Origin of the sequence: endosymbiont of Galathealinum brachiosum (assembly GCA_003349885.1) — a bacterium.
Lineage (GTDB): Bacteria > Pseudomonadota > Gammaproteobacteria > SZUA-229 > SZUA-229 > SZUA-229.
In genome coordinates this window covers 299,831-357,501 of sequence record QFXC01000007.1, presented here as the reverse complement: position 1 = coordinate 357,501, position 57,671 = coordinate 299,831, and the positions used below count along the sequence as shown (strand labels likewise).

At 38.8% G+C, this 57,671-nt stretch carries 43 protein-coding genes, 1 tRNA gene, 1 pseudogene and 1 riboswitch (2 of these 46 running past the window's edge); of the genes and pseudogenes, 27 read left to right on the top strand and 18 right to left on the bottom strand.

The annotated features are described in order from the left end of the window. From DIZ80_04220 to DIZ80_04160, 13 genes are all read left to right on the top strand, one after another. A protein-coding gene (locus DIZ80_04220; GenBank protein ID RDH85032.1) for a chemotaxis protein CheR crosses the window boundary here: on the top strand, nucleotides 1-379 show its end. Its footprint begins 473 nt before the window's first position; only the last 379 of its 852 coding nucleotides appear in the window; the start codon falls outside the window, past its left edge; the stop codon is at nucleotides 377-379. 35 nt (nucleotides 380-414) lie between these two features. Continuing rightward, nucleotides 415-1,044: a chemoreceptor glutamine deamidase CheD gene (locus DIZ80_04215; GenBank protein ID RDH85031.1), complete on the top strand. Its 630-nt coding sequence runs from the start codon at nucleotides 415-417 to the stop codon at nucleotides 1,042-1,044. Between the two features lie 11 nt (nucleotides 1,045-1,055). After that, nucleotides 1,056-2,132, top strand: a complete 1,077-nt coding sequence (locus DIZ80_04210; protein RDH84679.1) for a chemotaxis response regulator protein-glutamate methylesterase — start codon at nucleotides 1,056-1,058, stop codon at nucleotides 2,130-2,132. A gap of 28 nt (nucleotides 2,133-2,160) precedes the next feature. Next, entirely contained in the window at nucleotides 2,161-3,348 is a 1,188-nt protein-coding gene (locus DIZ80_04205) for a hypothetical protein (GenBank protein RDH84678.1), read from the top strand. Between the two features lie 30 nt (nucleotides 3,349-3,378). After that, entirely contained in the window at nucleotides 3,379-3,684 is a 306-nt protein-coding gene (locus tag DIZ80_04200; GenBank protein RDH84677.1) for an anti-anti-sigma factor, read from the top strand. Nucleotides 3,685-3,687: 3 nt separating this feature from the next. After that, the gene (locus tag DIZ80_04195; protein RDH84676.1) at nucleotides 3,688-5,391 is read left to right on the top strand and encodes a hypothetical protein; all 1,704 of its coding nucleotides are present in this window, start codon (nucleotides 3,688-3,690) and stop codon (nucleotides 5,389-5,391) included. A gap of 306 nt (nucleotides 5,392-5,697) precedes the next feature. Then, the gene (gene aceE / locus DIZ80_04190) at nucleotides 5,698-8,361 is read left to right on the top strand and encodes a pyruvate dehydrogenase (acetyl-transferring), homodimeric type (GenBank protein ID RDH84675.1); all 2,664 of its coding nucleotides are present in this window, start codon (nucleotides 5,698-5,700) and stop codon (nucleotides 8,359-8,361) included. 127 nt (nucleotides 8,362-8,488) lie between these two features. Next, nucleotides 8,489-9,790 (top strand): dihydrolipoyllysine-residue acetyltransferase, encoded by a 1,302-nt coding sequence (gene aceF, locus DIZ80_04185; GenBank protein RDH84674.1) that lies wholly within the window; start codon nucleotides 8,489-8,491, stop codon nucleotides 9,788-9,790. Nucleotides 9,791-9,913: 123 nt separating this feature from the next. Next, nucleotides 9,914-11,680, top strand: coding sequence for a dihydrolipoyl dehydrogenase (gene lpdA / locus DIZ80_04180; protein RDH85030.1), 1,767 nt, complete (start codon nucleotides 9,914-9,916; stop codon nucleotides 11,678-11,680). 274 nt (nucleotides 11,681-11,954) lie between these two features. Next, nucleotides 11,955-13,325: a glutamine synthetase gene (locus DIZ80_04175; protein ID RDH84673.1), complete on the top strand. Its 1,371-nt coding sequence runs from the start codon at nucleotides 11,955-11,957 to the stop codon at nucleotides 13,323-13,325. Beyond that, nucleotides 13,325-14,707, top strand: a complete 1,383-nt coding sequence (locus DIZ80_04170; GenBank protein RDH84672.1) for an aldehyde dehydrogenase — start codon at nucleotides 13,325-13,327, stop codon at nucleotides 14,705-14,707. The genes DIZ80_04175 and DIZ80_04170 overlap by 1 nt, the downstream gene beginning before the upstream one ends. A gap of 21 nt (nucleotides 14,708-14,728) precedes the next feature. Further along, nucleotides 14,729-15,901 carry an alcohol dehydrogenase gene (locus DIZ80_04165; GenBank protein ID RDH85029.1) on the top strand — a complete coding sequence of 391 codons (1,173 nt, stop codon included), beginning with the start codon at nucleotides 14,729-14,731 and terminating at the stop codon, nucleotides 15,899-15,901. 15 nt (nucleotides 15,902-15,916) lie between these two features. Continuing rightward, entirely contained in the window at nucleotides 15,917-16,618 is a 702-nt protein-coding gene (locus DIZ80_04160) for a GMP synthase (protein ID RDH84671.1), read from the top strand. 30 nt (nucleotides 16,619-16,648) lie between these two features. Here DIZ80_04160 and DIZ80_04155 read toward each other — a convergent pair whose 3' ends face one another. The 6 genes from DIZ80_04155 to DIZ80_04130 form a co-directional block, all read right to left on the bottom strand. Next, the gene (locus DIZ80_04155; GenBank protein RDH84670.1) at nucleotides 16,649-17,164 is read right to left on the bottom strand and encodes a cysteine methyltransferase; all 516 of its coding nucleotides are present in this window, start codon (nucleotides 17,162-17,164) and stop codon (nucleotides 16,649-16,651) included. 67 nt (nucleotides 17,165-17,231) lie between these two features. Further along, a complete protein-coding gene (locus tag DIZ80_04150; GenBank protein RDH84669.1) occupies nucleotides 17,232-18,470 on the bottom strand; it encodes a hypothetical protein in 1,239 nt (412 codons plus the stop codon). Beyond that, on the bottom strand, nucleotides 18,467-18,979 hold the full coding sequence (locus DIZ80_04145; GenBank protein RDH84668.1) for a thioesterase: 513 nt from the start codon (nucleotides 18,977-18,979) through the stop codon (nucleotides 18,467-18,469). Before DIZ80_04145 ends, DIZ80_04150 begins: the two co-directional genes overlap by 4 nt. A 137-nt stretch (nucleotides 18,980-19,116) precedes the next feature. Then, a complete protein-coding gene (locus tag DIZ80_04140; GenBank protein RDH84667.1) occupies nucleotides 19,117-19,911 on the bottom strand; it encodes an outer membrane lipoprotein-sorting protein in 795 nt (264 codons plus the stop codon). 9 nt (nucleotides 19,912-19,920) lie between these two features. Next, nucleotides 19,921-22,215 carry an RND transporter gene (locus tag DIZ80_04135; protein RDH84666.1) on the bottom strand — a complete coding sequence of 765 codons (2,295 nt, stop codon included), beginning with the start codon at nucleotides 22,213-22,215 and terminating at the stop codon, nucleotides 19,921-19,923. Nucleotides 22,216-22,237: 22 nt separating this feature from the next. Continuing rightward, nucleotides 22,238-23,002: a hypothetical protein gene (locus DIZ80_04130; protein RDH84665.1), complete on the bottom strand. Its 765-nt coding sequence runs from the start codon at nucleotides 23,000-23,002 to the stop codon at nucleotides 22,238-22,240. A 140-nt stretch (nucleotides 23,003-23,142) separates the two neighbouring features. On the opposite strand from DIZ80_04130, the gene DIZ80_04125 reads away from it, so the two are divergent. Together DIZ80_04125 and DIZ80_04120 are read left to right on the top strand one after the other, a co-directional pair. Further along, complete coding sequence (locus DIZ80_04125) at nucleotides 23,143-24,174, top strand: tRNA pseudouridine(13) synthase TruD (GenBank protein ID RDH84664.1); 1,032 nt, start codon at nucleotides 23,143-23,145, stop codon at nucleotides 24,172-24,174. A 377-nt stretch (nucleotides 24,175-24,551) separates the two neighbouring features. After that, entirely contained in the window at nucleotides 24,552-25,250 is a 699-nt protein-coding gene (locus DIZ80_04120) for a Crp/Fnr family transcriptional regulator (protein ID RDH84663.1), read from the top strand. 131 nt (nucleotides 25,251-25,381) lie between these two features. Here DIZ80_04120 and DIZ80_04115 read toward each other — a convergent pair whose 3' ends face one another. Next, the gene (locus tag DIZ80_04115) at nucleotides 25,382-27,076 is read right to left on the bottom strand and encodes a diguanylate cyclase (GenBank protein RDH84662.1); all 1,695 of its coding nucleotides are present in this window, start codon (nucleotides 27,074-27,076) and stop codon (nucleotides 25,382-25,384) included. Between the two features lie 304 nt (nucleotides 27,077-27,380). Between DIZ80_04115 and DIZ80_04110 the strand changes: the two genes are divergently transcribed. Then, nucleotides 27,381-28,337, top strand: a complete 957-nt coding sequence (locus DIZ80_04110) for an acetyl-CoA carboxylase carboxyl transferase subunit alpha (protein ID RDH84661.1) — start codon at nucleotides 27,381-27,383, stop codon at nucleotides 28,335-28,337. After that, nucleotides 28,318-29,667, top strand: coding sequence for a tRNA lysidine(34) synthetase TilS (gene tilS / locus DIZ80_04105; protein ID RDH84660.1), 1,350 nt, complete (start codon nucleotides 28,318-28,320; stop codon nucleotides 29,665-29,667). Before DIZ80_04110 ends, tilS begins: the two co-directional genes overlap by 20 nt. A 268-nt stretch (nucleotides 29,668-29,935) precedes the next feature. Here the strand turns inward: tilS and DIZ80_04100 are convergent, their stop codons facing one another. Then, entirely contained in the window at nucleotides 29,936-30,205 is a 270-nt protein-coding gene (locus tag DIZ80_04100; protein ID RDH84659.1) for a hypothetical protein, read from the bottom strand. 795 nt (nucleotides 30,206-31,000) lie between these two features. On the opposite strand from DIZ80_04100, the gene DIZ80_04095 reads away from it, so the two are divergent. The 4 genes and pseudogenes from DIZ80_04095 to DIZ80_04080 all read left to right on the top strand — a co-directional run bounded on the left by DIZ80_04095 (nucleotide 31,001) and on the right by DIZ80_04080 (nucleotide 38,060). After that, a complete protein-coding gene (locus tag DIZ80_04095; GenBank protein ID RDH84658.1) occupies nucleotides 31,001-33,295 on the top strand; it encodes a hypothetical protein in 2,295 nt (764 codons plus the stop codon). A gap of 340 nt (nucleotides 33,296-33,635) precedes the next feature. Continuing rightward, complete coding sequence (locus tag DIZ80_04090) at nucleotides 33,636-34,037, top strand: hypothetical protein (protein ID RDH84657.1); 402 nt, start codon at nucleotides 33,636-33,638, stop codon at nucleotides 34,035-34,037. A 990-nt stretch (nucleotides 34,038-35,027) separates the two neighbouring features. Next, nucleotides 35,028-35,120: pseudogene (locus DIZ80_04085) on the top strand (peptidase M10). Between the two features lie 351 nt (nucleotides 35,121-35,471). After that, complete coding sequence (locus tag DIZ80_04080) at nucleotides 35,472-38,060, top strand: hypothetical protein (GenBank protein ID RDH84656.1); 2,589 nt, start codon at nucleotides 35,472-35,474, stop codon at nucleotides 38,058-38,060. A gap of 48 nt (nucleotides 38,061-38,108) precedes the next feature. On the opposite strand, the gene DIZ80_04075 is transcribed toward DIZ80_04080, so the two are convergent. The 5 genes from DIZ80_04075 to DIZ80_04055 form a co-directional block, all read right to left on the bottom strand. Continuing rightward, on the bottom strand, nucleotides 38,109-38,939 hold the full coding sequence (locus DIZ80_04075) for a hypothetical protein (protein ID RDH84655.1): 831 nt from the start codon (nucleotides 38,937-38,939) through the stop codon (nucleotides 38,109-38,111). A gap of 67 nt (nucleotides 38,940-39,006) precedes the next feature. Further along, the gene (locus DIZ80_04070; GenBank protein RDH84654.1) at nucleotides 39,007-39,225 is read right to left on the bottom strand and encodes a DUF2892 domain-containing protein; all 219 of its coding nucleotides are present in this window, start codon (nucleotides 39,223-39,225) and stop codon (nucleotides 39,007-39,009) included. 91 nt (nucleotides 39,226-39,316) lie between these two features. Then, nucleotides 39,317-40,303 (bottom strand): glycosyl transferase family protein, encoded by a 987-nt coding sequence (locus tag DIZ80_04065; GenBank protein ID RDH84653.1) that lies wholly within the window; start codon nucleotides 40,301-40,303, stop codon nucleotides 39,317-39,319. Between the two features lie 137 nt (nucleotides 40,304-40,440). After that, nucleotides 40,441-40,620, bottom strand: a complete 180-nt coding sequence (locus tag DIZ80_04060; GenBank protein RDH84652.1) for a hypothetical protein — start codon at nucleotides 40,618-40,620, stop codon at nucleotides 40,441-40,443. Nucleotides 40,621-40,705: 85 nt separating this feature from the next. Then, entirely contained in the window at nucleotides 40,706-41,371 is a 666-nt protein-coding gene (locus DIZ80_04055) for a BAX inhibitor protein (GenBank protein ID RDH84651.1), read from the bottom strand. Nucleotides 41,372-41,613: 242 nt separating this feature from the next. Between DIZ80_04055 and DIZ80_04050 the strand changes: the two genes are divergently transcribed. Next, a tRNA-Ser gene (locus DIZ80_04050) sits at nucleotides 41,614-41,703 on the top strand. Nucleotides 41,704-41,929: 226 nt separating this feature from the next. On the opposite strand, the gene DIZ80_04045 is transcribed toward DIZ80_04050, so the two are convergent. Beyond that, complete coding sequence (locus DIZ80_04045) at nucleotides 41,930-42,214, bottom strand: hypothetical protein (protein ID RDH84650.1); 285 nt, start codon at nucleotides 42,212-42,214, stop codon at nucleotides 41,930-41,932. Nucleotides 42,215-42,551: 337 nt separating this feature from the next. Between DIZ80_04045 and DIZ80_04040 the strand changes: the two genes are divergently transcribed. Both DIZ80_04040 and DIZ80_04035 read left to right on the top strand, forming a co-directional pair. Then, nucleotides 42,552-43,565 (top strand): efflux transporter periplasmic adaptor subunit, encoded by a 1,014-nt coding sequence (locus DIZ80_04040; GenBank protein ID RDH84649.1) that lies wholly within the window; start codon nucleotides 42,552-42,554, stop codon nucleotides 43,563-43,565. Between the two features lie 98 nt (nucleotides 43,566-43,663). After that, on the top strand, nucleotides 43,664-46,864 hold the full coding sequence (locus DIZ80_04035; protein ID RDH84648.1) for a multidrug transporter AcrB: 3,201 nt from the start codon (nucleotides 43,664-43,666) through the stop codon (nucleotides 46,862-46,864). 102 nt (nucleotides 46,865-46,966) lie between these two features. On the opposite strand, the gene DIZ80_04030 is transcribed toward DIZ80_04035, so the two are convergent. Then, on the bottom strand, nucleotides 46,967-48,625 hold the full coding sequence (locus tag DIZ80_04030) for a GGDEF domain-containing protein (GenBank protein RDH84647.1): 1,659 nt from the start codon (nucleotides 48,623-48,625) through the stop codon (nucleotides 46,967-46,969). 358 nt (nucleotides 48,626-48,983) lie between these two features. Between DIZ80_04030 and DIZ80_04025 the strand changes: the two genes are divergently transcribed. Together DIZ80_04025 and DIZ80_04020 are read left to right on the top strand one after the other, a co-directional pair. Further along, nucleotides 48,984-50,417: a histidine kinase gene (locus DIZ80_04025; protein ID RDH84646.1), complete on the top strand. Its 1,434-nt coding sequence runs from the start codon at nucleotides 48,984-48,986 to the stop codon at nucleotides 50,415-50,417. 169 nt (nucleotides 50,418-50,586) lie between these two features. Then, nucleotides 50,587-50,672: riboswitch (cyclic di-GMP riboswitch) on the top strand. A gap of 124 nt (nucleotides 50,673-50,796) precedes the next feature. Further along, complete coding sequence (locus tag DIZ80_04020; protein RDH84645.1) at nucleotides 50,797-51,165, top strand: hypothetical protein; 369 nt, start codon at nucleotides 50,797-50,799, stop codon at nucleotides 51,163-51,165. Nucleotides 51,166-51,330: 165 nt separating this feature from the next. On the opposite strand, the gene DIZ80_04015 is transcribed toward DIZ80_04020, so the two are convergent. The 3 genes from DIZ80_04015 to DIZ80_04005 all read right to left on the bottom strand — a co-directional run bounded on the left by DIZ80_04015 (nucleotide 51,331) and on the right by DIZ80_04005 (nucleotide 53,013). After that, on the bottom strand, nucleotides 51,331-51,753 hold the full coding sequence (locus tag DIZ80_04015) for a hypothetical protein (protein RDH84644.1): 423 nt from the start codon (nucleotides 51,751-51,753) through the stop codon (nucleotides 51,331-51,333). 83 nt (nucleotides 51,754-51,836) lie between these two features. Further along, the gene (locus DIZ80_04010; protein RDH84643.1) at nucleotides 51,837-52,199 is read right to left on the bottom strand and encodes an ethyl tert-butyl ether degradation protein EthD; all 363 of its coding nucleotides are present in this window, start codon (nucleotides 52,197-52,199) and stop codon (nucleotides 51,837-51,839) included. 49 nt (nucleotides 52,200-52,248) lie between these two features. Next, nucleotides 52,249-53,013, bottom strand: coding sequence for a hypothetical protein (locus DIZ80_04005; GenBank protein ID RDH84642.1), 765 nt, complete (start codon nucleotides 53,011-53,013; stop codon nucleotides 52,249-52,251). A 360-nt stretch (nucleotides 53,014-53,373) separates the two neighbouring features. Here DIZ80_04005 and DIZ80_04000 point away from each other — a divergent pair, with 360 nt between their 5' ends. Beyond that, on the top strand, nucleotides 53,374-57,671 hold the 5' portion of the coding sequence (locus tag DIZ80_04000) for an excinuclease ABC subunit A (protein ID RDH84641.1). Its footprint extends 1,300 nt past the window's final position; only the first 4,298 of its 5,598 coding nucleotides appear in the window; its start codon is at nucleotides 53,374-53,376; its stop codon lies beyond the right edge, outside the window.

The following is a 57,671-nucleotide window of genomic DNA, read 5'->3' as shown; positions in this document are numbered from 1 at the left end:
GGTCGAACGTGCATCTAAAGGTGTATATAAAGAAGAGCGGGTGACCGGTCTTGATAAAAAACACCTGCGTAATTATGTAAAAAAAGGCAAAGGTAAAGCAGAAGGCATGGTCAAAATGGATCAGAGCCTGATTGATATGATTACCTTCAAGCAATTAAATTTATTACATGAGTGGCCATTTAACGGGCCATTCGATTTTATGTTTTGTCGCAATGTCGTTATCTACTTTAATAAAGAAACGCAAAAAGAGCTATTTGATCGATACGCTGAACTTTTACCCGAAAGTGCCCCCCTGTTTATTGGTCATTCCGAGTCGCTATTTAAAGTGACAGATAGATTTAAGTCTTTGGGTCAGACAATTTATAGAAAGGTAAAATAAAAGTGGTTGTTTCAAGGATGCAAAAAAAGGCAGAGATGGAAGCATCGATGCCAGAATGCCTGAGGGGGCTGGAACATATAAGTCGATTCTGGGATAAGCGGCATAATACTTTTTCGGCAAAAATTCTACCCGGTGAATATTATGTAAGTATGCATGGTGAATTAATCAGTACGGTATTAGGTTCATGTATATCTGCCTGTATACGGGATAAAAAAATGGGTATAGGTGGTATGAACCATTTTATGTTACCCATGGGATGTGAAGATGAGCATGCAGGTAAAATTCACCTTACCAGTGCGACTCGATACGGTAATTTTGCAATGGAAATGCTGATAAATGAAATTTTAAAAGCAGGAGGCAGCAGAAAAAATCTCGAAGTTAAGCTGTTTGGCGGTGGCCGGGTGCTTTCCAGTATGACAAAAATGGATATAGGTAAAAAAAATATAAACTTCGTGCATGAATATTTAGAGGAAGAAGGGTTGAAAATAATAGCAGAAGATATGGGTGATATTTATCCTAGAAAAGTACTGTTTTTTGCTGACACAGGTAAAGTAAGAGTTAAAAAATTACAGAATATGCATAATGAAACAATTAAGCAACGTGAAGAAAATTATCGTAAAAGCATTGATGAACAACCAGTTCAAAGTGATATTGAACTGTTTTAAATGGTGGGATGATGTCGAAAAAAATTAAGGTATTAATAGTTGATGACTCTGCTGTAGTGAGGCAGGTGCTGTCAACAATTATTGATTCCTCAAAAACGTTAGAAGTTATCGGTGTGGCCAGAGACCCGATGGATGCACGTGAAAAAATAAAACAGTTAAACCCTGACGTATTAACACTGGATATAGAAATGCCAAAAATGGATGGTGTTACTTTTCTTAAAAATCTTATGCGTTTAAGGCCGATGCCTGTTGTTATGATTTCCACATTAACAGAGCAGGGTGCTGATATTACCCTTGAAGCGCTGGATGTTGGTGCGGTTGATTTTATCTCCAAGCCAAAGATAGATGTGAAAGATGCATTGCAGGAATATAGCGTTGAGATTATTGAAAAACTGGAAATTGCGGGTCATGCAAAAGTTAGAGAATATAAACCTTCAGCTAACGTATTAAGAGTAGCTAAAAAACTTGATGCAGGTGCGGTGCTTGATAAAAAAGAAGGAAAGCTTCGTTTTAAAACGACTGATAAAATCGTTGCGCTTGGAGCATCGACAGGCGGAACAGAAGCCATTAAAGAAGTGTTAGAAAGTTTGCCCGCAAATTCACCGGGAATAGTTATTTCACAGCATATTCCTATTGCTTTTAGTAAGGCGTTTACTGAACGGGTGAATAAAACCTGTCAGATCGTGGTTTGTGAACCCACTGATGGTCAAAAAATATTACCGGGTCATGCATATATCGCACCGGGTGATAAACATCTTCTGGTTCAGCGCAGTGGAGCAGAATATATCTGTAAATTAAATGATGGTCCGCCGGTAAGCAGGCATAAACCGAGTGTTGATGTGATGTTTAGATCAGTAGCCCAGAATGTGGGGCCGAATGCAATGGGTGTTATGTTAACAGGAATGGGTGCTGATGGTGCGGAAGGTATGTTAGAAATGAAGCAGCAGGGTGCTTATAATATTTCACAGGATGAAGATAGTTGCGTTGTCTGGGGAATGCCCGGTGCAGCAGTTAAACTGGGAGCGGTGGATAAAGAGTTCACATTGAGTAAAATTGGCAAAGAAATTATTAAATATTGTGTTGAGTAATCTATGTTCTTTATAGCAGGAAAATAATGTGAAATTTATACTTACAGCAAGCGTATTATCTGTATTTGTTCTGATTTTTGAATTAGTAATTTCAAATGGTTCTTATGTGTTCGCCGAACTACTTATCATTATTTTGATATGGGCGTTCAGTAGTTATTTGTTATTGAGGGAAGTTAATAAAAATATGCAGAGTGCTGAAGTTGAAAATGAACAACTTCAGTCTGCAGTTGATTTATTAACCAACTCAAAAAATCAGTATCAGAAGTTATCAGAAGAATTGAAGGTAATCATGTCGAAGGTTGATGTGATGAAATCAATCGTATCAGAAGCGGTTGCCGGGCTATCCAATAGCTTTACCAGTTTATCAGAGCAGTCTTCATCCCAGGATGCATTAATGCATGAAATCATTGATGGTTTACAGGAGGGTAATGGCGAAAGTGGTGATAAAGGATTTATAGAAGAAACTAAAGATGTGCTGGAATACTTTGTAGAGAATATAACTGATGTTAGCCGTGGTGGTATGACCATGGTTTATACTGTTGATGATATTGAAGTACAGATGGATGAGGTGAATAAATTATTAAGTGAAATTAGCGGGATCGCTGATCAGACGAACTTATTAGCATTAAATGCAGCAATAGAAGCGGCGCGAGCTGGTGAAGCCGGTAGAGGTTTTGCGGTGGTGGCTGATGAAGTGCGTGCCCTGTCAAGAAATTCAAATAATTTGAATGATAAAATTCGTGATGTGGTTGAAAAATCAAAATCTAATATTGCTAAAGCTAAAGAAATAGTTGGTGAAATAGCCGGTAAAGATATGAGTGTGGCTATGCAGCATAAAGCCAGAGTCGATGAAGTATTAATATTAATGGATGAGAAAAATAATTTTGTAAGTGGGAAGCTGGATCTCGCTCAGAATATAGCGGCAAATGTTCAGCAGGGAGTTAATATTGCAGTGAGATCACTGCAGTTTGAAGATATTGCCAGACAGCAGTGTGAAGCGTTAAATTCACACATCTGCCTGGTTGATGACTTATTTACAGACATGCAATCATCTTTATCATCTGTAGAGCCAACTGAAATGGCAATGCCAGAAGTTAGTATGTTGATCTATAATCTTAATGAAAGTATTGAGCAGGTAACTGATAAAGCGAGAAGTATTCACTCTACGACGCAAAGTCAGGATGATATGAGTGAGGGTGAAATTGATCTGTTTTGAGAATGCCCCTTAATTTAACAGGAGTCTATTATGAGTATATCGATGAGTGTAGCTGGAGATAATAAAACAGCAACCATGAAAATAAGCGGACGATTTGATTTTAGTCTGCATAATGATTTTAGAAAAGCATATAAAGATGTGAATATCAGTGCCGGTCAGTATGCAGTTGACCTGTCAGCAACCGAGTATCTGGATAGTTCGGCGTTAGGTATGCTTTTGTTATTAAAAGAACATGCAGACTCTCAAAGCAGTACCGTTAAACTGGTTGGGTTTAGTGATGAAATAAAGGAGATTCTTACTATAGCCAGTTTTGATAAAATATTTACACTGGGTTAACTTATGGCTTTAAGTTTGAGCGAAGAAAAAATAGTTCTTGTTGTTGATGATGATCTTACTAACCGTATGGTTTTGTGTGCCTTACTAAAAGATTCTGGTTATGGTTTTATACAGGCAACAAATGGTGAAGAGGCTGTTAAGGCAGTTGAAGAGAATCATGTCGATATTATTTTACTAGACGTAATGATGCCTGTGATGGATGGTTACCAGGCTGCAAAAATTATTAAAAGTCGTCAGTCACGTTTTATACCTATTATTTTTCTTACCGCAATGACAGATGAATCTGCTTTAGCTAAATGTATTGACTCTGGTGGGGATGATTTTTTAACCAAGCCATTTAATCATGTGTTATTAAATTCAAAGATAGATTCAATGTTGCGAATAGGTGCTTTATATAAAAACATTGAAGAACAGAATGAAGAAATAAAAGAACAAAACCTGCAGGTACAGCAGGAGATGATTTTAACCCAGAAACTATTTCAAAAAATAATACGAAATGATTTGCGTGGGGAAAAAACCGGTTTACAGTATTCTATGTCACCCATGTCGATGTTTAATGGTGATCTGATTCTAGCTGAAAAAAACCAGACATCCGGGCTGGATGTATTGATTGGTGATTTTACAGGTCACGGACTATCGGCGGCAATTGGTGCATTACCTGTTTCAGATGTTTTTCATAGTATGACGCAGAAGTGTTTTTCATTTGTGGATATGCTAGCTGAGGCAAATTCAAAACTAATAGAATTACTACCTACACATATGTTTATGGCGGGTGGTTTAATCAGTATAGATAGAAGCAATAATGTACTGAGTGTTGTTAATGCCGGATTACCTGATATGTATCTGTTTCGTAAGGGCGAAATAATACATACTTTTAAGTCTAAAAATATCCCGCTTGGAATTAGTAAATTAGCCTCGTCTCAATTTGAGATTGAAATGCATACACTCGAATACGGCGACCGACTGATTGCTGCATCTGATGGAATTATGGAAGCCAATAATTCTGATGCTGAAATGTATGGTCTGGATCGCATGTTAAAGGTTTTTGAAAATACCGATCAGGGTACGGATCTTTTTGACGCTATTCTCACAAGTTGTAGTCAATTTTGTAAAGGTGCGGAGCAAACAGATGATATTACATTGCTTGAAGTAGCACATCAGGAGCAAATCGAATTTGCATCGGATAAAGAATTTAGTTATGAGCAAAGAGTGGCATCTGACTGGGCATTACAGTTTAGCCTCGATATAAAGAGCTTGCGTCAGTTTGATGTATTGCCATATATCATGCAGGCGGTGAATCAGTTACAACCGCTGGAAAGTGGCCGGAACAGTGTACATACGGTGTTAACAGAGATGTTTGCGAATGCGCTTGACCATGGTATTTTAAAACTTGATTCTTCAATGAAAAATACACCGCAGGGTTATATGGATTTTTATCAGGAAAAGCAGAAACGCCTTGAGTCTATGGAGGAGGGGAATATACAGATTTCATTACGACATGAACTTAATGGAGAGGGTGGAGGGCGTTTAAGCCTGAACCTTATGGATAGTGGTGAAGGTTATGACTTTAAAAATACCAATACAGATAAGAATGCATATTCTGGTCGAGGATTAAAGCTGGTGTCTTCACTGTGTACTGAAATGAAAGTGTTAGGTAAGGGAAACTCTGTTATGGCTTATTATGACTGGGGTATTAAAAAATCCTGAGCAGTTAAAACAGCACTGTGTAGTGCAGGTTAGTATTTTGTTAATTTATGCGTTTTTGCTTAAAAGTTGATCCATAATAATAAGAATATAGACTTACAGGTCCACAATAAACAATTCATTCTAACCTCTTTTTATATCAATCTTATTAGCCATAAAATTATTTCATGAGCGTAACCTGTTGATAAATATGCTTATAATATTTGGCGTGTAAAAATAACTTGCTTTTCAGCCAGCGCGAACTAAAGTGTCTATCAAGTATATTAATCATTGGCTTATATAGATTGCCAGAGAGTGCTGGAGAAATAAATGTCTACACCAATACCAGATCAGGATATTGATCAATTAGAAACCCATGAATGGCTTGATGCTATAGAAGGGGTGCTTAAATCTGATGGCGCAGATCGTGCGCATTATCTATTAGAACAGATGATCGATAAGTTACGCACTTCAGGGGCTAACTTACCTCATAAAGCGACTACAGCTTATGTAAATACCATTCCTACACATTTACAGGCAACCCTGCCAGGTGATAATGCTTTAGAGCGCAGAATTCGCGCATTAATTCGCTGGAATGCAGCCGCTATGGTTGTAAGAGCCAATAGAAAGGCATCTGAGTTAGGTGGACATATTGCGAGTTTTGCATCTGCTGCGACTTTATATGATATTGGTTTCAATCATTTCTGGCGTGCGCCTAGTCATGAGCACGGTGGTGATCTGGTATTCTTCCAGGGGCACTCTGCACCGGGTATGTATTCTCGAGCATTTCTAGAAGGTCGCTTGGATACCACTCAGTTAGATAATTTCCGTCAGGAAGTAGATGGTAATGGTTTATCTTCATATCCTCATCCATGGTTAATGCCTGATTTCTGGCAGTTCCCAACCGTTTCTATGGGTTTAGGTCCAATTAGTGCTATTTATCAGGCACGTTTTATGAAGTATTTACAGGATCGTAGCCTGGCTGATACCCGCGACCGTCAGGTCTGGTGCTTTATGGGTGACGGTGAAACTGATGAGCCTGAATCTTTAGGTGCGATTTCTTTAGCATCGCGTGAAAAATTAGATAATTTAACATTTGTCATTAACTGTAACCTGCAGCGCCTTGATGGCCCGGTTCGAGGTAATGGTAAAATTATTCAGGAATTAGAAGCTGTATTCCGTGGTGCTGGCTGGAAAGTTATTAAAGTATTATGGGGCGGTTACTGGGATCCATTGTTAGCGAAAGATCATGATGGTCTATTGCAAAAGCGTATGCTTGAAGCAGTTGATGGTGATTTCATGAATTACAAATCTAAAGATGGTGCTTATGTACGTGAGCATTTCTTTGGTAAATACCCTGAATTAAAAGCCATGGTTGCAGATATGTCAGATGATGATATCTGGCGTTTAAACCGTGGTGGTCATGATCCGCATAAAGTTTTTGCAGCTTATGCAGAAGCGGCGAAGTTAGATGGTCAACCTACTGTCGTTTTAGCTCACTCGGTTAAAGGTTACGGCATGGGTGCAGCGGGTGAAGGCCAGATGCGTACTCACTCGCAGAAGAAATTAGATGAAGAAGAAATGATTGCTTATAAAAATCGTTTCAATATTCCTATTACTGATGAGCAGGCGGCGAAATGTGAATACTATCGTCCTGATGAAAACTCAGAAGAAATGAAATACATGAAAGCGCAACGTGACAAGTTAGGTGGTCCAATGCCAGCTCGTCAGCGTTTAGCTGCGCCATTAGAAACACCTGATCTTTCTGTGTTTGAGCCGATTACCAAAGGTTCTGGCGATCGTGAAATGTCGACGACTATGGCATTTGTACGTTTATTAACATTAATTACCCGTGATAAAAAAATGGGTAAGTATGTTGTGCCAATCGTACCAGATGAAGCACGTACTTTCGGTATGGAAGGTATGTTCCGACAGCTTGGTATTTATTCTTCAGTGGGTCAGTTGTATACCCCGCAGGATAAAGAGCAGGTGATGTTTTATAAAGAAGATAAAACAGGACAGATTCTGGAAGAAGGTATTAATGAAGCCGGCGCAATGTCATCGTGGATTGCAGCGGCAACTTCTTACAGTACGCATAATGTAAATATGGTGCCATTTTATATTTACTATTCTATGTTTGGTTTCCAGCGTATTGGTGATCTGGCGTGGATGGCGGGTGATATGCAGGCACGTGGTTTCTTGCTTGGTGGTACAGCAGGTAGAACGACATTAGCCGGTGAAGGTTTACAGCATCAGGATGGTCATAGTTTCCTGGTCTCTGGCACCATTCCAAACTGTGTATCTTATGATCCAACATTTGCATATGAGCTTGCCATTATTATTCAAGACGGCATGCGTCGCATGTACCAGGATCAGGAAAATGTTTTCTATTACATTGCAGTAATGAATGAAAACTACATCCAGCCTGCTATGCCTAAAGGTTGTGAAGAAGGCGTAATTAAAGGCATGTACTTATTAAAAGGTGGCGGTAAACGTCGCAAGAAAGTACAGCTTATGGGGTCAGGTACTATTTTACGTGAAGTCATTGCAGCAGCAGAAATGTTAGACAAAGACTGGTCTATTGATGCAGATATCTGGAGCGTAACCAGCTTCAATGAATTAAAACGTGAAGGTGAAGCTGTTGATCGCTGGAACCGTTTGCATCCATTAGAAGATAAACGTTTAAGTTACGTTGAAAAATGTATGAAAGATAAACGCGGCCCTGTGGTTGCTGCAACTGATTACATACGTACCTATGCAGAGCAAATTCGTAAGTGGATTCCGGCTCAGTATGATGTGTTAGGTACTGATGGTTTTGGTCGTTCTGATACTCGAGCGCAATTACGTAAGCACTTTGAAGTGAATGCGAAATATGTAACGGTTGCCGCATTAATGGCACTGGCCGATGATGGTCAGTTCCCGGCGGGTAAAGTTCAGGAAGCGATAGAGAAGTATGGTATTAATCCTGAAAAACCGAATCCTGCTACGGCTTAGTATTTAACATTGTCATTCCTGGGTCTGCAGACATAGGAATGTAGCGACTTTAAAGTCACTAGACTCCTGCCTTCGCAGGAGTGAGCAAACGTAACAAATAAAAACAGTTAAACAACTGGAGTAAACCATGAGTGAAATGGTCGAAGTAAAAGTTCCTGATATTGGTGATTTCGATTCTGTTGAAATTATCGAAATTTTAGTTTCAGTCGGCGATCAAATTGCCGAAGAAGATTCTTTAATTACGGTTGAGTCTGATAAAGCCTCAATGGAAATTCCTAGCAGTCATACGGGAACAGTTAAAGAAATAAAAGTTAACATTGGTGAGTCAATTGCTGAAGGCGGCGTCGTGGTTGTTGTTGAGACATCTGCTAGTTCAGCACCTGTTGTTGAAGAGCCAGCAAAACAGGAAGCACCAGTAGTTGCGGCAAAAGTTGAGGAAGCGGCTAAACCGGTTTCTGCACCAGCGACAGCTCCTGCTGTAAGGCCTTCACCTACTGCTAATATTGATCCGGTTAGTTTTAAAAATGCACATGCATCACCAGCTGTTAGAAAATTTGCACGTGAGTTAGGTGTCGATCTGGGAAAAATTGGCGGTACAGGTCGTAATGAACGAATTGTAAAAGAAGATGTTCAAGCATTCGTTAAGCAGGTAATGTCGACTGGTGGTGCATCGGTTAATGGTGGTGCAGCATTAGGTGTTGAAGCAATGCCAGAAATTGATTTCAGCCAGTTTGGTGAAGTTGAAATTAAACCATTAAGTAAAATTAATAAATTAACTGGTAAGTTCCTGCATCGTAACTGGGTAACGATTCCTCATGTTACGCAATTTGATGAAGCAGATATAACATCACTTGAAGCTTTTCGTAAACAATCTAATAAAGAATATGAAAGAGAAGGTGTTAAGTTCACCATGTTATCTTTCATTATGAAAGCGGTAGCAGCCGGCCTTAAAAAATATCCACGTTTTAATTCTTCATTAGAGCCTAGTGGTGAAAATTTGATACTGAAAAATTATTTCAATATCGGAGTTGCTGTTGATACGCCAGATGGATTAGTTGTACCCGTTATACGTGATGTTGATAAAAAATCACTAGTAGAAATTTCAATGGAGCTGCGTGAACTTTCTGTTAAAGCACGAGATAAAAAATTAAAACCATCTGATATGCAGGGCGGCTGTATGTCTATTTCTAGTTTAGGTGGAATTGGTGGTACAAACTTTACACCTATTGTAAATGCACCTGAAGTGGCTATTTTAGGTGTGTCACGTGCGTCAATGAAGCCGGTCTGGAATGGTTCAGAATTTGAGCCCAAATTGATGTGCCCACTTTCACTTTCTTATGATCATCGTGTTGTTGATGGTGCAGATGGTGCACGATTTATTACCTACGTGAGTAGCTTGTTAGCAGATGCTCGTCGTCTACTGTTATAGGTTAGTACCCCATCGTCAGCTAAAGCTAACTTCCTACAAAAGCTAATGTTTATTTGTAGGAGCGAACTTTAGCTCGCGATGGGTGTACCCATAAATAAAAAATATTTTGAAAGGCTTAAAGTTATGAGCACAATAGAAGTAAATGTACCTGATATCGGTGATTTCGATTCAGTAGAAATTATCGAAGTTTTAGTAGCAGTAGGCGACCAGATTGCTGAAGAAGATTCACTCATAACAGTTGAATCTGACAAAGCATCAATGGAAATTCCATCACCTGCAGCTGGCACAGTGACATCGATAAAAGTTTCTGTTGGTGACTCTATTGCACAGGGCAGTTTAGTTTTAATGCTGGAAACCAGCGGTGAAGCTGCAGCTCCTGTAGAAACAAAAGCTGAACCTGCTAAAGAAGAAAAACCAGTAGAAACAGCTCAAGCTGCCCCGGCCGCCAGTAGCTTTTCCGGTGATGTAGATATTCAGGCACAAGTTGTCGTTTTAGGTTCTGGCCCTGGTGGTTACACCGCAGCATTTCGTGCAGCTGATTTAGGCAAGCAAGTTGTTTTAATTGAAAAAGATCCATATCTAGGTGGCGTATGTTTAAACGTAGGCTGTATACCATCAAAAGCACTATTGCATGTCGCAGAGGTTGTTAGTGAAGCTGAAGAGTTTTCTCATGAAGATTTAGGCGTTAAATTTACCAAACCAAAAATTGATAATAAAAAACTACGCGCATATAAAGACGGTGTAATAAGTAAATTAACCGGTGGTTTAAAATCCATGGCAAAACAGCGCAAAGTAACAACTGTGCATGGCTTTGGTAAATTCACATCAGCGAATACTATTGAAGTAGAAGCGAGTGATGGTACGAAACAGGTTGTAGGTTTTGAAAACTGTATTATTGCTGCCGGTTCATCTGTAACAAAACTTCCTTTTATTCCCTGGGATGATGAACGTGTATGGGATTCTACCGACGCACTGGAATTGCATAATATTCCTAAACGTTTATTAGTTGTGGGTGGTGGCATTATTGGTCTGGAAATGGCTACGGTTTATTCTGCATTAGGTGCAAAAGTTACCGTTGTTGAATTAAGCCCGGGTTTAATTCCAGGTGCAGATCGAGATTTAATTCGTCCATTTGAAAAATCACTTAAAAAGAAATATGAAAATATTTTCACCAGTACAAAAGTAACTGAGTTAATACCGGGCAAGAAAGGTATTACCTGTAAGTTTGAAGGTAAAAAAGCACCTGAAGAAGATACTTTTGATAACGTATTGGTTGCGATAGGTCGTTCACCGAATGGTAAATTAATTGATGCTGATAAAGCGGGTGTTGTGGTGAATGATCAGGGTTTTATTCCTGTTGATAACCAGATGCGCACTAATGTGAATAATATTTTTGCAATTGGTGATGTCGTGGGGCAGCCAATGCTTGCTCACAAAGCGACTCATGAAGCAAAAATTGCAGCTGAAGTGATTGATGGTCAAAAACGTTTCTTTGATGTGCGTACAATTCCATCGGTTGCCTATACTGCGCCAGAAGTTGCCTGGTGTGGCCAGACAGAAGATGAGCTTAAAGCAGAAGGTGTAGAGTACATTAAAGGCGCTTTCCCCTGGGCTGCCAGTGGTCGTGCTTTATCAGTTGGCGCTACTAATGGTGTTACCAAGGTGCTTTATGATAAGACAACACACCGTATGTTAGGTGCTGGTATTCTGGGCAAAAATGCAGGTGAGTTAATAGCTGAAGCTGCACTGGCAATTGAAATGGGTGCTGAAATGGATGACATAGCCATGACTATTCACCCTCATCCTACTTTGTCTGAGACATTGAATTTTGCGACTGAAGTTGCTGAAGGTACCTGTACCGATATTTATATGCCGAAGAAAAAGAAATAAATTACCCTGCTATGGCACATCTCCATCGGGGATGGACCTCGCTCTTTGAGCTCCGTCCCCTGTATTAATTCCGATCAGATCGGCAGAGCGATGAACGACTCCGCACAACTCTCGGTGGTCTCGACCAGGGGAAAGAGCGCCAAAAAACGGCGTTCTTTCCCCGATGGAGATGTGTCATAGCAGTGTACAAACTGCAATTACCCATAGCAAAAGCAAAAAAACAATTCCCCAAAATCCCTACTAAACTCTTAGTAATACCATTAAACAGGCAGTTATGATGGAAGCAAGGGATGTAAAAAATACAGAACAGGCGCGACAGATAGTTGAGGAACGCGGTTTAAAGCATGTCAAAGTAGGTGTGTTTGATATTGATGGTGTGATGCGTGGAAAATATATGTCCAGAGAGAAATTCTTCTCTGCACTGGATAATGGCTTTGGTTTTTGTGATGTTGTTCTTGGTTGGGATGTTAAAGACCAGCTTTATGATAATGCAAAATATACCGGTTGGCATACAGGTTACCCTGATGCATCGGTCAGAATTTTACCTGATAGTTGTCGAGAACTTCCATTAGAAGACAATACGTTATTTTTTCTTGCTGAATTTAGTAATCAAGCAGAAGATATTTGTCCAAGATCAGTTTTAAGAAGAGTGATAAAAAAAGCTAAGGATATGGGGCTTGAAATATTTTCGGGTTTTGAATATGAGTTTTTTGTTTTTAATGAAACAGCCCAAAGTGTTCGTGAAAAAAAATACCAGAATTTGCAGCCTCTAACACCGGGTGAGTTTGGCTACTCGGTAATAAGAAATACCGTAGAGTCAGACACTTATAATGACATATTAAATTTATCTGAAGAAATGGATTTTAATATAGAAGGTTTGCATGAGGAAACAGGGCCAGGTGTTCTGGAAGCGGCTCTTACCTACAGTGATGCTTTATCATCTGCTGATAAAGCATCACTGTTTAAAACCTTCACAAAAATTGCTTTACAGAAAAAAGGGAAAATAGCGACTTTTATGGCCAGATGGTCAGAGGATTATCCCGGACAAAGTGGCCATATTCATGTATCTGTTAAGGACAGTAATGGGGGAGCATTGTTTTATGATAAAAATGAAAAAAATAATATGAGTGAGATGATGGCTCATTTTATTGCGGGACAACAAAAGTTGATGCCTGAGTTTCTTGCAATGATTGCACCGACCATTAACTCATATCGCAGATTGATTCCTGGTTACTGGGCACCTACTGAAGCCAGTGTGGGTATAGATAACAGAACCTGCGCGATAAGAATTATTCCCGGAAACGAAAAATCACAACGACTTGAATATAGAATCGCTGCTGCAGATGCTAATCCGTACATTATTCTCGCAGCGGTAATTGCGTCAGGTTTATGGGGTGTGGAAAATAAACTGGCTATTGATTCAATGGTAAAAGGTAATGCTTATGATCAGCATTTTCCTGATCATTTAAAACTATTGTCTAATTTATGGGATGCGACTCAGAAACTTAAATCATCTGATGTAGCAAGAGACTATTTTGGTAGTGCTTTTGTCGATCATTATGTGGCAAGCCGTGAGTGGGAAGATCGGGAGTTTAGAAAACATATATCTCAATGGGAACTTAACAGATATTTTGAGATTATATAATGACAGTTAAAATTGTTTCACCTGTTGATGGTTCTATTGTTGCCGAAAGGGAAACAGCTTCATTAACGCAAATAAAAAAAGTGTTACAGAATGCGCTTTCTGCAAAAAACAGCTGGAAATCAATAGCAGTATCAGAACGTGCAATACTGTGTCATAAAGCCATTGATAAACTTCTGGAAAATGGCGAAGACATAGCGAGAGAAATTACACAGCAAATGGGTAGGCCTATAAAGTATGCGCCAGGTGAATTACAAGGTTTAGAAGAACGTGCCCGTTACATGATAGATATAGCGACTGAGGAGTTAGCTGATATCAGAATAGAGGAAAGTGAAGAGTTTAACCGTTATATCAAAAGAGAATCGTTAGGTGTTGTGCTTACGATAGCCCCATGGAATTACCCGTATTTAACCGCTATTAATTCTATCGTACCTGCATTAATGGCGGGTAACTGTGTAATATTAAAACATTCTGCCCAGACATTATTATGTGCAGAAAGATTTTGTCAGGCATTTGAGCAAGCAGGATTTGGTGAAGGAGTTTTTCAATACCTGCATCTGGATCATCAGCAGACAACAGAGTTAGTTAAAAATAAACTTATAAACTTTGTATCGTTTACAGGCTCGGTATCGGGCGGTGAAGCTATTGAAAAATCTATGGCAGGTTTATTTAAGGGAGTAGGGCTTGAGCTGGGAGGTAAAGACCCTGCTTATGTAAGAAGTGATGCTGATATAAACTTAGCAGTTGAAAACCTCGTTGATGGTGCATTTTTCAATTCAGGCCAGTCGTGCTGTGGAATTGAACGAATATATTTGCATATGGATATTTATGATGACTTTATTAAAAAATATACAAATACTGTTAACCAGTATGTATTGGGTGATCCGTTTGATATAACGACTACGTTAGGACCGATGGTAAACAGTAAATCGGCTGAATATATACGTGAGCAAATAAAACAGGCCTGTAATGCGGGAGCCATATCTTGCATTGATGAAAAAAAATTTCCGCTTAGTAAGATAGGTACTGCTTATTTAGCACCGCAGGTATTATTAAATGTTGATCATAATATGTCAGTTATGAAAGATGAAAGTTTTGGCCCGGTAGTGGGTATTATGAAAGTTAATAATGATGATGAAGCAGTTCAGCTGATGAATGATAGTTCTTATGGATTAACTGCCTCAATCTGGACAAATGATAAAGAGGCTGCAATAAGTATTGGTGATCAGTTACAGACAGGTACCGTATTTATGAATCGTTGTGATTATCTTGATCCTGCCCTTTCATGGGTAGGCGTAAAAAAATCAGGTAGAGGTTGCTCTTTGTCTGTGTTGGGCTATCAACAACTAACAAGGCCCAAATCTTTTCATCTTAAGTCGAGTTAACTCATGATTAATAAAATAGATATGACGAGTGAAATTGATTTAAAAGGTAACTGGAATTACCCAACCTTAATTAATTTTGGAACTGGAAGTGTAGAGTCAGTATATGAATCATGCAGAAAATTAAAAATAACTAAACCATTACTAGTGACTGACTCGGGTCTGGTTAAACTGAATATTGTTACTGATTTAATTAAAACAGTAAAATCTAAAGGCTTATATATTCAGGTGTATAGCAATGTTAAACCTAATCCTACGGGGGATAACGTAATACAGGGTGTTAAGGAATATCACGTGCATAACTGTGATGGCGTTATTGCTATGGGTGGAGGCAGTGCACTGGATGCGGGTAAAACGATTGCTTTAATGGCAAGACAGAAATATTCATTGTGGGATTTTGAAGATGTGGGTGATAACTGGCAACGAGTAAATCCTGAAGGTATAGCGCCCTGTATTGCAATACCTACAACTGCGGGTACCGGATCTGAAGTAGGTCGTGCTTCGGTTATTGTTGATGAGGATTCACTGACAAAAAAAATTATATTTCATCCTGATATGTTACCGAATGTGGTAATTTCTGATGCACAGTTAACGCTGGCATTACCGGCAAATATTACTGCTGCAACGGGTATGGATGCTTTTGTACATAATCTGGAAGCCTATTGTGTTAATGGTTATCACCCTATGGCTGATGGCATAGCTTTGGAAGGCATGCGTTTAGTTAAAGAGTGGTTGCCCGAAGCAGTTGCAAATGGTGACAATCTTGTAGCGCGTAGTCATATGCTGGTTGCATCTACAATGGGTGCGACTGCTTTTCAAAAAGGACTGGGTGCTGTGCATGCCCTGGCTCATCCTTTAGGTGCTATCTATGATAAACACCATGGTTTATTAAACGCTATTTTATTACCTTATGTGTTGGTTAAAAATAAATCAGTAATAAGTATAAAGGTAAGTCATATAGCAAGATGTCTAAATCTGGATAGTACTGATTTTGATAGCTTCTTTAGCTGGTTACTTGAATTTAGAAAGTCGTTAGGTATACCAGATGACTTACAGTCTATAGGTATAAATGCAGATAAGAGTGAGTTGATCGGGCAATTAGCTAGTATAGACCCGACGGCATCTGGTAATCCGATTAATTTTACCGCTGACCAATATTGTGAAATATTTATAAATGCAGTTAATGGAAAGTTATAATTTCAGGTTGGTTAAATGAAAATAGGCATATTAGAAACAGATATTGTTGATGATAAAGTAATTGATGAATTTGGTAGTTATCCTGATATGTTTCGTAAACTGTTGTTAACAGTTGATAAGCAGTTGTCTTTTCAAGCTTATCGGGTTCTTGATTTTGAATACCCATTATTCATTGATGAATGTGATGCCTATTTAATTACGGGTAGTAAGTTTAATGCATATGACAATGATCCGTGGATAGGTCGACTTAAAGAGTATGTTGTTGAACTGGTAGATCGTAGAAAAAAACTAATTGGTATTTGTTTTGGGCATCAGCTTATTGCTCAGGCATTAACGGGTCAGGTAGAGAAAAGTGAAAAAGGCTGGGGGGTTGGCGTTTATTCAAGTCATGTAATTGGGCATGAAAAATGGATGTTACCTGCTATAAATGACTTTACATTACTGCTGAGTCATCAGGATCAGATAGTGAAATTGCCTGATTCAGCTAAGTTGATTGCGGGTAACGAATTTTGCCCTAATGCCAGTTATATGATATCTGACAGTGTGTTAACTTTTCAGGGACATCCCGAATTCACGGTCGATTATTTGAAATATATAATGAATAAAAGAAGGGCGAATATTGGTGAGCAAGAGTATCAAAAGGGTATACGTTCTTTGAGTGAAGCTGTAGATAGTAAAGAAGTGGCTAAATGGATTGTAAATTTTATCAAAAATTAATTTTTAACTCATATTAAAGAACATGTATCCCTAAGGTGTAAATAAGCTGTTTTCTAAATCGAGTAATTTCTTTTTTGTTGGTACGCCGCCAGCATATCCTACAAGTGCTCCATTATTACCAATGATTCGATGGCAGGGTACTATAATTGAAATTGCATTTGCACCATTTGCATTAGCCACAGCTCTTACGGCTTTTATTTTCGAAATGCTGGTCGCAAGATCCAGATAACTACAGGTTTTACCGTAAGGAATTTTCATTAAACCCTTCCAGACATTTTTCTGAAAATCTGTGCCCACAAATCTTATAGGTAAATCGAATGTTCTACGTTTGTATTCAAAATACTCATTGAGTTGTTGGCGAGTGTTATCCAGAACTTCATTGTTGATTTCATTATAGCCAGCATTAAGTTTTGTCTGTAGGCGACTATCAATGCTATCTCTCATTTTACGATAACGCCAGTCAGCCATAACCAGTTCATCGTCATAAGAGCCCAGAATTAATTCACCATAGGCAGTTTTAAAATACTGAATGTTAATTTCTTGCATTTACTTATCCAGTTTACAGGAAGTCAGGTAGGAGTCGGAGTGCCGACCTCGAAGCGTTATTTATCAGTTAAAAATAATAAGCAATATCTATTTGAATGAAATCATCCTCTTCAATGCCTTTTAAACGACTTAAACGATCTATTTTATTAAAGCCGCGAACCTCTAATGTGCCAGTCCAGTTTTCAGCAAATCGTTTACTGGCTTCAAGGCTAATTAAACGTTCCTGGTTATCCATATCATAAATAACACCCAGTAAGGCCTCACTAGAATCTGCGTCATTCATGGCAAGTCTTAGCCCCACCATAATATCATTTTGAAAAATAGCCGTCGCTTCAATGCCCCTGTCATCATATAAATATTCCATTACCAGACCCAGATCTGCATCTGATTCATAGACACCTACAAAGGTATATTCAAATCCACCAGTCATCGCAAAGAAGTTCTCATCGACCAGTTGAGCATTATTAGAATCTATATTTTGCCAGTCACGCACAATAGCTTCCAGCTTCCATAGCCACTCTTCAGTTGTGAGCTGTGCATCAATGCTGGCCTGTTGCATCTGTGGATAATAAGGCGTTAATACTGTTTGTCCATTGCTGCTTCCTGGAATAAATAGAGGCTCACGACTGGTACCATTAAAATACCCCAGACCAAGCTCAAAATCACCAAAATATTGAAACCAGCGTAGTGCATAATCGACATGCTGCTCTTCATCTGGTGATTCATAATTTGTCTGGTTGCTATCTACAACCGGGAATGCACGGGGGCGACCTTCAATATCCTGAAATGTGCGTTCTCTGAAATAGGGAAGAATAAACAGGTCAACCATCCCCCAGTCTTTTTCAAAACTGGCTTTAATCATAGGCTGGCCTAACTTGTCTTCTCCATCGGTGTTTTCTACATTATCGGTTTGATTAATTACATCAACCAGATGCTGTGATTCTGTTACGCCCCAGTAAACTTTACTGATGCCTAAACGTAACTCCCAGCTGTTATATACCTGTTCATAAAATAACTCGCGAATATCAGCATGGCTACGTTCATTGTCATGCTGATCAATGCGCACAAAAGGAGTGAAGGTAAAGCTTTTATCATCACTGTTAAGGTCACTATAATATTCAATTTCAGATGAAATTGAGAGGTAGTTATTGTACTGTTCAGGGTTTTGAGCCAGTGGCTCGTGTAAAAAATAACGATTCTGAAAAGTAATGTCACCGGACCACTCAGCCATACTCTGAAATGATGTTAACGTTAATGTGATTAGCGTCAAAACAGGTAATGTATATATTCTCGAAATTATCTTCATTCTAATGGCTCGAATCGTTGCAGGTGTTTTATTTCTTCAGTTATTTCAGGGGATGGGTAATAAAAACCCATTAGCTCCATTAACTCAGGTGATGCAATGTTTTTACTCTTACTACGTATTATTGTTTGTACTAATGCGCTGGATATCAATTTCCCTTTACTGAATATCTTCTGTTCTATCCAAATCCATTTATCATCCCAGTATATTACCTGACTATGTAATTCATACTTTTGAAATGGTTTTAATGGTCGCCTGAAACGTGTATGTATTGAGCCAACAAGACCGAACCATTTTTTTCTGTAAATTATTCTTAATAAACCTGTTCGTAACATAATATCAGCACGGCCTAAATCCATAATGCTATTATATCGGCCGTTATTCATATGCATATTTATATCGAGATCATTTGGTAACACATAAAATTTTAGAATAGATTTATCCATTAAATCGAGTCTGGGTTTCCAGTACGATTTAATGAGTAAAATAAGTAATCTTAGATATAAGTTCATAAAATGATAGTCGTAATTCGTAAGAAAATATCTGCAGAACCTTTATTATTCACCGATATACGAATAAATTCCTATTACTGTCTTTTTTGTCTGGACTATAGAGTTCATAAAAATATTATTAGCAACGCCTGTGCTGCTTATTTCGCTCTCTTTAAGCTGTTTCGATTAAAGTCTTTCTCTGTAAGTCCGGTTTTAAACTTATAATTTTCCCAGCTAAGCGTAGTCGATTTACCAGTTTGATGGTTTGACATATGCATTGAATCTGCGCGCCAGAATTTATTCAGGTATTGTTGGTAGCCAGTATAAGTTAGTGTTTTTAATAGTGTGTTTTTTCGATCATAAAAATCAATTTTCTCAGCGCGGTATTCCTGTTTGTTAACCCAGGCAACCTGTCGTGTATATCCGGAATGCTTGTAAGCCGGGTAGCGTTCTACTACAAAACAATCTATGCCGTTTACTATGTCGTCTTTTATATACTTATATGTATATTTATCAACTTCCTGTGATGATATATCTTCATAAGCAAATTCACTGCCCATAAAAGGACCTGATTTGTTTTTTGAACTGATGCGTTTTACGCGTTTAAGAGCAGGTAGATATAACCATTGTTCATCAGGTTTGAGTGCATGTGAATAGGTAAGGGAAGCGGTGCCCTTTATGTCCTTTGGTGTATTGAATATGGATAAACCTTTATCTCCATCACCGGTAACTTCAAGTGTTTTTACTTTAACTTCACGTGAATTAGTTTGACCCTGCTTATTTTTCAGAATCATTTTCATGTTTGCAGTTGAATCAACAAAACCCGTATCACGAATATCTGCTTCTTTAGCTATTTCCAGACCTCGTGCAGTATTATCGGCATGAGCTGAAGTAATGTAGCTAAGAAGAAGAAATGTGCTGGCTACAGTCTTTGTGAATTGATTTTTTGTCATGTTTATTCCTTAAGCGGTTTTGTTTTTGTCTGAGTCAATTGCCATTAGTAACGGCGGCAGTAATAGAAAATCAAGAATTAATGCTACAGCAATGATAATACTGGTCATTAATCCCATGCCTGAATTGAGCTCGAAATTTGATTGTGCAAGAATCATAAAGCCAGAAATTAATACTGCTGAAGTCACCCATAAAGCCACCCCTACATTATTAAATGCATAACGAACTGCATCCTGACTGTTCAGGTTATGTTCTTTTCTTGCACGTATGTATTTACTCATAAAGTGAATTGTATCATCCACTACAATACCTAACGTCATAGCAGTAACAATTGATAGAGCTAGCCCTACCTCACCAACTACCAGACCCCATATTCCAAACGCCACACCTGCCGGGAACAGATTAGGTATCAGGCTCAGTAATCCGTATTTAACAGATTTAAGTGCAATAATTAATATTAGTGATATTAAAACTAAAGCTATGGTGGTACCGCTCAACATACTGATGATATTACGCTTACCAATATGTGCAAACATAATGGAAGGGCTGGCACCATCAGTTGTTATATCTGGTGTGTTGGCCTTCATCCAGTCATTAACACGGTTTTCAAGAGCCAGTAATTCATTTGATGATATTGTTTTTAATATAACATTAACTTTAGTTGATTGTTTTGCTACATCAATTTGGTTATTTAAATCAAGGCCATAGGGGAGTGACATTTCATAAAGCAGTAGATATTGTGCGCCAAGCTCTCTGTTATCAGGTAACTTATAATAGGATTCATCATCACCGTGCATATTTTTATTCAGGCGTTTAAATGTATCCGTGATTGTGCTGACGTGTAAAACTTCATCCTGTGTTTCATACCAGTTTGCAAACTGTTCTACCTGAGATAAAAATTCAGGTCTACTAACACCTTCTTTTTCACCGCTATCCAGTGAGTAAGCAATAGTGTAAGTGCCGGTAAGATTTTCGGTTGTAAAATCTGTATCACGTCTGAACTCTATTGACTCATCAAAGTATTTTACAAATACATCATTGAGATCATTTTGAGGAATCATGGCGATAAAAATCATAACGATTGTAGTGAATGTTATTAATAATGCATTACGTTTTTCTACAACAAAATCACCTAGTCTTTTCATAAGCCCGGTGCCAGCGATAAAGTGTTTGGCTTTTATGGGTAAAATAAACATGATTGCGGGTAAAAATGTAACCGTTAATGCAAATGCACCGAGTACACCAAAGGTAGACATATTTCCAAGATCACCAAATGGGGGAGCATCGCTTGAGTTCAGGCTTAAAAAACCCAGGGCTGTTGTAATGGTTGTGAGGAAAATGGGCATAAAATTCACACGCATACTTTCTACAATGGCATCGTGTTTGCTGGTTCCCTTATGGATTTCCTGCAACATCGTAACCAGTAAATGAACGGCACCTGCTATTGCAATCGTCAAGATAATGATGGGTGCAGAGGCTGAAGGCGGAGTCAGTTTTATGCCGAAATGACCACCCGCACCCATTCCAATAACAATAGAGCAGATAACCAGAATAATGGTTGCTGCTGTTCCACTAAAACCTTTAAGTAGTAATAAAAGTACAACGGCAATAACTCCAAAAGCCATGGGTATGAGGGTTTGTCCATCAGCCTGGCTGGCTTCAGGAAAAGCATTGTTCATCATTACCATGCCGGCTAAACGAAAATCGATTTCAGGGTAATTAGCTTTAGCTTCGGCTAGCATTTTTCGGGCATAAGCAACTGTTGCAGGGTTCTCTTTCATCTGATCAATGCCAGGCAGTTGAACGGTTACATTGATGCCGGTATGCGCAGAATTAAGCGAAATAAGTCTTGCTGCCAGTGCGGGCTCTTTAAGGGCAACCTGCTGAGCATAATCTAATTGCTTCTTCGTCATGGCATCGGGTTCTAATACCAGATCATCAACAATTAAATCATCTTCTTCAGCATAGGTGTGCTGGAAATTAGTAACAGAGTCGACTCGGATAGAGTGGGGGATTTGCCATGCTTCTTCAGTTATTGCCTGAATAGCAGACAGGTTTTCAGGCGTAAATACATTGCCATTTTTAGGTGAGATAACAAACATAACGTTGTCATCTTTAGTGTAGGTGTCCTGCAGGTTTTCAAATGCATTTAACTGAGGATTATCTTTACTGAAGAATACGCGATAATCATTAGAGAAAGGCAATAAATTTGGTGCACCACTACCAATAATACCCACCATAACGAGTGATAGTATTATTACAAGGTAACGCCACTTTAAAATCCATTCAGTGTATCTAACAAGCATGGGGGTCTCCAGATTCTTGGTGTTATTTTGAGATTTTTTTTAATTGTTTCATTTCTTCTGAAAATAATTCTTTGCAGAGCTTTTCACGAAGCGTGTATATATCAAATTCAGTGCTAAGGGGTTTCCATTGATAACTGTCTAATAATTTGTGGCTATTTACCCAGGCCATTTCAAGCGGATTTTGCATGCCCAGCTTCTCAAATGGAATATCGGTCATACTAAGCAGGTTTGAGCCATAACCCATTGTCCATAACCCGAGTACAATACTGTCGGGAATGTAAGGCTGGTCTTCAGGGATATCGCCATTGTTCATAGCATCTCGAACAATTTCTAATACAATACCGGTGATTTTCTGTTCTTTTTGAAAAAGTAATAACTGTTTTTCTTCTGAAACTTTTTCTCTTACGGTAACGGTTTTAATAACCTGCATATTTTGCAGCTCAACCGGGTGTAGCTGAGCGTATAAACTTTCGGCCAGACCGACAGCGGCAATTCGTTCACGGTGGCTTCCTTTATAGTCATGAGCCCGGGTAAACATTTCACTTAGATTATCCATGCAGCGACAACTAATGCCGCTAACGATCTCTTCTTTGCAGCAAAAATGATTGTAGACAGTGCCTTTGGAATATTCGATTTCTGCAGCAACCCTGTCCATGGTGAGGCCTTGCATGCCTTCCTGTTGCAAAATTTCCTGAGCAGTATCAAGAATTAACTGTTCACGCTCAAACAGTTCTCTCTGTTTGCGTGTCATTTTTTCTTTGGGTGTTGTAGGGGTGGTATTTGTCATGAGGCTAGTTTATGACTAATCGTCAAAAAATGTCAATAAGTTTATTAGTTGGACAGCTGTATTATTTTATGTGTTTCAATTCTCATGGCTTATATAAAGCATGCTAGAATAGCTATGTTGATGTTTTAAAAAGAAAAAATATGAAATACCTTTTTGATGATCTAGCTCTTGCTTATGAAAAACCTGCGACAAACGGTCGTTTAAAAGCACAAAATTCAGATTTTTGTGTTGATGAAATTATGCCTATTGAGACATCAGGCGAGGGAGAGCACCTCTGGCTTAAGATTGAAAAAGACGGGGCAAATACAGACTGGGTTGCTCAGCAGTTGGCTAAATGTGCAGGTGTTAAGTCAATGGCTGTAAGTTATGCAGGTATGAAAGATCGCCATGCGGTGACAACCCAGTGGTTTAGCCTTCATTTACCCGGTATGGATGACCCTGATTTTTCTGAACTCAAAACAGATGAATTCAAAATATTGCAGCAGGCTCGTCATAATCGAAAACTGAAAAGAGGGGCCTTGTCGGGTAATCGTTTTCAAATTCGGATTACCGAATTAGAAGGTGACATTGAGTCGCTGGATAAAAAGCTGCAATTAATAAAACAAAATGGCGTTCCTAATTATTTTGGTGAGCAACGGTTTGGACGTGAAATGGGCAATCTGTTAAAAGCTGAAAAAATGTTTAACAGGGAGCTAAAAAAAGTTAAAAAACAGCAACGTGGTTTATATCTTTCTTCGGCCCGATCATGGATTTTTAATCAGATTTTATCAGCACGCATAAAACAGGAAAACTGGTTAACGCCTTTGCCGGGTGATGTTTTTATGTTGAATGGAAAATCAGCCTGTTTTAATGGGGATGGAGAAGACGCTGAAGAAATAGTTAAGCGCTTACTGGATAAGGAAATAAATATAACCTCCTGTCTGTGGGGTGAAGGAGAAAGTATGGCAACACAGGAAGTGCTGGTATTAGAGAATTCGATTGCGGAAGAATTTAAAATATTAACTGACGGGCTGGAATCGGCAAGGTTAAAGCAGGAGCGAAGAGCATCCAGATTAGTACCGGGTAATTTAAACTGGGAAATTAAAGGTGATGTTCTGGAAATAGAGTTTGATTTACCGACAGGTACTTATGCAACTATGTTGTTGCGTGAATGTGTAGAGGTTACCAGTTAGTTATTTGTTGAGTTAAAAATAATATAAATGTGTAAATTTCTGACAGGGCTTCAGTATTAACTATTTTAAGCTATCAAGCCGATCCAGATTTCGTTCGGCAGGTCGAGGTGGACTCCAAAAACATCTCTGATCATAATCTACCTCTAACTGTTCTCTAATTTCAACTCCTTCGCTGACTAGCTGTAAACAGAGGTTTCTGGCTGTCGATTGGTTAAAATTATGTCTTAACTGAAAAATGTGCTCGCGGACATAAATGGACATGAATAGACATTAAATAAGTTAATGTTAAAGCTTGATGATTTTTTATAAAACTCTTCTATAATTAATAACACCATTGATATGGTTAATTAATAAATGATAATAAAAAGGATGATCAAATGCGTATATGCCCCCCCTCTATTTCATTATCAGAATTGCATAAAATTTCAATACTATCTCAGTTTAAAGAGCCGCAGCTCAACAAAATACAAAAACACATGAAACTTATTCATTTGGCAGAAAATGAGCATTTGTTTGAACATGGAGATATAGCTGACAAGTTTTATCTGGTTAAATCAGGTCAGATAAAATTATTTCGTATTTTTTTAGAAGGGAGTGAACGTGTCGTCGATGTTATTCAACCTGGAGAGGTTTTTTCTGAAAGTTACCTGTTTTTAGAAAACGGTAGATATCCTCTCGGTGCAGAAGCGCTTATTGATACAGAGTTACTATCCTTTGATTGTAAGGTCTTTAAGTCCATACTTGAAGAATCTAAAGACGCCTGCTTTCAGTTAATGTCTAATTTGAGTTTGTGCTTACAACAGCATATCGACCAGGTTGATTGCCTCGCGCTGCAAAATGCTGATTTCAGACTGATAAATTACCTGTTGCAACAAGTGCCAGACGATCATAAGACTAATACTACTTATATTATAAATTTAACGATGCCTAAAAACATTCTAGCATCCTGCCTGTTTATTAAACCGGAAACTTTTTCTCGTACACTAAAGACGCTCAGGAATCGTAATCTCATTGATGTTAATGGTAGTGAAATAACCATACATAATGTAAATCAGTTAAAAGAAGTAGCTGCGTAATGCAAGGCAAGCTCTAGTGTGTTTTTAGTGCGCTCGTTATGTTTTAGGTCTTTCCTGGAGAAGGCTTCGATATATCGATGCGACATATGCATTAAACTTATCTGCTAGTGAAAGCAGATATTTGATTTAAGCTAACTCAAGCTCTCAAGTAATTCCAGGTATTGTTCGGCAGGTCGAGGTGGACTCCATAAATATCCCTGACCGTAATCTACCCCTAGTTGTTTGATTTTTTCTAACTGTTCACTGGTTTCAATTCCTTCTGCAACCAGTTTCAAACCTAAACCTTTAGCAAGGCCATATATGGCATTTACAATGGCTATATCATCCGGGTCATGCAATATGCCATCGGTAAAAGATTTGTCTATTTTTAATATATCGATTGGCAGACGTTTCAGGTATGAGAGTGAAGCATATCCAGTTCCGAAATCATCAATAGAAATTTGCAGCCCCATATTATGTAATTCATTCAATATAGATTCTGCCTGTTGTTCATTTTTTAATAGCGTGCTTTCAGTCAGTTCTAACTCGATATGGGTAGCATCGAGTTGATGTTTATTTAATACATCCTGTAACAGGCTAACCAGATTTTGTTCTTTAAACTGACGACCTGAAACATTGATTGAAATATTTGTTACAGGGATATTATCAACTTGCCACTGTTTGAATTGTGCACAGGCTTTTTCAATGACCTGTTTACCCAGTGGAATAATTAATCCGGTTTCTTCTGCAACAGGAATAAAATCATCAGGTGGAATAATGCCTTTTTCAGGGTGGTTCCAGCGAACCAGTGCTTCCATGCCTTCAGCAATACCTGTTGTCAGGTTTATTTTAGGCTGGTAGTAAACAACCAGTTCATCATTTTCCAGAGCGTGACGTAAATTGCTTTCAAGCTCTAATCGACGTCGTGCCTGTCGTCCCAGATCAGGTGAGTAAAATTCATATATATTTCCACCCTGTTCTTTTGCGCGATAAAGTGCCGCATCTGAATGGCTTAATAAACTGCCAATATCCGTTCCATCCTGAGGATACATGCTAATACCAATGCTGGCTTTTATGTGTAAATCCTGATCCATGATAGTCAGGCTGTGTTCAATTGTACGGGAAAATTTTGCCGCCATTAAACCCACGTCTTCTAATTGTTGAATATTTTCAATAATTAAAATAAATTCATCACCACCACTGCGAGATAAGGTATCGGTATCACGAATGGTTTTACCCAGTCGGTTAGCAACTGACATAATTACCTTGTCGCCATTACTATGCCCGAGGGTTTCATTTATTAATTTCAGGTTATCTATATCAACCATTAATAGAGCCAGCATTGACTGATTACGTTGAGCGCGCAGAGTGGCTGATTCAAGTCGGTCGAGTAAAAGGGTGCGGTTAGGTAAACCGGTTAGTGAGTCATGGAACTCAAGGCGTTTTACTTTCTGTCGGTTTTGTTCGCTTTCAACGATGCGTTTGACACGCTGTTTAAAGACAGACCAGTTAATGGGTTTAGTTATATAGTCAATTGCTCCGGCATCAAAAGCACTACTGACCGATGCGTCATCATCTAATGATGTAATAATAAGCACAGGCGGAGGGTTCGAAACCTGTAATGTGATTTCTTTACAGGCGGATATTCCATCAACATCGGGCATAACCAGGTCAAATATCGCCAGATCATAGGTGAACTCCCGACAAAGTTCGATCGCTTCCATACCAGAGCGAGCTTCGGTTACATCATAATTTTCTTCTGACAGAATATGGCGCAGTAGAAGCAGAATTGAGGGGTCATCATCAGCAATAATGATATTGCCGGCTTTGTGGGCTGATGCATCCATGGCTGGTGTGGCTTCCTGTATATATGTGTCTTTAATAAAAGACTAGCACAACATTTTTAAAATGCTTCCAAGTTTCAGCATCTATTAGCACATTGTACTTCCTATAGAATATAATTATATCATTGATTAATTAATAATCAGTGACTTGTATGAATTTCGCTGTGATTTTGTCGCCATTTTCAGTAAAAATGATACAAAATGTCTGAATCTCACTTGGTTACAGGGGGATTGCGGGTTATCATTACGCACTAGGTATTTCCATTGTCATGCTCTGTACTTGAGCAACTATTTATAAGATTTAAGAATGAATCCAAACTTTCTGGAATTTGAACAACCGATCGCTGAACTGGAAGCTAAAATTGAAGAGCTTCGTTATGTTGGTGATGATACTGAAATTAATATAGGTGAGGAAATTACTCGCCTGCAATCAAAGTGTAAAACGCTAACAGAGTCAATTTTCAATAAATTGACCTCCTGGCAGACATCTCAGCTGGCCCGACACCCTCAACGCCCCCACACACTTGATTACATTGACCGTATATTTACAGACTTTGAAGAGCTGCACGGTGATCGTGCATACGCTGATGATAAAGCATTGGTAGGCGGTATTGGTAGACTTGATGGTAAACCTGTGATGGTTATCGGTCAGCAAAAAGGTCGTGATACAAAAGAAAAAATACGTCGTAACTTTGGTATGCCACGACCCGAAGGTTATCGTAAGGCATTACGCCTGATGAAACTTGCAGAGCGTTTTAAAATGCCGGTTATTACTTTTATTGATACGCCGGGTGCTTATCCGGGTATAGGTGCTGAAGAGCGCGGTCAGTCTGAAGCAATAGCGCGTAACCTGTTTGAAATGGCAGCACTTAAAGTGCCCGTTATTTGCACGGTTATTGGTGAAGGTGGTTCTGGTGGTGCACTGGCTATAGGTGTTGGTGATAAAGTGATGATGCTGAAATACAGCACATACTCCGTTATTTCACCAGAAGGTTGTGCTTCTATTCTCTGGAAAAGTGCAGAGCGAGCACAGGATGCAGCAGAGGCGCTGGGTATCACATCTGATCGTTTACTTGAGCTGGGGCTGATTGATCAAATTATAGATGAGCCGCTTGGTAGTGCTTACCGTGATGTGGACATAACCGCGCGAAATATTCGTCAGGCGCTTAAAGATAGCCTGGATAACCTTAATCAGATGGGAACAGATAAGTTGCTTGATGCTCGATATCAGCGTCTGATGAGTTATGGCCAGTTTACCGAATAATAAATCAGACCATCAACTGAATGCTGATTATCTACTTCAGCAACTCGGCAAACTAGCAAAAGAAAAAAATATTAAAACCTGGTGTCTGGCCTACAGTGGTGGTGTAGATTCTCAGGTTTTATTACATTTGTTACACCTTACAAAGCTGAATGTCTCAGCGGTTTACATCGATCATGGTTTACAGGCACAGTCATCTGACTGGGCCAGACATTGTGAAGCTCAATGTAAAAATCTTAATATTCCATTTCAGCTTATTAAAGTAAATGCGGCTGCAGCAAAAGGTGAGAGTCCGGAAGCGGCTGCACGCACCGCCCGATATGCGGCATTTAAAGAACTCATTCAAAAGAGCGATTGTTTACTAACGGCACAACATCAGGATGATCAAAGCGAAACCATTTTTTTGCAGTTATTACGTGGCGCAGGTGCAGCGGGTTTAGCTGGCATGCCTGAAATAGCGACGTTCAGTAATGGCTGGCATGCACGCCCCCTGTTAGATATTTCACAAAATGTGATTTTAGATTATGCGAATCAAAATGCCTTAAGCTGGGTTGAAGATCCAAGTAATCAGCAGGTGAATTATGATCGTAATTATTTGCGTCATTCAGTTATGCCACAACTTCAGCAACGCTGGCCCGCATTGAATAAAACCCTGTCAGTGTTTTCTCAACAACAGGCTGAAAATGCAGAATTACTAGAGGTGTTGGCAGAAAAAGACCTGAGCTCATCGTTATTAGAAGATACGTGTTTAGATATTAATCAGTTAAATAAAATTGAAAATGCCCGCCTTAGAAATGTTTTACGTTTCTGGTTTAAAAATCTTCAAAAGCCGATTCCCTCAAGAGCCGTGTTAGAGCAGATTGTGCAGCAAATAAATAATACCTCTCATGATTCACATGTATTAATTAACTGGGCAAATGTAGAAGTGAGGCGTTTCAGAGACAAGTTATTCTGTTTAAAAAAAATATCACATGATGCATCACAGGTTTATAACTGGAATGTAAAAAATGAACTTGAATTACTGACTCTTGATAAAAAACTAAAACTGGAAAAATGTGAAACCAGTGATGATATTAAATTTGTTCTTAATGAATCCTTATTAACTCAAGACGTAACGGTTCGATTCAGGCAGGGCGGTGAAAAAATTAAACCTGCTGGTAGAAATGGCTCGCATGACCTCAAGTCTTTATTTCAGGAGTCGTCAGTACCAACCTGGCAGCGAGACAGAATTCCATTGCTGTTTGTAGAGGGTGAACTGGTAGCGGTAGTAGGTTATTGGATAGCGGATAACTTTTCAGTTAAGGGTGAGGGCGTATTGCCGGACTTAATATGAAGATCTGGGTGTAGTCAGAAGCGGAATACCCTAATATTCTTTTGAATTCTCCATACGTGATAAAGCGGTCCTTATATAATTTATAAGGATAGTGAGGAGTGGGCGTAAAATTGGAGGGCCATGAAGGATGCCATTCAGGATTAGTATGGCTATTGGGTGCACAAAGAAACAAATGAAGATTATTTATTGATGATATCTGTAATAAAAAGAGAATCTAATAGTCTTCTTTATCTATGTCATTAAGTTTGTGGCATGAATGTAGGCAGTATCAAATGGCCATCCAATCAAGTTCACCCTTTATCGTTTTTGCAGGTATGACTAACATATCACCGAAGCGTTTTGAGCTATAAACCCCCTCTTGTGCGAACAACTTATGTATATAGTTTTTGACCAGTATTCTTTCAGGTTTCAGGCCGTTGTTTTCTTCATATACATCAATATATTGATCTAATGAATGAAGTAGTTCATTCACATTACGAGTAGAATCTTTATTAACTTCTGATTTTCTTTTTCCAAACAGGCTAGCTAGTATTTTCATTTGTATCCCCTGATTTTGATTACTTCGTGTAACCACAAAAACATAATAGACGAGTCTGTCGACTTGATTCTCCATGTTTCTCCACTTGATTAGGATACTAATAGGAATTAATTTAATGTGAAACCTTCGTTTAGGTGATTTATTATTTTAATATCTAAAAAATGTAATAAATCTTCAATGACAGCTGGCTCAGCTGAAGGAGACTTGGTAAATATCGTATATAAGGTTTGTTACAGGGGCAACGGGCGAAAGTAGCAGTTAGTTTTAGTTATATACATGTCTGCTTTTTGCCGTTTTCTGAACTGAGTAAAAATCTATTCAAATTCGGCTTTAGGGTGTTGGCTGCTATCCAGAGAATCTTATGTGTAGTTCTGCTCATAGCCAAAAGCGAAATTATAACTAGTCGTTGATTTTACACCTGTATATAACCTGAAGCGTTTAGTGATGTTAAGCGTTATTTATGTTGCTATTTTCCCCTGCTAGTTTTGATACCAGGCAAGTTATTTATAAAATCATTATAAATATTAACTCCTAACTATCTGATTTATATCGAAATATATTATTTATTCAAAAAAGTGTACGAAAATGAACGAACAGTATTCTGGCCTAATTGATGTGGATCAATTATTTTTCACCAATAAATGTGAAAGGTCATTTCTTTGCATGGCTTGCGAGTCATGATCTTCAATTCCTACGGCTGATTATTTCAGCATCATGGGTGTTTGCATTTTAATAATCCGGTAACTTTTTTGGTTACCAGAAAATAAAAATTGATAAAAGATATTAGGAGTTGTCATGAAGTTAATGAAAAGTGTGGGGTTTGTTCTCACGAGTATTATCCTTTTATTCCCTCAGTTAAGTTTTGCAAATGAAGGTCGTACCCAATTAAGTGGTCCGGGTGAAGCGGAAGTTATTGCTGGCACGGGATATACCCATACACTGTTTGATAGTGCTGATAATAAGTGCCAGCACTGTCATAACGATCTGTATGACACCTGGAAAACGTCAATGCATGCCAAGTCGTGGAAAGACCCTATTTTCCAGTCTAAGTACCAGGATTTTCTACGTTTACAGGCAAGCAAAATTGGTGCTGTTGGTCCAACTGGAGTTTATAAAGAAGGTACTATCCAGAAAACTGGGCAGGTTTGTATCAAGTGTCATGCACCAACGGCTTACTACTCGGGTGATTATAAAATCACGCTGACTGAAGTAGGTGATCAGAATGAAAATGCAAATGCATTTGATGAGGCTAAATCATTACAGAGTAATCTGGCACCTGCCTATAATGCAGATCTGGAAGCAACAGTAACCTCAATGGCTAAAACCGGTAAGGTTTACACCGTTAGTTACCATGTAGGTAACAAGCATAACCGTGAAGGCATTAACTGTTCATACTGCCACAGTGTAGAAACGGTTCGCATGATGAATGATGTTGATGGTGACCTTGGTCAGTATACGCTGAAGAATCCAATGAAGATGGGGCCTATTGGTCCGCTGGTTCGTAGTGCAGGCGATACGTTACACTACAGCCCGGATGCTAGCACAGCTGATATGAATGCATTCTTTGCATTAATTGGTCCTGAGAAATATCAGAGCATTTCACACACACCAAAAGAAGCAGCTGAATTTGATATTGCTAAAAAAGCTGATGGTCGTTATACCATGAAGGGCTTGAAAACAGGTTGTGAAACAACCGATGAAGACGGCAACTGTACTAGTGGTTACTACACAGGCGGTCCTTATTATGGCCCACATGGTGTAACGGGGCTGGACAATAGTCGTGATGATGATCTTGCTGATCGTGCCTCTTTAGTTAAAGGTGAATTCATGGCAGCAGTGGAAGCAGCAGATGGTGACAAGTCAGAATCCAAACATCAGTTTGCGGCTTATGGCAAAGCACTGTGCTTATCATGTCATCAACGTTCATCCCTGATGCTTAACCCTGAATCAAATGGTATTTCTGGTGTTCAGCCAACTGATGACCAGTTCCTTGAGTTGTGCAGCACATGGACAGCGATGAGTGACGGCGTTGGTAATAACTTTGAAGATTCCAATACATCACCTAAGTGCCAGAAGTGTCATATGGAGCCATTGGCAAATAAAACTGTATTGCATAAGTGGGATGATACAAACTCTTTGTTTACAGCAGAAGATGGTGTAACCAAGCACTTCGATCCGACTAGTGGTGTAGGCCCGGTTGCTGAAGGTTACTTAAACAACCATGCCTTTATGGGTGCTAACAAAGCTGACTTTGGTTTAACCAAGATCAAAACTGGTTTTGAATCGGGTATGGACGTTGAAGCAGGTAATAATAAGTTGAAAGTTAAAACTTATTTGCAGAACAAGACTGCACATATGTTCCCTGGTGCGCATCCAATGCGTCGTGTATTAACACGAGTTATTGTGACAGATGCAAATGGTAATAAGCTGTCACTCAAGAAGGCAAAAGGTAAGTCGAAATTTTACGATGTTACTAACCAGGTTGCGGTTCTACCGGGTAATACTATCTTAACTGGGCATGAAACAGTTGAAGTAGATTATGATGAGGCTCGTGAGATAAATATTCAGGGTTATACAGCTGATCTTTCAAGCAATAATGAGACAGTGTATAGCCAGTTTATGGATGGCACGTTAGTTGACTGGGTATCACCTGATGCAACGGTTACTGGTAGTTCGGCAGTTGAAACAGCGCCGGGTGTCTGGGCAGTCAAAGGTGTAACTACAGTGAAGAAAATTACTGACATCGAAGGTACGGCTGATCACTTCACACGCATCTATGGTCGTGAGACAGGTAAGCGTATGGGTGATGGTACTCATGTAGTACGCCCTGGTTTTGACTCAAATATTGCAACAGACAATCGTCTGAAGCCTAATGAGAATGAGCAGTACACAGTAAGTTATGACACTGAAGATGCGGTTTACCCATTAACAGTGAAATATAAAGTTTACTATATGAAGAAAGGCGCTAGCGGCAAGTTCCCAACTGCAGCTGATGGCTTCCTGAATACTTCTCTGCCAGCATCAACACTTAAGAAGCTTGCTATCTATGAAGCTTATAGTTCAGAAGTTGTCGTAGAAACTAAAGACTAAAATTTTAAGTTGCAGGTATAACAACCCTCATCATTTTATGGTGAGGGTTTTTTATTGCCACAGGATAAACTTCAGTTATAAATAGATCTTGAATTTAAATCAATATTGACAGTAGAAAGGCTGCTAGATTTTGGCGGGCTTTTTTATTTTAAAGAGTATTCTTTCATTTTTTTTGTTCACCATCTGTCCATTTTTTAACGCATTGATATAAAAGGAAATAATTAAGATTTTGAAAAATGAACGAAAGTAGACGAACAGTAATCTGGATTATTTTATAATTGATTGGTAACTTGAAAATCATAAAGATTATGAAAATGAGAAATCAAGAAGTGAGATATCAATGAGTGCGTTGCATGAACTGTTTGAGCATACATCAGATGCTATTTTTGGTATTGATGAAAACAGAAATATCCGTTTCTGGAATAAAAGCTGTGAAAATATTTTAGGGCTTTCTCATCGTCAAGCGGTAGGGCAATCATGTGCCGACTTGCTTTGTGGTAAAGATTTACAGGGCAATGAAATTTGTAATACTGAATGTCCTATTGCTAAAGTTTCCAATGTGCAGGCTGGCGATAATGACTTTGAGCTGATATTAAAAAGTGGAAAAAGTGAGTCTGTTTTAGTTAATGTTGGGTCTTACTACATCAATGAGTTATACCAAAAAAATAATTGCGATATACAGGTGTTCCATAGTATGCGACTGAAAAATTGCCAACAGCATATTCAGGATACCTGCTGTTAGCCATAAGCGGAACTATGCAAGTAATAGCCAGACTTCACTATGTGAACTTCAGTAGCTATTTACTACATGTTCATCAGATCAATCAAGCTACATGCTTAGAATATGCGTGTTTTTTGAAACGCACAATTATTCGTTTATATTAATGTAAAGAAATCCAGAGCATAAAATCGAAACATTGGACTGTTATGACGGTTTATTTTACGAATAAGAGTTTAGGGTGCCTCTATCCCCCGTTTAGGTTACTAATATTATGTAAGTTATTGATTTAGGCATGAAATCTGCTTGTTATATTTGTAATAATAGATATAAGCATACTCTGTAAGGAATACTTTACAAATGAACATAAGAAATATGTACATATTACCAAGCGCGTTATTGATCGTTGGAATGAGTTCAGCTCAAGCTACTCTTATTAACGATATTGTAATCTCAAATACCATGACTGGTGTTGAGACCATGACGTGGTCAGATCAGGATCTGAATAACCCAATGATGTCGAATGTTACACAGACAGGTGATGTTACTTCTACCATGGGATCATTTAGTGGTGAGATGATGGATGGAACCCCTGTCTGGGATTATTCATGGAATTTGATGAGTGATCCTGACCCATTTATTTCAGGTAATTTCACTGTTACAAATACAAGTTCAATGATGCAAACATTTGATATTACATTCGGACTACCGATTTCACCGAGTTTTACAAATGGTTATATGACAGGCAGTTTATCTGGTAGTTATGTTGATGCAAATAATGATGGTACAGCCATGTTAAGTCTGAATACCTGGGAAGGTTTAATTGATGGCACATCACAAATGAGTCTGTCTATATTTGAAGGCTCATGTATGGGTGGTCCTGGTTGTTTTGTTTCAATTGGTGAAGTGACTGAAGGACCTACTTTGTACACAGGTGATGCAAATAACACAATTGCAATTCACATGAACTTTGGGCTTTCAGCCGGTGATAGTGTGACTTTTAACACCTTGTTTGATGTTACTCCAGTACCTGTACCTGCAGCGGCATGGTTGTTTGGTTCTGGGTTAATTGGTTTAGCTGGATTTGCTAGACGAAAGAAAGCTTAAAACTAAATCACATTAGTTAGAAAAGAGGCGGCTTTTTAGTCGCCTTTTTTAATGCCTTCAACTTCTGCTTTAGGGTGAAAGCAGTTATTTGTTATTTCTAAATTTGTATCGGCAAGCCAGGTTCTCCAACTAGCCATAAGCAGTCTTCAACAAAAACGAAATAATCCTTTAAAAACCTCAAAAGCAGACATTTACCTGATTATTTAAATGTTGCCTAAATATTTTGATAAACGCCAATTATTCAGTTGTTTTACACTACAATTTATAAAATACATGTAGGTTAATGAAATGCTATCATTAGCCTACAGCCATAAATAACGGTAAGCAATATTCAAAATATAGAGTTTGATAATGAAAAATATTGGTAGACGTTTCTTACTTTTATTTATACTCACAGTAGCTGTTTTTGTGCTGATCCTCGGTTACTTCTATTTATCAGAAGTAAACAAGAAAAAATCCGTCCTTGAGGCGAATGAGATCTTGCAGGTTAAGCTTGGAAAGCAATTTTTTGAAAAAGAGCTGGAAACCACAGTTTCTGATTTGAGGATTCTTTCACAACACAATGCTTATGATGTAATTGGTACGCCCCATAACTCTGATATATGGGAGAACCTGGCACAAGAATTCATCGTATTTGCGCATAATAAACCTTACTACGACCAGATACGCTTTCTTGACGAAACAGGAAGAGAGGTTATCAGGGTAAATAGTGCTTCTGGGAGTCCCTATATCGTTGCGCAGGATCAGCTGCAAGACAAAAGTCAACGCTATTATTTTACCGATACCCTACGTCTAAAACAGGGAGAGATATTCATTTCTCCATTTGATCTGAATATTGAACATGGAAAAGTAGAAGTACCGTTTAAGCCAATTATACGATTTGCAACTCCAGTACTTTACGGACCGGAGAAAAAAAGGGGTGTTATTCTTCTTAATTATCTCGGTTTAAACTTGTTACAGGCACTCAAGGAGCCGGTGGCTGGTAATAAGGATAATACAATGCTCCTAAATGCCGATGGGTATTGGTTGCATACTCACCTTAAGGAACTGGAATGGGGGTTTATGCTTGAGAACGATCATACAATCCATGAACATTTTCCAGAAGCCTGGAAACAAATCACAAATGCAGATGAGGGGCACTTTTATAATAGTAACGGGCTATTCACTTTTGTCACAGTTTACCCTTTTCTACATGATGCGTGGAAATCAAATGACGAGACAGCAATTGCCCTTGAGATGAAATCTGGTGAGAACAAGAATAAAAAACACTACTGGAAAATAGTTACCCATGTCTCAAGTCATGATCTGAATGCTGCTGCCAATGCTATTGCCAAGGAAATACTCTTGGTTTCTGCACCTTTGTTTGTGTTATTGATGATAGGTGTCTGGTGGTTGGCGCGAGCCCAAATTCGGCATCAGGAAGCAGAGAAGGGTTTGATCAGATTCAAGACTACCCTGGATAGAACCATGGACTGTGTGTTTATGTTTGAACCAGAATCCTTGAAGTTTTTCTACGTCAATCAGGGAGCTGTGGTGCAGGTGGGTTACAATCATGAAGAGTTGATGCAAATGACTCCAGTTGATATCAAACCAAAATATGATGAAACAGAATTCCGCAAGATTATCTCGCCATTGATAAAAGGGCCTAATCGTTCTATAAGGTTCAATACTGTGCATCAACACAAGGATGGACAGATTATTCCTGTAAACATTTTTCTACAATACATTCAACCAGTAAACGAATCACCCCGTTTTGTGGCCTTTGTTCATGATATCTCTGAACAGATCACACTGGAAGAAAATCTACGCCGCACCGAGAAAATGGATGCCATGGGTAAGCTGACTGGTGGAATAGCCCATGACTATAACAACATGCTAGGGGTTATTATGGGTTATTCTGGGTTATTAGAAAGTGAACTGAATAAGCAACCCAAACTGGCTAAATATGCTCATGAAATACACCATGCGGGTAAACGTGGCGCTATTTTGACAAAAAAATTACTCTCTTTCTCACGCAAAAATGAAAAAAATTCTGAAGCCGTTAATATAGATCTCAATTCCCTACTGAAGAGTCAGCAGCATATGCTGGAAAAGACCCTTACAGTACGCATTAAACTGGTATTTGATTTACAGAAAGATCTTTGGCCCATCTACCTGGAAGACAGCGAAACTGAAGATGCCATCCTTAATATAAGCATTAATGCCATGCATGCTATAGAAGGTAACGGCAAATTAACCATGCATACCTGTAACCAAACAATAAATCAGATGGATGCACAGGCGCTAGGTCTTACAGCAGGAGATTATGTTCTGTTCAACATAACAGATACAGGCCATGGCATGGATAAAGAAACCAGAGAAAAAATCTTTGAACCCTTCTTTTCCACCAAGGGGGAGCAAGGTACCGGGCTGGGTTTGAGTCAAGTTTACGGTTTTGTACGCCGTAGTGGAGGTACCATTAAAGTTTATTCTGAACGCAATAAGGGAACTCGTTTTGCTCTTTATTTTCCTCGCTATCATGAAACTAAAGATAAGAAAAAATTGATTGAAGAAAATAATGTTGAAGACATTAATGGCACAGAAACTATTCTGCTAGTAGATGACGAACCCGCATTACTCAATTTAGGTAGTGAAACACTAACTGTACATGGGTTTAATGTGATCTCTGCTGAAAATGCTAAAAATGCACTGGACGTTTTAGAACATGAAACAATTGATTTATTGATTACCGATATCATTATGCCTGAAATGGATGGTTATCAACTTGCAGCTATTGTTAATGAAAAATACCCTGAAATAAAAATTCAACTTGCCAGTGGTTTTGCCGATAATCGTAATATGACTATGGTTGATGAAAATCTGCAACAGAATATATTATACAAGCCCTTTAGCTCTATAGATTTACTACAAAGAATACGTAAGTTACTTGATGAAAAATAACAGTAACTAAGATCTCTTTATTATTTAATTTTTTAACAGAGTAAAAAATTACTGTGCGGGTTCTATCTGCACCGCATCAAGCTGAACACCTAAAGTGCCTCTGGGTACCATCAAACTCATTTGAGTGCCGTCACGTATAATTTCAATACTGGTATAACTGCCTATTTCACCCTGCATTGTTGCTGCTCTGACATCAGGCCAGCTTAGTATTTTTTTATCGTCGTAATATAAGATGATGTCATCGGGTTGAAAACCGGAAGACTCGGCGGGTGAGCCTGCCATAACTGAACTTACCTTTACACGATTATTCTGTCCGCTTACATATAAATACTGATCGTATGCATCATCTCCCATTTCTGAGCGCAGTGTAATTTTATTTGAATTCAGTTCCCTCAGTTCTTTGCTGTATTCTCTTCTCTGTGTAGAGCTGGAGCGTCTCATCATATTTTGTAATTCAAGGCGTCTGAAATCCTGCTGGCTCATGCGACGTAGAATATCTTCTGCAATATCCGGGTTAATACCAGATGCAATTAGATTTTCAGCGTTGGGTGTTACATTAGATTTTATTTTTTTCTTACTGTTATTTTTACCAGAAGAATCTTCAGCATCGTTTTGTGAAATAGTGTTATTTTTTAAAGAAACTTTCAGTGTTTCGACCTGGTTCTGGAGTCCGTCAAATTTATATTGCAGCAATTCAAACTGATATGCCAGATCATCAGAATCGGCCTGAGTTTGAAATGGGTTCGGTTTCTGGTTGTTATTATTGGCGCTGTTTTTGTGAGAGGATTTTTCAGAATTGAAATAATCCGTGTTACTCATGTAACCGCCAAAATAACCGACGACTAAAGCAATAATTAATGTTGTTAGGTGTGATTTCATTAGTGAGAAATATTAATCACGCCTGAATAAATTCCCGGGGGAAAATATCAGGGATGATAATAAAAGTTTAGTTATTGGTTTCTGCCGCGTTTTCAGCTTCAGATTTAAGGCCAAATTTTTTCATTAACCACGCCGGTGGGCAGAAGCCTGTGAATGAACTTTGAAAACAGTTAAAGCCAACAAACAGGGTAACCCATGTCCAGTTAGGGTGATGGAATATGGCTAATAAAGATGTCAGCATAACCATGATGCCGCCCATTGCAAAAAGTGCTCGTTCTATAGTCATTGATATTTCTCCAGTTGTATTTATTTCGTTGTTACTGACTGGCATTCCATCGTATTAATGCTTTCTGTTTTTTGAGAAAATAAATTTTCTTCTAATGTTTTGTTTTGTTCCGCTTAGTCCACATATCCTGAGCCAGTTCTAATGCCTGATCCGGTGTTTCTGCTTTATTTAATAAACGCAGGGCAATAGCGGTCGTACCCACAATTGCCGCTTCTGCATACTCGTCTGTTTCTTCACCGCGCCAGAAAGGGCCCAGTCTGTTTTCATCCAGCGTGCTTTCTTTTACATGGCGTTTGGCAAAAATGGCGGGCCATTCTTCATCCCATGTTTTTCCATCAATGGCATAAGATACGGTGCATTTTGTATCCGGGTTACGTTCAACTTCACCTGCTTCACCCTTAAATACTGCAATCTGTTCTTCACCCATAATATTGGCAGCGTGCTGATGTACTGATTGATAACCCGGGTGAAAAATAGCCTGAATAGAGTGGGGCGCTTTTAACGGGTTTATCATTCGGCCAACGGTATGAATTGGAGAGCGTAAGCCTAAAAACGGACGTAGCTCTATAATATCCTTCAACCGGTCACTAATTGTTGATATAGGCATATAACAGAAGTTATTTTTTTCAATCTGCTGTTTCGCATGATCCAGAGTGGTGCTGGTTTCTATGCCAAGTGGCTTTAATACTTCAGAGGTATACATACGACCCGGTGTATGGCCTTCTGCACCGTGCATACAAACCTTGATACCATTATCGGCTAGTAATAATGCACTTAATACGTACCACGGAGAATGACGACGTTTACCTGCATAAGACGACCAGTCAAGATCAGCATAAGTTTGCCCATCCTGTTTGAGAAAGTGTCTAATCGCACGAACAAAACCTGCAACTTCTTCCGGCGTTTCTTCTTTAACACGTAACAGCATTAAAAATGCACCCAGCTGCTCGGCGGTTACCTTGTCTTCCAGAACCATACTCATTGATTCAAATGCTTCTTCAGCGGTTAAACCACGTGAGCCGTTTTTACCTTTACCAAGTATGCGTATAAAAGGGGCAAATGGATGTTCTTCTTGCATAAATATCTCAAATAATCGTTGTTTGGGGGAGTATATTAAAGGTTAATCGTAAATTATAAACCCATAAAGAATGGGATATATAGGGGTTAAATCATCAAAATCAACTATTTATTGGTGGTTTCAGGCTCTGGTCGCCATTAAACCATCTGTATCAGTAGAAATACAAAACCAATCACTGCGGCCAGTGGCACAATATATCCCATCCAGTCTTGCATGGTTCCCTTAGGGGAGTTTGCTACCGCATGTTTCATGCGTGGCCATATAAACACGATCATCGCGATTAGAAAGACCGCACTGCCTATTTTTAACCAATCCATACTTATCTCTATTAATATTTAATGTTTAGAAACAACACGCCCCGGATAACCGGGGCGTGAAGGGTGTTACCAGTTGGTGTGATGATTAATCATCACCACCAAAAGCGCTAAGCAGGTGCAATAGAGCCTGGAACAGGTTGATTATAGAAAGGAACAGGCTAGCAGTTGCCATAATATAGTTAGTTTCGCCACCGTGAATGATTGAAGATGTTTCATACAGAATCAAACCACTCATTAGCATTACGATTGCGCCACTAACAACCAGACCCATAACCGGCATCTGCAGGAAGATATTAGCTAGAGCTGCAACGATCACAACCAGCATACCCACCATAAGGAATCCGCCCATAAAGCTGAAATCTTTACGTGTAGTCAGTGCGTAACCTGAAAGACCAAGGAATATCACACCCGTGCCACCCAGTGCAGTAGAAACAACGCTAGGATTAACCGCAAGGTACATATTAAGCATTGGAGCCATGCCCAGGCCGATTAGACCGGTGAAGGCAAATATTGTCGGAATACCCGCAGCAGAATTAGCTGTACGAGGCAATACAAACCACAAAATGCCAATAGCGCCAAAAGTTGCAATCATCGCAACGCCCTGACCAATTTGCATTTGCATACCGATAAAAGCAGTAATAGCACTGAATATCAGCGTTATAGAAAGCAACATATACGTGTTTTTAAGCACTTTATTCGTTGCAAGAACCGACTCCTGAGAGCGACCTATTGAGATATTTGGATTGTTCATTAAATTCCCGTACGTTTAAGTTATTTGGTTGGCGTTAGATTACCATTGTGTTTGAGACAAGGCAAAGCCATTCTTAGTTCACTATGTGTGGCTATTTGTGTGATTTTTCAAGTGCATACCAACTTCTTTGGTGTGATTAGGCTTTTTCGCATAAAAAAGTCACAAGAGACTGGTTTTACACATAATTTTCCAGTATTATTCGCCACCTCGATGTAACACCCATTTATTGGGCGCTCGAACCTGGAGAGGTGGCAGAGTGGTCGAATGCACCGGTCTTGAAAACCGGCGTCGGTTCATCCCGACCCAGGGTTCGAATCCCTGCCTCTCCGCCATACATAAAAAAAGGCTCCCTGTTTTTCAGGGGGCCTTTTTTTATGTATGTGGAAAGGTAGTATTTGGTTCGAACCAGTTTCGAAAAAAGCGCAGGACAGCGCTTTTTCGACGCGATGCTTTTACAGCGCCCCGAAGGGATGTGTGCCATCAATCCCTCTATTAGTACGTAACGAAAGTTAAGTACTCATTTAAAAGATGGTAGTTAACTGGCGGAGAGGCAGCCCTTCATAAAAGAGGGAAGGGGTCGGTGACAAATGGAAAGGCTAATAATTCTCGATTGTCACCGCTCTCCTTTTTGTCTTTGTTTAATTTATAGAATAAGTAATCATAAATTTGTTCTAAATGAATCTTCAACTCAGCCTTTCTTTTAGAATTTCTTTCATTTGAGTTATGAGTTTGCTTAACCTGCCTTGAGCATGAGTTATAAACATCATTTGATTTTTTCCAACAAAATTCATTCTGGTAATAAGTGTTTTCGTTCAGGCAATGCTCAAGTATTGAAACAGCCATTTTTTACATTTAATGAATTCGTTTGATGTTGGTGATGCTTTGCAGTTGCCGCTGATAAAAATTAGCATCATGCTACAAATATTAATGAAAAAATTGAGATGCATACGCATGTGATTAATTTCTCTTAATTAAAAAAACAGGTTAAAAGCAATCATATAAGAAACAAAAATTTAATGTTATTTACAGGAAGGCTAAATTCAGGTCTTTATGCCAGACTGTTTCAGGTTTCGGCTCAGTTAATACACTCAGATACTACTGGCAAATTTTCTTATTATATGTGCTATATTAATACGCACTTATAAAGCATCATCCTAAATGCATAAAAGAGACGAATTCTATGTTTACTCTCGATTTTACCGATTTGAAGATTCCATTATTAATGCTGTGTGTTTACACACTGGCTTCATCTGCTCCGCTACAGGCTGAAGAGCAGGGCATTGAGCTGGCAGCCGCTCAATATCATGAGGTTCAACAGGAGCGGGTTATTGATGCGTTGGTTGAGGCGGTGAATAAAGCGACGGTTACAGCCCAGACATCAGGGCGTGTGAAGCAGATATATTTTGATGTAAATGATTATGCGAAAAAAGATGATGTTCTGCTGCGTATGCGTGATAAAGATCAGCAGGCAAAATTACGTGCCTCACAGGCTGATTTTTCTCAGGCTGAAACAGAGTTTCTGCGAGTGCAGCAGCTACACAGTAAAAATCTGATTTCTAAATCGGCCGTTGATAAAGCCGAGTCTCAGTTTAAGTTAACCCGCGCCCGTTTAGATCAGGCTGAAGAAAACCTTGAGCGTACGATCGTGCGAGCACCTTATAGCGGTATTGTAGTTAAACGCCATATTGAAGTGGGTGAAACGGCTCAAACGGGCGCACCACTTTTTACCGGTTTGTCATTAGAGTCACTCAGGGTCGCGGTTAATCTTCCACAGGATATTATTTTACCTGTCAGACAATTTAAAGCAGCCAGAGTGCTTGTGGCCGGTAAAAGTGTTGATGGAAAATCCATGACAATAAGCCCTTATGCGGATGCTGATAGTCATACATTTTTAGTCAGAGTTAATTTACCGCAAGGTAGTCATGGCCTGTATCCGGGCATGGCGGTTAAAGTTGCATTTTCAATTGGGCAAATGCGCAAGTTACTGGTGCCGGCTTCAGCTATAACACATCGCAGTGAAATGACGGGTGTGTATGTAATGAATGATCAAAAAGAGCTGAGTTTATTACAGGTAAGACCCGGACAGCAGATAAATGGCAATATCGAAATATTATCTGGCCTGCAGGAAAATGATCAGGTAGCAATCGATCCAGTTAAAGCGACTATTTATTATAAAGATCATATTACTAATTAATACGACTGTTGCTTCAGTGTGTATCTCATCCCCTGATACAAACTGGAATCCAGATATAAATATTCAGATATGACAATGTTTAAGAGAGTTACAAATTAATGAATAACAATCTCGGTATCTCAGGTAAGGTCGCTCAGTATTTTTTAAATACCGAGATCACTCCATTGCTCGCGTTGTTAGGTTTTCTATTAGGCATTTTTGCGGTAATGATTACTCCCCGTGAAGAGGAGCCGCAAATCAATGTAACCTTCGCAAATGTTTTTATCGCTTTTCCCGGTGCATCCGCGAGTGATGTTGAGCAATTGATTAGTGTACCGGCTGAACAGGTGCTTTCAGAAATTGAAGGTATCAAGCATATCTATTCTGTCTCCAGGCCCGGCATGTCTGTTTTAACCGTGCAGTTTAAAGTGGGAGAAGATCGCACTCAGGCAATTGTGCGTTTGTATAACACAGTGTATTCAAACCAGGACTGGTTACCACAGGGGTTAGGTGTAGCTCAACCTATTATCAAACCTAAGGGTATTGATGATGTGCCAATTGTTGCTATGACTTTGTGGACTAAAGACGAATCCCATGGTCGTTATGAATTAACAAAAGTGGCACATGCAATTGAAGCTGAACTGAAACGTGTGCCGGGTACGCGTGATATCTACACTAAAGGCGCAGCAAATGATGTTGTGCAAATTTTACTCGATGCAACCACACTGGCTGCATATAAATTATCGGTCAGTGATCTGGAGAATGCATTACGTGCGAGTAATAGCTCAGATAGGTCGGGCCAACTTATTAGTGACAACAATCAGGTTGAAGTTCAAAGCGGACAGTTTCTAAGTTCAGTGTCAGAAGTTAAAGATCTAGTTGTTGGTATGCATAATGACAAGCCCATTTATTTACGTGATGTTGCGCAAGTTAAAAGGGGTGCTGTACATCCCGAGCAAACAAGCTGGTTTGGTGTAGGCGCAGGGTCTGATTTAAACCAGAAAAATATTCATGGTGAGTATCCAGCTGTAACACTGGCAATTGCTAAACAGCCAGGCACGAATGCGGTTGAAATTGCCAATCAGGTCATTGAACGGGTTGAGCAGTTAAAGGGTGTTTTTATTCCTGATAATGTTGAAGTTACCATTACCCGAAATTACGGATTAACAGCGGATGCAAAATCAAAACAACTTATTGGCAAACTTGCTTTTGCCACAACATTTGTTGTATTACTGGTTTTATTTGCACTGGGATGGCGTGAAGCTATTATTGTGGGGCTGGCAGTTGTTATTACGCTGGCGATTACATTATTCGCATCCTGGGCCTGGGGTTTTACCTTAAATCGGGTTTCACTTTTTGCGTTAATTTTTTCTATCGGTATTCTGGTTGATGATGCCATTGTTGTAGTTGAAAATATTCACCGACATATGCAACTCGGTGGAAAATCATTTAAAGAATCAATTCCGTTAGCGGTAGATGAAGTGGGTGGCCCGACCATTCTCGCGACATTCACGGTTATTGCTGCACTTCTGCCAATGGCATTTGTTACCGGAATGATGGGGCCCTATATGAGTCCGATTCCTATTAATGCCAGTCTTGGCATGCTTATATCTCTGGTGGTGGCTTTTGTGGTTACTCCCTGGTTAGCTTATAAAGTTTTAGCCGGTCAAAGTCATTCACAGTCTGAGGTAGAAAATGAAGAAGACTCAAAGTTATATGTGTTTTTTAATAAATATCTGGCACCCTTTTTAAGTGGAGAAAAAGGTCAGTCTAATCGACGAAAATTATTTATTGGTATATTGGCTTTACTGATTTCTTCAGTCGCACTGGTTGGTTTCAAACAGGTCGTTTTGAAAATGCTGCCATTTGATAATAAATCAGAGTTTCAGGTGATTGTAGATATGCCGGAAGGCACAACGCTGGAAAAAACTACCAGAGTATTAGGTGAGTTAGGGCGAGTTATAGCGAAGGTGCCTGAAGTTTCAAATTATCAGGTTTATGCCGGTGATGCCGCACCGATCAACTTTAACGGTTTAGTGCGTCAGTATTATTTGCGCCAGCAGGCAAACGAAGGTGATATTCAGGTTAATTTATTAGATAAATCAGAACGGGATAAAAAGAGTCATGAGATTGCTCGTGATTTACGCGACCCATTACAGTTAATTGGTAAAAAATATAACGCCAATATTAAAATTGTAGAAGTGCCCCCCGGGCCTCCTGTGATGTCACCATTAGTTGCTGAAATTTACGGGCTAAATTACAGCGGTCAACATAAAGTAGCGAAAGACATTCGTAAGGTGTTTGATAACACAGCTGATGTCGTTGATGTGGATGATACGATTGAAGCCGAAGCGGATAAAATCATTATTCATGTTGATCAGCAAAAGGCAGCGATGGCTGGTGTTACTCAGCAGCAGATAGTTAGTTTGATTTCTACGGTGGTTAAAGGTCAGGATGTCAGTTATCTACACACAGGTAATATGAAGTATCCGTTACCGTTACGATTACAATTTAAAGTTGAAGATAGAGCTAGAGTTGATAGCCTGTTATCACTGCGTGTGCATAATAGAGACGGCAAGCTGATTCCTCTGTCAGAAATGGTCCGTATAGAAAACACTAAAATTGAATATGCAATTTATCATAAAGATTTATTGCCGGTAGTAATGGTAACAGGTGATACATCAGGTGATCTGGATAGTCCGCTTTATGGCATGTTTGATATTATGGCTAAGCTAACGAAGGATAAGCCTTTATTGCAGCAACATATGATTGATCAGCCAGAAAACCCTTATCAATATAGTATGAAATGGGATGGTGAATGGCAGATTACCTATGAAACATTTCGTGATATGGGCATAGCCTATTCAGTTGGTTTGATTTTAATTTATTTTCTGGTTGTTGCACAATTCAGATCTTATCTGGTGCCACTAATTATCATGGCACCGATTCCACTAACTATAATTGGTGTGATGCCCGGACATGCATTACTGGGTGCGCAGTTTACTGCAACATCTATGATCGGCATGATTGCGCTGGCCGGAATTATCGTGCGTAACTCTATTTTACTGGTGGATTTTATTAATCAACAGGTTGAGCAGGGCATGGCATTTGAAAAAGCGGTTATTAATGCGGGTGCAGTGCGTGCTAAACCGATTGTGTTAACCGGGCTTGCAGCAATGTTAGGGGCTTTCTTTATTCTGGATGATCCAATATTTAGCGGGCTTGCTATATCACTTATTTTCGGTATTCTGGTTTCAACTTTATTAACATTAGTTGTTATACCGGTTATGTATTATGCGTTGATGCGTAACAGGGTATAAGTTACCCGGTGGCTGTATGTTTGTAACGTGTGATAAATACACTGTAATAAGGCAGCGTATAAAAAATAATCTTAAAAATATAATTAAGGTGTTGTTTAGTTATTAGGTGCTTTCTTTTGCTTCATACAGAGCAATATCGGCTCTTTTTTCTACGCTTTTCATAGAGGTGTCATCGGGTAAAAATTCAGCGACGCCTGAGGATATATGTACTCTGTGTATGGTGTCATTTATAATTAAGCGTTCATTTTCAAGTGTAGTCGCTATTCGTTCCGCTAGTTGAGAAGCTTCTTCTTTATCTGTCTCGGGTAATAAGAGTAAAAACTCGTCACCACCCATTCTGAATACATAGTCATCCTGACGTTTAGATTTTTCCAGAATTGTTGCCAGATGTTTTAAAACCTGATCACCTACATCATGTCCAAAATTATCATTAAAGTGTTTAAACTGATCTACATCCAGGGTAATCATGGAAAGTTTGTTTTTGTATCGGGCAATTCGATGTAATTCCTGTGTTCGTGTTTCATAGTAAGAGCGACGATTTTTCAGGCCGGTTAACACATCAGTGAGAGACGCCTGCTCGGCTTTTAATTTATCATTATTTGTTATTCTTACACGATCAGCTAAAGCTAGTGATAAAAATACGGCGTCAATTAACATGCCGAAATCGAGTGCTTTATAGGTAATGTAGCTAAATGGAATTATTCCCATTACGCTACTAGAAGTGACTATAGTACCTATTAATCCGCTGGCTGATCCCATTATGAAAAAACGTGCAGATCTGTTTCCACTTTTCCATGAATACAGAGCAATAGAAAAAATATAAGCACTGATAAAACCAGCGAATGAAACAGCAATAATAACATTTAAGGTGTAACCGCTTAAAACAGCAGAAAATACAGCTACAACTGCGTAGCCTATAATTATGTTTTTAGTTAACGTATTAAGTTGAGGATGGAATTTTTTTAGATTTAGAAATGATTGAGCAAATAATAAGCCAGTTAGTGAAAATAGAATAATAGAAAAACTCTGAATCCAGGTTTGCAATACTGGGATTTGTGAAAATAATAGCTTAAAAGTATAACCATTGTATGAAGCGTTCATGATTAAAAAAGCACTTACGAAAAGCACATAATAAGAATAATAGTTTTCTTTAATTCCAATATATAGAAATAAATTGTATAAAAGCAGGGCGATCATTACACCATATAAAAATCCAGTTTTTTTAGATTCCCGCATCTGTTCGAATAGAAAATCACGCTCTGCAAGTATGGAAACAGCAAATACAAAAGGATCCCGTGTTTTAACCTGCATGAAAACAATAGATTCACCGGGTTCGAACATGTGTTTAAAATTAATTAAAGAATGGTCTATTCCTCTTTTCTCATAATTAAATGTATTTCCCAGTTCAATCTGTTTGATATTGCCGCCAGGTGAAATGATGCTTATATTGATATGATCAAGCCAGGGTGGCTCAAAAACAATCAGACGCGTAACTGCAGATGTTTCTGTATTATTTAAAGAGAGCTTAAACCAGTAGGCTGACTGGCTAAAAGGAGTGCTAAAGATGCTTTGTTTTAATCTATAGAAATCATCATTAGTTAATAAACGTATTTGCTCAAAATTCATCCCGGCATCAATATCCTCATACACGATCATTGATTGTCCAATGTTATGTTGAGGGGTTGATAAATCTAAAGGTGTTTGTGATGCTTGAACGGGGTGGATTATACAAACAAGTATAAAACATAAAAATAACTTCATTAATAGTTACATCTCATTATTGGTGACTACAAAGATCTGGTCTGGATTTATATTTTTTAAATACTCAAATACACCTGTTTTATTCGGAACGTTGTTCAGGTGTAACTGTATACTTAAGGAGAGCTGAGATATCTAATAATCATAACTTCTGCTTATATGGTGTTATAGCTTGTTTATCTCTTTTTTGCTTAGAATATGATTTTTCAATGAGTTAGGTCGGTTGATTTGCCAGTTACGATCCGGTTATCTATAAATAGTTGATATAGCTTAATATAGAGTGTTTTAAGCTCGTTAATGATCTTGATATGTCTAAAGAAGCAGCTATAAGGTATAGGGATCAGACTAAATAAAACTCATTATGATAAAACCCAGCATTAAGACCATTACCTTAAGTCGATTATTGTCATTTCTATTGTTGGCAGCTGTTGTGATGTCTGTTGTTATTGCATTTAATTTCAGAATGCTTTCTCATAATATTGTTAAAAATGAAGCAACATCCATTGCAGATATTATAAAAGCAGGTTTAACGGCCCATATGAAAGCAGATGTTATGGATAAAAGAAGTTTCTTTTTAAATGAAATAAAAACAGTGCATGATATCAGTGAGATTGAAATAATTCGGGCGCCTGCTGTTAACAGGCAATTTGGTGTTAGTCAGCTCGAAAAAGAGGCAGGTGAGATAGTCAAAAAAGTATTTGAGACAAAACAGCCGGAATTCATAATAGATGATTTCGGCATAATACCTTCAATTCGTGCTGTTATGCCTTACATAGCTACAAATCAGGGGAGACTTAACTGCCTTGATTGTCATCAGGTTTCTGAAGGTACTGTATTGGGTGCTGTTGATATCACATTAGATATTACCAAGTACCGCAGTATGGCTTCATGGTTATTAATGGTGCTGCTGGTAGCTTCATTAACCATTATATTATTAATCGCTATTAATACATTAAGAACGGTTCAGGTTTACATAAAAGATCCTCTTGAAAACCTCATCGTAAAAGCAAAAGATGCTTATGTAACACATGAGCCGGTCAACTCAGAAACATTTACAACGGTTGAGTTTGAAAACGTTGCAAAAGAAATAAATCATTTCAATAAAGATATTATTGCTAATCAGGACATGCTTAAACAGCTCAATTTTAATTTGTTAGAGCTTAATAATGAAATTGAAGACACCTTAAGAGAAACAGTTTTTACCATGGGTGTAATTGAAGAGCAGCGTTCAAAAGAAGCAAAAAATCATACTCGACGAGTAACGGAATACAGTAAATTATTAGCAACTAAATTAGGTCTGTCGAATAGAGATGTAGAATTAATTGCTTCAGCTGCACCTTTGCATGATATAGGTAAACTGGGAATTCCTGATTCAATACTTTTTAAGCCGGGCAAGTTAACAACTGAAGAATTTGAAACCATGCAGAACCATCCTGCCATTGGCTATTCGATGCTTTCACATTCGAAACGCGACATACTAAAAGCAGCAGCCATAATAGCGCATCAGCACCATGAAAAATGGAATGGTAGTGGGTATCCCTGGGGGTTAAGGCAAAATGATATACACGTATATGGAAGAATTGTGGCTTTGGCTGATGTTTATGATGCACTGTTATCAGAGCGACATTATAAAAAAGCATGGCCATTGGATGATGTTATATCATGGGTAGAAAAAGAAAGTGGTTCCCATTTTGATCCAGATCTTGTGGATATTTTAATATCAAATATAGAAGAGTTTGTCGCTATCGGAGTACTGTATAACTCTAATAATGACGGTATGGATGTAGAACCTTAAATCATATTCATTTATGGTTTCATTTGAAATAATTTAGAATTAAAGAGAAAAATAATCCTGTATTAGTTGTTTTTCAATGCTGCTTTATCCTTCATTCGGGTGAGTGGAAGGGCGTTATTGTCAATGTTTTTTTAAAACCTCTTGACTTAAATACAGGATATAAGTATAAATCAATTTTTGGCAAACTTGTTCGAAAGACAAGGGCGTAAAGCCACCAGTCTAAGGATGAAAATCTAGGATAGTGGGGTTGCTGCATCGCATATCATTATGCGAGTAAGAGTCATGCATTCTCAGTTTACGATTTATAAAATTCCAGACTGACTTCAAATATAATAAAGTGTTAACTGATATTTTCATTCATATAAAGCAGGAAAAATTAATGCATAAATTAATATGGGAATCTGAGGGTGTCTACTGGAAATATCATGGGGATGTTACAGGTAAAGAAGTTATAGACGCATCAGTTAGTATTTACAGTGATTCACGATTTGATGAAATAAGTTATAAGTTAGTTGATTTTTCTGATGTTGTAACTATTCAAATGGACGCAAATGAAATTGCCACTGTAGCCTGCATGCATAAAGCTGCTGCTTTATCTAACCCTTATATCAAAACAGCCATCATAATCAATGATGTAAAGAATCAAAGGGCTAAATATTTCACATCATTTTTTAAAGGTTCGAATTGGGAAGTAGAGATATTTGAAGACTTAAGTAAGGCATATGACTGGGTTGAGAGAAATGACTGATATTAACTATTAAATTTTAAATAAAATTAAACTGTGGATTTAGTTGGAGTAGAGATCAATAGTCCTCTAATAATAATTGTTCTCTGGCACAGTTTGTTTTAATAAATCCCCGCTCTCTACATTAATCTGTTAGATGCTGCATATTTATTACACATAGAAAATATTCTAACATCCAGCCTGATTTTTTTGAATAGCGTAAGCAGTACCGCCAATATTTACCCGTCCATTGCTCTGTAAGTAGATAGGAAAAAATCCCTGTTCTTTTTTGTCAGTTGTATATACCAATACGACGTGTTTTGCATTATGTTGAATATCCCAAACCCCGTTTATAGTGTTATTCGAAGCTCCTCCAGCAGTGCCGGGAACAGACCAGCTTCCTTCCTTGTTGTAGCTATATCGGCCATTTTTGCAAAATTTTATTACTGTTAGTGTGCTATTAGAGCTAATAACTGAGCCAGTGTAAGATGTTAACTTTGCTCCGTTCAATCCCTGCTTCCATTGTTGCACGACACTATCTGCGCTCATGGTTGAAAATGAGAAAAGAAATAATGTGACAGGGATTATTAATTGTTTAATAAAAATTTTCATTTTTTAACTGTGTCAATAATGATAAAAATTCTCTAATGTTCGAAATGACTTTTCTCGAGCATAAATTTTATCATGTTAGCCATTTAGAATTCGTGTTCTTCAACAATGAAAGCAGAAGATTTTGTATGATCGATAAAATTACCTTCATCTTTCATTAATGCTACACCAAGTTTCTGGCCTTCAGGAGAGTTCATTCCATCCATAAGCGCCTGTTCTGATTCGAACCAGACTTCAGCAACACCGTCATACTCAGGTAACATCCCTCTTGAGGTTCTTAAACCTTCATTCAAAGGTGTATTTAGAGTGTGTGATTGCACATATTTTTTTGCACCCATTGCTTCTGCGTTATCCATGAAGAAAGGGCCATGTTTATTCATCCAGTACTCTTTAAATTCTTCGCGTGACATGTCAGGGTGACGTGTAATACACATAATAAATTTAATCATTAAGCCGCTCCTTATATTTATTACTCAAGTTTTTTACGATAATGGTTGCTTAGAACTTGCCGTTGTTATTTTTCCATTCGCTACGAGTTGGAATTTTTTCTATCGTGCCCCAATGCTCTACAATTTTTCTGTTCTCTAAGCGGTATAGGTCAAAGAAAGATGATGAAATTTTATTAACATTACCTTCACAAACGCTCAGAACAAAATTGCCTTCAGCTAATATACGATGGCATTTCTCATAACTGATTGAAAAACAACTAGAATTGGATTGGGATAAGGCCATACGTAGTTCGGTCAGATCGTTGCCAAGGTGTGGACTATGCTCAGTATAGTGCTTCTGGTTTATATAATCACCCAGTTGAATAATGTGTTTATGAATAAGCACATCATCAGTAAAAGATATAATTATTGTTCGGTTAATTTCTGTTAACTCATGATCTGTGGCTTCTGTTATGCCATCGACCATAGTGTTTCCAGAGCTATTAGGTCCTTGTCTTTTCTGGATATTATCCCAGTGTTCAACTGCCTGGCCGTCTTCAAATCGAAATATTTCAAAACCTATATTCCGAGTTGCAAAGTCATACTCTGTGTGACCGAAAATAAAATCATTATCTTCAAAAATGCGCACAATATTTACTTTAGGCGATGTTTCAGATAGACGCTTAAAAAGTACTGCTAGTCCTTCACTGCCTTCATGCGTTTGTGGATTGTGCTGTATATACTTATCTTCATTGACTATAGCTACCGCTGATGGGTCACCGGTTTCTATACCTTTCAATAATTGACATATCTGTTCTTTTTTATTTAAGTTCATAGAGCCTGCTTATTGCCTTTTTTATTTTTTAGTCAATTGTTTCAGTGCCTCATTGAACTTATCTGTGATCAGAGATAAATATACACTAATAATAGCAATAACTGTTCACTGTATCGATTTATTCTGGATGCGGTATATTGTAGGTGTTTCTTTAGGTGAGCAATATCATTGTTATTTATGCGTATTGATTGTGTCCTAAAGGAGTGCCTACATAAAGACATCTGTTTTATGGGGGATTTAGTTACTGGCTGTACGACGTCACTAGTTTGACGATATCATTCAACTTTTTCATATATGAAAGTTGGTGAATATCCCGTATATTTATCTGCTGGTTAATTCACACCTTATCACAGAGTATTTATGAGCAAAGAATCTATCATTGTTAAAGGCGCTCGCCAGAATAACCTGAAAAACCTCGATCTTGAATTGCCCACTAACGAGCTTATCGTGGTGACAGGGGTGAGTGGCTCAGGTAAATCAACTCTGGCATTTGATACGATTTATGCAGAAGGTCAGAGACGTTATGTAGAGACCTTTTCAGCGTATGCACGTCAGTTTCTCGATCGTATGGACAAGCCATCTGTAGACAGTATTCAGGGCATACCTCCTGCGATAGCGATTGATCAGACTAATCCGGTTCGCACATCCCGTTCGACTGTTGGCACAATGACAGAGTTAAATGATTACTTAAAACTGCTATTTGCCCGTATGGCTCAGTTGTATTGTTCAGGGTGTGGTCGTGAAGTGCTCTGTGATTCATCTCAGAGCATTGTAGAAAGCTTGTATGCGGTGATGGCTGATAACCAGAGGGTAATGGTTTGTTTGCCGGTGAAAATACCCCACAACTTCACTGAAGATGAAATCGTAGGTTTATTAAATCAACAGGGTTATACCCGTATACATAAACGAGATGGAAGTTTATTAGAGGTTATTCAGGATCGTTTCAAGCTTAATGAAGAAAATAAAGGCAGGTTAACAGAAGCCGTTGAAGCGTCTCTAAATCATGCAAATGGACGGGTGCATGTATTTCCGTTAGATGAAAATAAAAAAGCCGGTAAAGCGCTGCGTTTTTCAAGTCATCATCATTGTCCTGATTGTGATATTGATTATGGTGAACCCAGCCCGAGTCTGTTTTCATTTAATTCCCCCATCGGTGCCTGTGAAAGCTGTAAGGGCTTTGGGCGAATTATTGGTGTTGATTATGGTCTGGTTATTCCGGATGAATCAAAATCATTAAAAGAGGGTGCGGTAAAACCAATTCAGACACCAAGTTATATTGAAGTTCAGGATGAGCTTATAAAGTTTGCCAAAAAATCTAAAATACCTATCGATATCCCCTGGAAAAAACTCACTAAAAAACAGCAGCGTTGGGTAATCGAAGGTGAGGGGGACTGGGATGATGGCGTATGGTTTGGTATTCAGCGATTTTTTAAATGGCTGGAAAGTAAATCTTATAAAATGCACATTCGTGTGTTGCTCTCAAAATATCGTTCGTATACACCCTGTGGTACCTGCGATGGTGCCAGATTAAAAGCACCGGCTTTATGGTGGCGTCTGGGTAGCCTTGAGTTATCAAATAAAGTCATCGATGTTAATCGGCGATTAACACCTAAAGGTTTGAACTTATCTAAAAAAGACATTGAGAAGTTGCCAGGACTGACGGTGCATGATGTTATGCATTTACCGTTGAGTGATTGTGCTGAGTTTTTTAAGTTGATTAAATTACCCTCTGCGATTGATGAAGCGGCACAGTTATTATTGAGTGAAGTGCGTTCACGTTTAAATTATCTGTTAGAAGTGGGTCTGGGTTATTTAACCTTAGATCGTCAGTCTCGCACCTTGAGCGGAGGGGAGGTGCAGCGCATTAATCTCACTACGGCTCTGGGTACATCACTTGTTAATACTCTGTTTGTTCTTGATGAGCCCAGTATTGGTTTACACCCTCGTGATGTCAATAGACTGGTTACCGTGTTGCATCGTTTGCGAGATGCGGGAAATTCCTTATTAGTGGTTGAGCATGACCCGCAGGTGATGTTGGCAGCAGATCGAATTTTAGATATTGGCCCGGGGCCCGGGAGACTTGGGGGTGAAATCTGTTTTTATGGAAGCCCTAAACAGTTGTTGCGAAATAAAAAATCACTGACTGCACAGTATTTAAGCGGTAAAAAAAGTGTGAGTAAGCCTGCTGAAAAAACAGCAGGGGAAAATGAAAAACAGTTACAGAATCAGGTTATTCAAATTATAGGTGCAAGTGAACATAATTTAAAAAATATTGATGTGGATATACCCTTACATCAGCTGGTTTGTATTACCGGTGTCAGTGGTTCTGGTAAATCGACATTAATGCGAGATGTTCTTTACCCCTGGTTATGCAAACACAAAGGTAAAACAGTTGAAACACCCGGAGTCTGTAAGAAAGTTAAAGGTCATCAGTTAGTTGATGATGTTGTTCTTGTTGATCAAAGTCCTATTGGAAAAACCACACGCTCGATACCGGCAACGTATGTGGGTGCATTTGATGCGATACGTAAACTGTTTATTGCTGAACCACTCTCTAAAGAACGTAAGTACACACCGGGAACGTTTAGTTTTAACTCGGGTAATGGACGCTGCCCAACCTGTTCTGGTAATGGTTTTGAAATGGTTGAGATGCAGTTTTTGAGTGATGTGTACATTCGTTGCCCGGATTGCGATGGTAAGCGTTATCGTGCAGAAATTTTGCAGGTTAAATTATTCGGTGAAATAGTTGAAGGTGATAGGCAGGCAAAATCAATTGCAGACATTCTGGCAATGACGGTTGCTGAAGCTCTGTTATTTTTTGCGGATGAGCCGGAAGTGATTAAAACGCTACAACCACTCGTTGATGTTGGTTTGCATTATGTTCAATTGGGCCAGTCTGTGCCTACGTTAAGTGGTGGTGAATCACAACGGCTTAAGTTAGCCGGGCATTTAGCCAAAAATCTTAATAAGAAAAAACAGACGGGAAAAAAATCAAAGTTGAAAAAAACGGTTAAGGGCACACTTTTTCTATTTGATGAGCCAACTACCGGTTTGCACTTTGATGATATTTCTACCTTGATGAAAGCATTTCAGCAGTTGATCGATGCGGGTAATTCACTATTGGTGATTGAGCATAACCTGGATGTGATACGCAGTGCAGACTGGTTAATCGATATTGGCCCGGAAGGTGGTGATGGTGGTGGGCAGTTAGTTACACAGGGTTACCCTCAGCAGATTGCGGTGCAGGGTGACTCATATACCTCAGTTGCATTACGTGAATATGAAGCTTCGTTTAATTTATCAAAGACCGAATTAATAAAAGCGTTGCCGGTTAATACACGAGAAACAAAAGTAAATCAGTCTATTCAAATTCATCATGCGCGTGAAAATAATTTAAAAAATGTAGATATTGAAATACCCCGTAATAAGTTCACCGTTATCTCCGGAGTGAGTGGCAGTGGTAAAAGTACGGTTGCATTTGATATTGTTTTTGGCGAAGGACAACGGCGTTATCTGGAGTCGTTAAATGCTTATGCTAGACAGTTTGTACAACCCGCATCTCGGCCTGACGTGGATGCTATTCATGGCATTCCTCCTACGGTTGCTATTGAGCAGCGTACAAGCAGGGGTGGACGTAAAAGTACCGTTGCAACATTAACAGAAATTTATCACTTTATGCGTTTGCTTTACGTGAAGCTGGGAACACAGTATTGCCCTGAATGTGAAGTGGCAATAGAGCCTCAGTCATTAGATGCCATTCTGGCCATGGTGCAGAAAGATTATCGTGGGCGTGAAGTTACTTTACTGGCACCGATGGTTGTTGCGCGTAAGGGTATTTATAACGAACTGGCCAAATGGGCCAGTACTAAAGGTTATCAGCAGTTACGGGTTGATGGCGAATATGTATCAACCAGTGACTGGCCTAAATTAGCCCGTTATAAAGAGCATGATATTGAGTTACCCATTGGGAAATTAAAAATAGCCGCCAATAAAGAAAAAGAATGTGCTGATTTATTACAGCAGGCATTAGATGTAGGTAATGGTATCGTTATTGTTGAGCCGCTTAAAGCAACAAAGAAACAGGTAGGTGAAAGACTTTTTTCAACTGAACGGGCCTGCCCTTCATGTGGTAAAGGTTTTGATGAGCTGGATCCGCGTTTGTTTTCTTATAACTCTAAACATGGCTGGTGTGATTCCTGTTATGGCACGGGTGAGACAATAAAAGATTTCGACGAAGAGCAGACAGGTGAAGAAGGAGCATGGTTAGAAAATGAAGATGATGTTTCTACGCAGTGTAAAACCTGTGATGGTCAACGCTTAAATGAAACTGCTCTTGCGGTACGTTTTCGTAAGATGTCTATTGCACAGCTGGCAGCCATGTCGGTTGATGATTCGGAGAAATGGTTTTCTAAATTAAAGTTAACACAAAAAGAACAGATAATTGCGCGTGATTTATTACAGGAGATGTCAGGTCGTTTAAGTTTTCTGCAGCGTGTTGGTTTGAATTATTTAACACTGGATCGATCTGCACCAACTTTAAGTGGTGGTGAAGCACAGCGTATTCGTCTTGCATCACAGCTAGGCTCTAACTTGCAAGGTGTCTGTTATATTTTAGATGAGCCGACAATAGGCCTGCATGCGCGTGATAACCAGCGGTT

What these genes read in the sequence shown, in the direction of transcription:
- DIZ80_04215 (RDH85031.1), top strand. Translation starts at nt 415, where the DNA reads ATGGAAGCATCGATGCCAGAATGCCTGAGGGGGCTGGAACATATAAGT.
- DIZ80_04210 (RDH84679.1), top strand. Translation starts at nt 1,056, where the DNA reads ATGTCGAAAAAAATTAAGGTATTAATAGTTGATGACTCTGCTGTAGTG.
- DIZ80_04200 (RDH84677.1), top strand. Translation starts at nt 3,379, where the DNA reads ATGAGTATATCGATGAGTGTAGCTGGAGATAATAAAACAGCAACCATG.
- DIZ80_04195 (RDH84676.1), top strand. Translation starts at nt 3,688, where the DNA reads ATGGCTTTAAGTTTGAGCGAAGAAAAAATAGTTCTTGTTGTTGATGAT.
- aceE (RDH84675.1), top strand. Translation starts at nt 5,698, where the DNA reads ATGTCTACACCAATACCAGATCAGGATATTGATCAATTAGAAACCCAT.
- aceF (RDH84674.1), top strand. Translation starts at nt 8,489, where the DNA reads ATGAGTGAAATGGTCGAAGTAAAAGTTCCTGATATTGGTGATTTCGAT.
- lpdA (RDH85030.1), top strand. Translation starts at nt 9,914, where the DNA reads ATGAGCACAATAGAAGTAAATGTACCTGATATCGGTGATTTCGATTCA.
- DIZ80_04175 (RDH84673.1), top strand. Translation starts at nt 11,955, where the DNA reads ATGATGGAAGCAAGGGATGTAAAAAATACAGAACAGGCGCGACAGATA.
- DIZ80_04170 (RDH84672.1), top strand. Translation starts at nt 13,325, where the DNA reads ATGACAGTTAAAATTGTTTCACCTGTTGATGGTTCTATTGTTGCCGAA.
- DIZ80_04165 (RDH85029.1), top strand. Translation starts at nt 14,729, where the DNA reads ATGACGAGTGAAATTGATTTAAAAGGTAACTGGAATTACCCAACCTTA.
- DIZ80_04160 (RDH84671.1), top strand. Translation starts at nt 15,917, where the DNA reads ATGAAAATAGGCATATTAGAAACAGATATTGTTGATGATAAAGTAATT.
- DIZ80_04155 (RDH84670.1), bottom strand. Translation starts at nt 17,164, where the DNA reads ATGCAAGAAATTAACATTCAGTATTTTAAAACTGCCTATGGTGAATTA.
- DIZ80_04150 (RDH84669.1), bottom strand. Translation starts at nt 18,470, where the DNA reads ATGAAGATAATTTCGAGAATATATACATTACCTGTTTTGACGCTAATC.
- DIZ80_04145 (RDH84668.1), bottom strand. Translation starts at nt 18,979, where the DNA reads ATGAACTTATATCTAAGATTACTTATTTTACTCATTAAATCGTACTGG.
- DIZ80_04140 (RDH84667.1), bottom strand. Translation starts at nt 19,911, where the DNA reads ATGACAAAAAATCAATTCACAAAGACTGTAGCCAGCACATTTCTTCTT.
- DIZ80_04135 (RDH84666.1), bottom strand. Translation starts at nt 22,215, where the DNA reads ATGCTTGTTAGATACACTGAATGGATTTTAAAGTGGCGTTACCTTGTA.
- DIZ80_04130 (RDH84665.1), bottom strand. Translation starts at nt 23,002, where the DNA reads ATGACAAATACCACCCCTACAACACCCAAAGAAAAAATGACACGCAAA.
- DIZ80_04125 (RDH84664.1), top strand. Translation starts at nt 23,143, where the DNA reads ATGAAATACCTTTTTGATGATCTAGCTCTTGCTTATGAAAAACCTGCG.
- DIZ80_04120 (RDH84663.1), top strand. Translation starts at nt 24,552, where the DNA reads ATGCGTATATGCCCCCCCTCTATTTCATTATCAGAATTGCATAAAATT.
- DIZ80_04115 (RDH84662.1), bottom strand. Translation starts at nt 27,076, where the DNA reads ATGGATGCATCAGCCCACAAAGCCGGCAATATCATTATTGCTGATGAT.
- DIZ80_04110 (RDH84661.1), top strand. Translation starts at nt 27,381, where the DNA reads ATGAATCCAAACTTTCTGGAATTTGAACAACCGATCGCTGAACTGGAA.
- tilS (RDH84660.1), top strand. Translation starts at nt 28,318, where the DNA reads ATGGCCAGTTTACCGAATAATAAATCAGACCATCAACTGAATGCTGAT.
- DIZ80_04100 (RDH84659.1), bottom strand. Translation starts at nt 30,205, where the DNA reads ATGAAAATACTAGCTAGCCTGTTTGGAAAAAGAAAATCAGAAGTTAAT.
- DIZ80_04095 (RDH84658.1), top strand. Translation starts at nt 31,001, where the DNA reads ATGAAGTTAATGAAAAGTGTGGGGTTTGTTCTCACGAGTATTATCCTT.
- DIZ80_04090 (RDH84657.1), top strand. Translation starts at nt 33,636, where the DNA reads ATGAGTGCGTTGCATGAACTGTTTGAGCATACATCAGATGCTATTTTT.
- DIZ80_04080 (RDH84656.1), top strand. Translation starts at nt 35,472, where the DNA reads ATGAAAAATATTGGTAGACGTTTCTTACTTTTATTTATACTCACAGTA.
- DIZ80_04075 (RDH84655.1), bottom strand. Translation starts at nt 38,939, where the DNA reads ATGAAATCACACCTAACAACATTAATTATTGCTTTAGTCGTCGGTTAT.
- DIZ80_04070 (RDH84654.1), bottom strand. Translation starts at nt 39,225, where the DNA reads ATGACTATAGAACGAGCACTTTTTGCAATGGGCGGCATCATGGTTATG.
- DIZ80_04065 (RDH84653.1), bottom strand. Translation starts at nt 40,303, where the DNA reads ATGCAAGAAGAACATCCATTTGCCCCTTTTATACGCATACTTGGTAAA.
- DIZ80_04060 (RDH84652.1), bottom strand. Translation starts at nt 40,620, where the DNA reads ATGGATTGGTTAAAAATAGGCAGTGCGGTCTTTCTAATCGCGATGATC.
- DIZ80_04055 (RDH84651.1), bottom strand. Translation starts at nt 41,371, where the DNA reads ATGAACAATCCAAATATCTCAATAGGTCGCTCTCAGGAGTCGGTTCTT.
- DIZ80_04045 (RDH84650.1), bottom strand. Translation starts at nt 42,214, where the DNA reads ATGGCTGTTTCAATACTTGAGCATTGCCTGAACGAAAACACTTATTAC.
- DIZ80_04040 (RDH84649.1), top strand. Translation starts at nt 42,552, where the DNA reads ATGTTTACTCTCGATTTTACCGATTTGAAGATTCCATTATTAATGCTG.
- DIZ80_04035 (RDH84648.1), top strand. Translation starts at nt 43,664, where the DNA reads ATGAATAACAATCTCGGTATCTCAGGTAAGGTCGCTCAGTATTTTTTA.
- DIZ80_04030 (RDH84647.1), bottom strand. Translation starts at nt 48,625, where the DNA reads ATGAAGTTATTTTTATGTTTTATACTTGTTTGTATAATCCACCCCGTT.
- DIZ80_04025 (RDH84646.1), top strand. Translation starts at nt 48,984, where the DNA reads ATGATAAAACCCAGCATTAAGACCATTACCTTAAGTCGATTATTGTCA.
- DIZ80_04020 (RDH84645.1), top strand. Translation starts at nt 50,797, where the DNA reads ATGCATAAATTAATATGGGAATCTGAGGGTGTCTACTGGAAATATCAT.
- DIZ80_04015 (RDH84644.1), bottom strand. Translation starts at nt 51,753, where the DNA reads ATGAAAATTTTTATTAAACAATTAATAATCCCTGTCACATTATTTCTT.
- DIZ80_04010 (RDH84643.1), bottom strand. Translation starts at nt 52,199, where the DNA reads ATGATTAAATTTATTATGTGTATTACACGTCACCCTGACATGTCACGC.
- DIZ80_04005 (RDH84642.1), bottom strand. Translation starts at nt 53,013, where the DNA reads ATGAACTTAAATAAAAAAGAACAGATATGTCAATTATTGAAAGGTATA.